Annotated in this window: 58 protein-coding genes (1 of these 58 only partly in view); 44 read left to right on the top strand and 14 right to left on the bottom strand. The window is 70.7% G+C overall.

Translation table 11 applies throughout. The features are described from left to right. The 5 genes from ACZ63D_RS06380 to ACZ63D_RS06360 all read right to left on the bottom strand — a co-directional run. A protein-coding gene (locus ACZ63D_RS06380) for an alpha/beta hydrolase (RefSeq protein ID WP_465353240.1) crosses the window boundary here: on the bottom strand, positions 1 to 1,246 show its 5' portion. The gene continues 257 nt to the left of window position 1, outside the view; 1,246 of the gene's 1,503 nt are visible here — the first part of the coding sequence; it begins with the start codon at positions 1,244 to 1,246; the stop codon falls past the left edge of the window. Beyond that, positions 1,243 to 2,058: a serine hydrolase domain-containing protein gene (locus ACZ63D_RS06375; protein WP_465353239.1), complete on the bottom strand. Its 816-nt coding sequence runs from the start codon at positions 2,056 to 2,058 to the stop codon at positions 1,243 to 1,245. The genes ACZ63D_RS06380 and ACZ63D_RS06375 overlap by 4 nt, the downstream gene beginning before the upstream one ends. Positions 2,059 to 2,182: 124 nt before the next feature. Then, entirely contained in the window at positions 2,183 to 2,452 is a 270-nt protein-coding gene (locus tag ACZ63D_RS06370) for an HPr family phosphocarrier protein (protein ID WP_033291653.1), read from the bottom strand. 28 nt (positions 2,453 to 2,480) lie between these two features. Further along, positions 2,481 to 3,719 (bottom strand): PTS transporter subunit EIIC, encoded by a 1,239-nt coding sequence (locus ACZ63D_RS06365; RefSeq protein WP_465353238.1) that lies wholly within the window; start codon positions 3,717 to 3,719, stop codon positions 2,481 to 2,483. After that, positions 3,716 to 4,513, bottom strand: a complete 798-nt coding sequence (locus ACZ63D_RS06360) for a GntR family transcriptional regulator (protein WP_465353237.1) — start codon at positions 4,511 to 4,513, stop codon at positions 3,716 to 3,718. Before ACZ63D_RS06360 ends, ACZ63D_RS06365 begins: the two co-directional genes overlap by 4 nt. 245 nt (positions 4,514 to 4,758) lie before the next feature. On the opposite strand from ACZ63D_RS06360, the gene ACZ63D_RS06355 reads away from it, so the two are divergent. Then, positions 4,759 to 4,995 carry a PTS sugar transporter subunit IIB gene (locus ACZ63D_RS06355; protein WP_101434597.1) on the top strand — a complete coding sequence of 79 codons (237 nt, stop codon included), beginning with the start codon at positions 4,759 to 4,761 and terminating at the stop codon, positions 4,993 to 4,995. After that, complete coding sequence (locus tag ACZ63D_RS06350; RefSeq protein WP_465353236.1) at positions 4,992 to 5,447, top strand: PTS sugar transporter subunit IIA; 456 nt, start codon at positions 4,992 to 4,994, stop codon at positions 5,445 to 5,447. The genes ACZ63D_RS06355 and ACZ63D_RS06350 overlap by 4 nt, the downstream gene beginning before the upstream one ends. Positions 5,448 to 5,492: 45 nt before the next feature. Here ACZ63D_RS06350 and ACZ63D_RS06345 read toward each other — a convergent pair whose 3' ends face one another. Continuing rightward, the gene (locus ACZ63D_RS06345) at positions 5,493 to 5,918 is read right to left on the bottom strand and encodes a Rieske (2Fe-2S) protein (protein ID WP_465353235.1); all 426 of its coding nucleotides are present in this window, start codon (positions 5,916 to 5,918) and stop codon (positions 5,493 to 5,495) included. Between the two features lie 100 nt (positions 5,919 to 6,018). Between ACZ63D_RS06345 and ACZ63D_RS06340 the strand changes: the two genes are divergently transcribed. After that, positions 6,019 to 6,402: a hypothetical protein gene (locus ACZ63D_RS06340; RefSeq protein WP_465353234.1), complete on the top strand. Its 384-nt coding sequence runs from the start codon at positions 6,019 to 6,021 to the stop codon at positions 6,400 to 6,402. On the opposite strand, the gene ACZ63D_RS06335 is transcribed toward ACZ63D_RS06340, so the two are convergent. Beyond that, positions 6,390 to 6,806 (bottom strand): pyridoxamine 5'-phosphate oxidase family protein, encoded by a 417-nt coding sequence (locus ACZ63D_RS06335; RefSeq protein WP_465353233.1) that lies wholly within the window; start codon positions 6,804 to 6,806, stop codon positions 6,390 to 6,392. The genes ACZ63D_RS06340 and ACZ63D_RS06335 overlap by 13 nt on opposite strands. Positions 6,807 to 6,888: 82 nt before the next feature. On the opposite strand from ACZ63D_RS06335, the gene ACZ63D_RS06330 reads away from it, so the two are divergent. The 7 genes from ACZ63D_RS06330 (at position 6,889) to ACZ63D_RS06300 (ending at position 14,432) form a co-directional block, all read left to right on the top strand. Continuing rightward, positions 6,889 to 7,839, top strand: a complete 951-nt coding sequence (locus ACZ63D_RS06330) for an AraC family transcriptional regulator (protein ID WP_465353232.1) — start codon at positions 6,889 to 6,891, stop codon at positions 7,837 to 7,839. A gap of 230 nt (positions 7,840 to 8,069) precedes the next feature. Further along, a complete protein-coding gene (locus tag ACZ63D_RS06325) occupies positions 8,070 to 9,137 on the top strand; it encodes a prepilin peptidase (RefSeq protein ID WP_465353231.1) in 1,068 nt (355 codons plus the stop codon). A 49-nt stretch (positions 9,138 to 9,186) separates the two neighbouring features. Then, on the top strand, positions 9,187 to 10,374 hold the full coding sequence (gene aroC / locus ACZ63D_RS06320; protein ID WP_465353230.1) for a chorismate synthase: 1,188 nt from the start codon (positions 9,187 to 9,189) through the stop codon (positions 10,372 to 10,374). Then, positions 10,371 to 10,895 (top strand): shikimate kinase, encoded by a 525-nt coding sequence (locus ACZ63D_RS06315; RefSeq protein WP_465353229.1) that lies wholly within the window; start codon positions 10,371 to 10,373, stop codon positions 10,893 to 10,895. The genes aroC and ACZ63D_RS06315 overlap by 4 nt, the downstream gene beginning before the upstream one ends. Positions 10,896 to 10,968: 73 nt before the next feature. Further along, on the top strand, positions 10,969 to 12,084 hold the full coding sequence (gene aroB, locus ACZ63D_RS06310) for a 3-dehydroquinate synthase (RefSeq protein WP_465353228.1): 1,116 nt from the start codon (positions 10,969 to 10,971) through the stop codon (positions 12,082 to 12,084). Continuing rightward, positions 12,081 to 12,512, top strand: a complete 432-nt coding sequence (aroQ, locus tag ACZ63D_RS06305) for a type II 3-dehydroquinate dehydratase (protein ID WP_465353227.1) — start codon at positions 12,081 to 12,083, stop codon at positions 12,510 to 12,512. The genes aroB and aroQ overlap by 4 nt, the downstream gene beginning before the upstream one ends. A gap of 429 nt (positions 12,513 to 12,941) precedes the next feature. Beyond that, positions 12,942 to 14,432, top strand: coding sequence for a glycoside hydrolase family protein (locus ACZ63D_RS06300; RefSeq protein WP_465353704.1), 1,491 nt, complete (start codon positions 12,942 to 12,944; stop codon positions 14,430 to 14,432). Here the strand turns inward: ACZ63D_RS06300 and ACZ63D_RS06295 are convergent. Then, positions 14,356 to 14,955 carry a B-4DMT family transporter gene (locus ACZ63D_RS06295; RefSeq protein WP_465353226.1) on the bottom strand — a complete coding sequence of 200 codons (600 nt, stop codon included), beginning with the start codon at positions 14,953 to 14,955 and terminating at the stop codon, positions 14,356 to 14,358. The two genes, ACZ63D_RS06300 and ACZ63D_RS06295, sit on opposite strands and share 77 nt — an antisense overlap. A gap of 94 nt (positions 14,956 to 15,049) precedes the next feature. Here ACZ63D_RS06295 and ACZ63D_RS06290 point away from each other — a divergent pair, with 94 nt between their 5' ends. Genes ACZ63D_RS06290 through nusB form a run of 3 tightly spaced genes read left to right on the top strand, consistent with a single transcriptional unit; the run spans position 15,050 to position 17,212 of the window. Further along, a complete protein-coding gene (locus tag ACZ63D_RS06290; protein WP_465353225.1) occupies positions 15,050 to 16,147 on the top strand; it encodes a M24 family metallopeptidase in 1,098 nt (365 codons plus the stop codon). Positions 16,148 to 16,190: 43 nt separating this feature from the next. Then, the gene (gene efp, locus ACZ63D_RS06285) at positions 16,191 to 16,754 is read left to right on the top strand and encodes an elongation factor P (RefSeq protein ID WP_009075786.1); all 564 of its coding nucleotides are present in this window, start codon (positions 16,191 to 16,193) and stop codon (positions 16,752 to 16,754) included. Beyond that, positions 16,754 to 17,212: a transcription antitermination factor NusB gene (gene nusB, locus ACZ63D_RS06280; protein WP_465353224.1), complete on the top strand. Its 459-nt coding sequence runs from the start codon at positions 16,754 to 16,756 to the stop codon at positions 17,210 to 17,212. Before efp ends, nusB begins: the two co-directional genes overlap by 1 nt. A 1,479-nt stretch (positions 17,213 to 18,691) precedes the next feature. On the opposite strand, the gene bldD is transcribed toward nusB, so the two are convergent. Further along, a complete protein-coding gene (bldD, locus tag ACZ63D_RS06275) occupies positions 18,692 to 19,180 on the bottom strand; it encodes a transcriptional regulator BldD (protein ID WP_003096372.1) in 489 nt (162 codons plus the stop codon). Positions 19,181 to 19,441: 261 nt separating this feature from the next. Between bldD and pyrR the strand changes: the two genes are divergently transcribed. The 14 genes from pyrR to ACZ63D_RS06205 all read left to right on the top strand — a co-directional run bounded on the left by pyrR (position 19,442) and on the right by ACZ63D_RS06205 (position 35,333). Further along, positions 19,442 to 20,038, top strand: a complete 597-nt coding sequence (gene pyrR, locus ACZ63D_RS06270) for a bifunctional pyr operon transcriptional regulator/uracil phosphoribosyltransferase PyrR (protein WP_406629558.1) — start codon at positions 19,442 to 19,444, stop codon at positions 20,036 to 20,038. Continuing rightward, complete coding sequence (locus ACZ63D_RS06265) at positions 20,035 to 20,967, top strand: aspartate carbamoyltransferase catalytic subunit (protein WP_465353223.1); 933 nt, start codon at positions 20,035 to 20,037, stop codon at positions 20,965 to 20,967. Before pyrR ends, ACZ63D_RS06265 begins: the two co-directional genes overlap by 4 nt. Continuing rightward, the gene (locus tag ACZ63D_RS06260; protein WP_465353222.1) at positions 20,964 to 22,250 is read left to right on the top strand and encodes a dihydroorotase; all 1,287 of its coding nucleotides are present in this window, start codon (positions 20,964 to 20,966) and stop codon (positions 22,248 to 22,250) included. The genes ACZ63D_RS06265 and ACZ63D_RS06260 overlap by 4 nt, the downstream gene beginning before the upstream one ends. Then, positions 22,250 to 22,753: a PH-like domain-containing protein gene (locus tag ACZ63D_RS06255; RefSeq protein WP_465353221.1), complete on the top strand. Its 504-nt coding sequence runs from the start codon at positions 22,250 to 22,252 to the stop codon at positions 22,751 to 22,753. Before ACZ63D_RS06260 ends, ACZ63D_RS06255 begins: the two co-directional genes overlap by 1 nt. After that, complete coding sequence (gene carA, locus ACZ63D_RS06250) at positions 22,705 to 23,877, top strand: glutamine-hydrolyzing carbamoyl-phosphate synthase small subunit (protein WP_465353220.1); 1,173 nt, start codon at positions 22,705 to 22,707, stop codon at positions 23,875 to 23,877. Before ACZ63D_RS06255 ends, carA begins: the two co-directional genes overlap by 49 nt. Beyond that, the gene (gene carB / locus ACZ63D_RS06245) at positions 23,877 to 27,194 is read left to right on the top strand and encodes a carbamoyl-phosphate synthase large subunit (RefSeq protein WP_465353219.1); all 3,318 of its coding nucleotides are present in this window, start codon (positions 23,877 to 23,879) and stop codon (positions 27,192 to 27,194) included. The genes carA and carB overlap by 1 nt, the downstream gene beginning before the upstream one ends. Next, on the top strand, positions 27,191 to 28,033 hold the full coding sequence (gene pyrF / locus ACZ63D_RS06240) for an orotidine-5'-phosphate decarboxylase (protein WP_465353218.1): 843 nt from the start codon (positions 27,191 to 27,193) through the stop codon (positions 28,031 to 28,033). Before carB ends, pyrF begins: the two co-directional genes overlap by 4 nt. 107 nt (positions 28,034 to 28,140) lie before the next feature. Next, positions 28,141 to 28,458 (top strand): integration host factor, actinobacterial type, encoded by a 318-nt coding sequence (gene mihF, locus ACZ63D_RS06235; protein ID WP_465353217.1) that lies wholly within the window; start codon positions 28,141 to 28,143, stop codon positions 28,456 to 28,458. Then, positions 28,455 to 29,126: a guanylate kinase gene (gene gmk, locus ACZ63D_RS06230; RefSeq protein WP_465353216.1), complete on the top strand. Its 672-nt coding sequence runs from the start codon at positions 28,455 to 28,457 to the stop codon at positions 29,124 to 29,126. The genes mihF and gmk overlap by 4 nt, the downstream gene beginning before the upstream one ends. Continuing rightward, positions 29,123 to 29,392, top strand: coding sequence for a DNA-directed RNA polymerase subunit omega (gene rpoZ / locus ACZ63D_RS06225; protein WP_101434577.1), 270 nt, complete (start codon positions 29,123 to 29,125; stop codon positions 29,390 to 29,392). The genes gmk and rpoZ overlap by 4 nt, the downstream gene beginning before the upstream one ends. Beyond that, positions 29,385 to 30,617, top strand: coding sequence for a bifunctional phosphopantothenoylcysteine decarboxylase/phosphopantothenate--cysteine ligase CoaBC (gene coaBC / locus ACZ63D_RS06220; RefSeq protein ID WP_465353215.1), 1,233 nt, complete (start codon positions 29,385 to 29,387; stop codon positions 30,615 to 30,617). The genes rpoZ and coaBC overlap by 8 nt, the downstream gene beginning before the upstream one ends. 89 nt (positions 30,618 to 30,706) lie before the next feature. Next, positions 30,707 to 31,909, top strand: coding sequence for a methionine adenosyltransferase (gene metK, locus ACZ63D_RS06215; protein ID WP_465353214.1), 1,203 nt, complete (start codon positions 30,707 to 30,709; stop codon positions 31,907 to 31,909). A 276-nt stretch (positions 31,910 to 32,185) separates the two neighbouring features. Next, positions 32,186 to 34,285 (top strand): primosomal protein N', encoded by a 2,100-nt coding sequence (locus ACZ63D_RS06210; RefSeq protein WP_465353213.1) that lies wholly within the window; start codon positions 32,186 to 32,188, stop codon positions 34,283 to 34,285. Positions 34,286 to 34,787: 502 nt separating this feature from the next. Then, positions 34,788 to 35,333, top strand: a complete 546-nt coding sequence (locus ACZ63D_RS06205) for a GNAT family N-acetyltransferase (protein ID WP_465353212.1) — start codon at positions 34,788 to 34,790, stop codon at positions 35,331 to 35,333. Between the two features lie 4 nt (positions 35,334 to 35,337). Here ACZ63D_RS06205 and ACZ63D_RS06200 read toward each other — a convergent pair whose 3' ends face one another. Together ACZ63D_RS06200 and ACZ63D_RS06195 are read right to left on the bottom strand one after the other, a co-directional pair. Then, positions 35,338 to 36,477: a hypothetical protein gene (locus ACZ63D_RS06200; protein WP_465353211.1), complete on the bottom strand. Its 1,140-nt coding sequence runs from the start codon at positions 36,475 to 36,477 to the stop codon at positions 35,338 to 35,340. Beyond that, positions 36,474 to 37,541 (bottom strand): helix-turn-helix domain-containing protein, encoded by a 1,068-nt coding sequence (locus ACZ63D_RS06195; protein ID WP_465353210.1) that lies wholly within the window; start codon positions 37,539 to 37,541, stop codon positions 36,474 to 36,476. The genes ACZ63D_RS06200 and ACZ63D_RS06195 overlap by 4 nt, the downstream gene beginning before the upstream one ends. 254 nt (positions 37,542 to 37,795) lie before the next feature. Here ACZ63D_RS06195 and ACZ63D_RS06190 point away from each other — a divergent pair, with 254 nt between their 5' ends. The 4 genes from ACZ63D_RS06190 (at position 37,796) to ACZ63D_RS06175 (ending at position 39,750) form a co-directional block, all read left to right on the top strand. Continuing rightward, positions 37,796 to 38,416 (top strand): hypothetical protein, encoded by a 621-nt coding sequence (locus ACZ63D_RS06190; protein ID WP_465353209.1) that lies wholly within the window; start codon positions 37,796 to 37,798, stop codon positions 38,414 to 38,416. A 34-nt stretch (positions 38,417 to 38,450) separates the two neighbouring features. Further along, complete coding sequence (locus ACZ63D_RS06185) at positions 38,451 to 39,113, top strand: Crp/Fnr family transcriptional regulator (protein ID WP_465353208.1); 663 nt, start codon at positions 38,451 to 38,453, stop codon at positions 39,111 to 39,113. A 71-nt stretch (positions 39,114 to 39,184) separates the two neighbouring features. Next, a complete protein-coding gene (locus ACZ63D_RS06180; protein WP_465353207.1) occupies positions 39,185 to 39,517 on the top strand; it encodes a hypothetical protein in 333 nt (110 codons plus the stop codon). Beyond that, positions 39,514 to 39,750, top strand: a complete 237-nt coding sequence (locus ACZ63D_RS06175) for a hypothetical protein (RefSeq protein WP_465353206.1) — start codon at positions 39,514 to 39,516, stop codon at positions 39,748 to 39,750. The genes ACZ63D_RS06180 and ACZ63D_RS06175 overlap by 4 nt, the downstream gene beginning before the upstream one ends. A gap of 514 nt (positions 39,751 to 40,264) precedes the next feature. On the opposite strand, the gene ACZ63D_RS06170 is transcribed toward ACZ63D_RS06175, so the two are convergent. Continuing rightward, a complete protein-coding gene (locus ACZ63D_RS06170) occupies positions 40,265 to 40,723 on the bottom strand; it encodes a GatB/YqeY domain-containing protein (RefSeq protein ID WP_465353205.1) in 459 nt (152 codons plus the stop codon). A 125-nt stretch (positions 40,724 to 40,848) separates the two neighbouring features. On the opposite strand from ACZ63D_RS06170, the gene fmt reads away from it, so the two are divergent. The 3 genes from fmt to ACZ63D_RS06155 are packed head-to-tail and all read left to right on the top strand — an operon-like array spanning position 40,849 to position 43,699. Beyond that, positions 40,849 to 41,775, top strand: a complete 927-nt coding sequence (gene fmt, locus ACZ63D_RS06165; RefSeq protein WP_465353204.1) for a methionyl-tRNA formyltransferase — start codon at positions 40,849 to 40,851, stop codon at positions 41,773 to 41,775. Further along, complete coding sequence (locus tag ACZ63D_RS06160; RefSeq protein ID WP_465353203.1) at positions 41,772 to 43,196, top strand: RsmB/NOP family class I SAM-dependent RNA methyltransferase; 1,425 nt, start codon at positions 41,772 to 41,774, stop codon at positions 43,194 to 43,196. The genes fmt and ACZ63D_RS06160 overlap by 4 nt, the downstream gene beginning before the upstream one ends. Continuing rightward, positions 43,193 to 43,699: a flavoprotein gene (locus tag ACZ63D_RS06155; protein ID WP_465353202.1), complete on the top strand. Its 507-nt coding sequence runs from the start codon at positions 43,193 to 43,195 to the stop codon at positions 43,697 to 43,699. Before ACZ63D_RS06160 ends, ACZ63D_RS06155 begins: the two co-directional genes overlap by 4 nt. Before the next feature lie 157 nt (positions 43,700 to 43,856). On the opposite strand, the gene phoA is transcribed toward ACZ63D_RS06155, so the two are convergent. Further along, positions 43,857 to 45,260, bottom strand: coding sequence for an alkaline phosphatase (phoA, locus tag ACZ63D_RS06150; RefSeq protein ID WP_465353201.1), 1,404 nt, complete (start codon positions 45,258 to 45,260; stop codon positions 43,857 to 43,859). A 169-nt stretch (positions 45,261 to 45,429) separates the two neighbouring features. Between phoA and rpe the strand changes: the two genes are divergently transcribed. From rpe to ACZ63D_RS06125, 5 genes are all read left to right on the top strand, one after another. Then, the gene (rpe, locus tag ACZ63D_RS06145) at positions 45,430 to 46,113 is read left to right on the top strand and encodes a ribulose-phosphate 3-epimerase (protein ID WP_465353200.1); all 684 of its coding nucleotides are present in this window, start codon (positions 45,430 to 45,432) and stop codon (positions 46,111 to 46,113) included. A gap of 84 nt (positions 46,114 to 46,197) precedes the next feature. Continuing rightward, the gene (locus ACZ63D_RS06140; RefSeq protein ID WP_452078524.1) at positions 46,198 to 46,803 is read left to right on the top strand and encodes a riboflavin synthase; all 606 of its coding nucleotides are present in this window, start codon (positions 46,198 to 46,200) and stop codon (positions 46,801 to 46,803) included. A gap of 33 nt (positions 46,804 to 46,836) precedes the next feature. Then, positions 46,837 to 48,168: a bifunctional 3,4-dihydroxy-2-butanone-4-phosphate synthase/GTP cyclohydrolase II gene (locus tag ACZ63D_RS06135; RefSeq protein ID WP_465353199.1), complete on the top strand. Its 1,332-nt coding sequence runs from the start codon at positions 46,837 to 46,839 to the stop codon at positions 48,166 to 48,168. Then, positions 48,165 to 48,671 carry a 6,7-dimethyl-8-ribityllumazine synthase gene (gene ribH / locus ACZ63D_RS06130; protein WP_465353198.1) on the top strand — a complete coding sequence of 169 codons (507 nt, stop codon included), beginning with the start codon at positions 48,165 to 48,167 and terminating at the stop codon, positions 48,669 to 48,671. Before ACZ63D_RS06135 ends, ribH begins: the two co-directional genes overlap by 4 nt. A gap of 5 nt (positions 48,672 to 48,676) precedes the next feature. After that, a complete protein-coding gene (locus ACZ63D_RS06125) occupies positions 48,677 to 49,123 on the top strand; it encodes a PH domain-containing protein (RefSeq protein WP_465353197.1) in 447 nt (148 codons plus the stop codon). Between the two features lie 4 nt (positions 49,124 to 49,127). Here the strand turns inward: ACZ63D_RS06125 and ACZ63D_RS06120 are convergent, their stop codons facing one another. Continuing rightward, the gene (locus ACZ63D_RS06120) at positions 49,128 to 49,913 is read right to left on the bottom strand and encodes an exodeoxyribonuclease III (protein ID WP_465353196.1); all 786 of its coding nucleotides are present in this window, start codon (positions 49,911 to 49,913) and stop codon (positions 49,128 to 49,130) included. Positions 49,914 to 49,994: 81 nt separating this feature from the next. On the opposite strand from ACZ63D_RS06120, the gene ACZ63D_RS06115 reads away from it, so the two are divergent. From ACZ63D_RS06115 to whiA, 5 genes are all read left to right on the top strand, one after another. Beyond that, positions 49,995 to 50,228 carry a DUF2283 domain-containing protein gene (locus ACZ63D_RS06115; protein WP_465353195.1) on the top strand — a complete coding sequence of 78 codons (234 nt, stop codon included), beginning with the start codon at positions 49,995 to 49,997 and terminating at the stop codon, positions 50,226 to 50,228. A gap of 81 nt (positions 50,229 to 50,309) precedes the next feature. After that, positions 50,310 to 52,337, top strand: coding sequence for an excinuclease ABC subunit UvrC (uvrC, locus tag ACZ63D_RS06110; protein WP_465353194.1), 2,028 nt, complete (start codon positions 50,310 to 50,312; stop codon positions 52,335 to 52,337). 50 nt (positions 52,338 to 52,387) lie between these two features. Further along, positions 52,388 to 53,245, top strand: coding sequence for an RNase adapter RapZ (gene rapZ / locus ACZ63D_RS06105; RefSeq protein ID WP_020658140.1), 858 nt, complete (start codon positions 52,388 to 52,390; stop codon positions 53,243 to 53,245). 1 nt (position 53,246) lies between these two features. Continuing rightward, complete coding sequence (locus tag ACZ63D_RS06100) at positions 53,247 to 54,209, top strand: gluconeogenesis factor YvcK family protein (RefSeq protein WP_465353703.1); 963 nt, start codon at positions 53,247 to 53,249, stop codon at positions 54,207 to 54,209. Between the two features lie 36 nt (positions 54,210 to 54,245). Then, positions 54,246 to 55,235 carry a DNA-binding protein WhiA gene (gene whiA / locus ACZ63D_RS06095; protein ID WP_093574335.1) on the top strand — a complete coding sequence of 330 codons (990 nt, stop codon included), beginning with the start codon at positions 54,246 to 54,248 and terminating at the stop codon, positions 55,233 to 55,235. Positions 55,236 to 55,561 lie beyond the last annotated feature (326 nt).

Below are 55,561 nucleotides of genomic sequence, written 5' to 3'. Positions count from 1 at the left end.
CGAGGTACCGGTCCTCGTCCCGGGCGGGCCAGCCGACGCATTGCGCCATCGAAAACACTGGCGCGACGCCGAAGTAGGGCTGTCGTTTCGCTTCTGTGGCAGCGAGTTCGGCGTACTTGGCGGGGTCCTGCGGGAGTTCGCTGTCCAGGCATTGCACCGCGAGAAAACTGGGTGAATGCGTGGGCACGCGCGGGTCGAGCACCGGCGCGGGGGATACCGGCGACGACGGCACGAGCCCGGCGAGCGTCTTCGCCAGCCGCGGCCACCGGGACGATTGATACAGCGCCCGGTCGATCGTTTCCAGCAACGAGGACACCGTCATGCCGCCGATCGGACCGTGCGTCAGGCGCGCGAAAACGGCGGCGAATTTCTGTTTCAGGTCACCACCGGCGAACGCGCATTTGCCCGGCCCGGCCGCGTCGCAGGCGGCGAAGAACGCTTCGAGTTCCTGTTGCTGCGCAGTCGCGACGTCGGCGCGCACGTCGACCGGTTTGTGCTGCTGACCCGGCTGTCCGGTGGCGTTCGCGACGAGGTCGAGCGTCCCGTCGAGGACCATCGCGCGCAGCTTGCCGGGAAACAGATTCGCGTAGGTGCCGCCGAGATACGTGCCGTAGGAATAGCCGTAGAAGTTCAACTGCTGCTCGCCGAGCGCCTGCCGCAGCAGATCCATATCCCGCGCGACATTCGCGGTGGACAAGTGCGACAGCTCGGCACCGGTACCAGCAGCGCACGACTTGCCGACGGCCGCACTCGCGGCCCAAAACGCCGCGCTGTCCCGCAACGGCGAACCGGCGGCGGGCGGCGTTCCCGGACATTGCACCGGGGCACTGCCGCCGATGCCACGTGGATCGAAACTCACCAGGTCGAACCTGGCCCGCAGTTCCTCGGGATACCGCTGGCCGAACCGCATCAGTTCGCCGACCCCGTCGGTGCCAGGTCCGCCGAAATTGATCACCAGCGACCCGACGCGGTGCGCGGGATCCGTGGCGGGCATGCGGATCACCGAGAGATTCAGCTTCGCCCCGCCGGGTTGGCGGTAGCTCAACGGAACCGGCGCGGTCGCGCACTGGAAACCGCCGTGGCACGGTGCCCATTCGAGTTTGGGCACCGCGGCCCCATTGGTGCCCAACGGAAGCGGAGCGTCCGGCGCGGGCAACGGTTGCGGCGCTTGGGTTTGCGCGGCCGGTGCGGAACAACTCGCGACGAGCAGCAGCGCCGCCGCGGCCAGAGCGGACCGGGCTCTCACGCGGAGAGTTCCGCCAGCACCGCGTCAGTGAACGGCGGCCATACTTCCGCGGCCCACGGACCGAACGACCGATCGGCGAGCCCGACGCAGGCGTGGCCCGCTTCCGGGTCCACCCACAGGAACGTGCCGGACTGCCCGAAGTGGCCGAACGTGCGCGGCGAGCTGTTCGCGCCCGTCCAATGCGGGCTCTTGTGATCGCGCAGTTCGAAGCCGAGCCCCCAGTCATTCGGCTTCTGGTGCCCGAAACCGGGCAGCACGCCATTCAGCCCGGGGAACGCGATTTCGGTGGCAGCGTTCAGGGTTTCCGGCGAGAGAAGCTTGGGGGCCTGCAGCTCCGCGGCGAAGCGGAGCAGGTCGTCCAATGTGGACACCGCACCGGCGGCGGGGGAGCCGTCCAGCCGGGTCGACGTCATGCCCAGCGGTTCGAAAAGCGCTTCCCGCTGGTACTCGGCGAACTCGATGCCGGAGTGCTCGGCCAGCGCGTCGGCGAGCTCCTCGAACCCGGCGTTGGAGTACAGCCGGCGCGTGCCGGGTTCGGCCATCGCCTTGTGCGCGTCGAAGGCGAGCCCGGAGGTGTGCGCGAGCAGATGCGCGACGGTGGAGCCCTCCGGCCCGGCAGGCGTGTCCAGTTCGACGACGCCCTCTTCGATCGCGATGTGCGCGGTATAGGCGGTGAGCAGCTTGGTGACCGACGCGAGCCGGAACGGGCGGGCCGGGTCGCCGTGGCGTCCGCGCACCTCGCCGGAGGCGGAGACCACCCCGGCCGCGGCGTTGTCCACTGGCCATTCGTCGATCAGGCGCAGACTCTCCATGCCCGCCAGCGTAATAGGGACCGTGCGCCGGCTGCTTCGCAGTGCCCTGACGCGACGAACCGTGCGGGGCTCCGGAAGTTCCGGAGCCCCGCACGGTTCGTGATTTCCCCGTGGAGCGGTATCGCTACTGAGCGTCGAGATCGGTGGCGACCAGCTCGGCGACGGCCTCGACCGCCGCCTCGGCACCGTCTCCTTCGGCGCTGATGACGACCTCGTCGCCGTACGCGGCGGCGAGAGTCATCAGGTTGAGGACGCTGCCGGCGGCCACCGGTTCGCCGCCGTCCTTGGCGATCTGCACCGCCACGGGCTGGGCCGCGGCCGCCTTGGCGACCAGGGCCGCCGGGCGGGCGTGCAACCCCACCTTGCTGGCCACGGTGACGCGTTTCTCCGGCATGGTGTACCTCTCTTGCTTTTCTCGGGTGTTACTTCGCGGCCGTGCGCTCGAGGTCGGCCTCGACCGAATCGTCCTCGCGGCCCGGCGTGCGCAGGTTGAACTTGGTGATCACGAAGCGGAACACCACGTAGTAGATCACGGCGAGGACGAGCCCGATCGGGATCAGCAGCCACGCCTTGTGCGCGGTGTCCAGCGACGAGTTCAGCGCGAAGTCGATCGCGCCGCCGGAGAACGAGAAGCCGAGCTTGATGCCCAGCGCGTTGCAGACCGCGAGCGAAACGCCGGTCATCACCGCGTGGAAGATGTACAGCGGCCACGCGACGAACATGAACGCGAACTCGATCGGCTCGGTGACGCCGGTGACGAAAGCGGTCAGCGCGGCCGAGATCATGATGCTGCCGACCAGCTTGCGCTGCGCGGGACGCGCGGTGTGCACGATCGCGAACGCCGCGGCCGGGAGGGCGAACATCATGATCGGGAAGAACCCGGTCATGAAGGAACCGGAGCCCTGCACGTGGTTGAAGAAGTTCGTCAGGTCGCCGCCGCCGAAGATGAACCACACCGGCACGTTCAGCAGCTGGTGCAGGCCGATCGGGATGAGCAGGCGGTTGAGCAGGCCGTAGATCCCGCCGCCGAGGACCGGCGAGCCGACGACCGCCTTGCCCGCCGAGGTGATCGCCTCGTCGACGTACTTGAAGACCAGGCCGAACACGACGCCGAGCACGATCATCGCCAGCGCGGTGATGATCGGCACGAACCGGCGGCCGCCGAAGAAGGCCAGCCAGGACGGCAGCTTGATCCGGTGGTAGCGCTGCCACAGCAGGGCCGCCACGATGCCGGACACGATGCCGGTCAGCACGCTGTAGGGCCAGTGGATCGGCGCGAGGTCCCAGCCGGGCTTGTAGCCCTGCTGGCTCTTGATCGGCGCGATCGCCTGGATCACCTTGTTGAACACGACCCAGCCGATGACGGCCGCGACGGCGGTCGAGCCGTCGCCCTTGCGGGCGAAGCCGACCGCGATGCCGATCGCGAAGATCAGCGGCAGCCAGTCGAAGATGCCACCGCCCGCCGCGCCGATCACGTCGGCGGCTTTGCCCCAGTTCAGCCCGTCCTTGCCGAGGACGTCGTCCTGGCCGAGCCGGTTCAGCAGGCCGGCCGCGGGCAGCGTGGCGATCGGCAGCATGAGGCTGCGGCCGAAGCGCTGCAGCCCGGCGAGGCCGCCGCCCTTCTTCTTCCCGCTGGCCCCAGCCGCGGTGGTGGCGCTCATCGGATACCTCCATTGTGGGGTTGGTCGCCGGAACTCGGGGAATTCCGGTCCAGCTGCATGGTCACCTGGTAGTGGTCGCCCCGGTACCAGGACGTCATGTCCTCCACCGGTTCGCCGCCGGAGCTGGAAACCCGGCGGAACACCAGGAGCGGACTGCCGGTGCGCATGCCGAGCAAGCGCGCCGTTTCGCGGTCCGCGGATTCGGCCCACACCGTCTGGTACGCGTGGTCCGGCCGGCGCGAGAACGCGTCGGCCAGCTGGGCGTACAGCGAACGGGTCAGGTCGAGGTCGAGCAGGCCGGGGGTCCGGCCCGCGTGGTACCAGCCGCGCTCCACGGCCAGCGGGACGCCGTCGGCGCGCCGCAGCCGCACGAGCCGGTGCGCGGGCACGCCCTCGGCGAGGCCGAGCGCGTGCGCCGAAGTCACCGGCGGGACTTCGGTCGAGGTCGAAATCACTTCGGTGGTCGGGGTGAGCCCGCGCCGGCGCATGTCGTCGGTGAACGACATCAGGTACACCTGCAGTTCCATCCGCCGGGCGGCGGTGAAGGTGCCCTTGCCCCGGACGCGGGCCAGCAGTCCTTCCTCGACGAGCTTCCCGATCGCCGAGCGGACGGTGAGCCTCGAAACGCCGTAGTGCTGGGCGAGCTCGCGCTCGGACGGGATCGGCGAGCCCGGCGGGAGCTCGCGCTCCACCAGGCGGCGCAGGATCTCCCGCAGCTGGGCGTGCTTCGGGGTCGGCCCGTTGACCACGCGGTCGGCGGGGTCGGACGGCGGAACGTGCGCGGCCGCACTCATCTCGGTGTCGCCCTCCCTCGCCTCTCGCGCACCGGGGCCGGTGCTCGCGTCCGCGCCGGAAGATTGGTACGTTCCGGTCTAGACCAATGATCTGATGGGGCAGGATGCTCCGCAGCGAGAGCGGGTGTCAACCACCGTTATCCGTTCGTGGCCGGGCTCGCTCGGCAAGGCGGCAAACGGCGTAGTAATGGTGGCGGAGCGCACCTGTTCCGAGTGGAAAACCAACGGGATACGAGGAGGCCGCGATGGCGGATGACAGGCCGGAAAAGATTCTCGCGGCGCTCGGCGGCGCGGACAACGTGATCGAGATCGAGGGCTGCATCACGCGGCTGCGGTGCGAGATCGAGGACATGTCCGCCGTGGACGAAGCGGCGCTCAAGGCCGCCGGCGCGATGGGCGTCGTGAAGATGGGTTCCGCGGTCCAGGTCATCGTCGGCCCGGAGGCGGACACCATCGCCAGCGACATCGAGGACTTGATGTGAGCCTGCCGATCCTGAGCCCGGTCGCGGGCGAGGTCGTCGCGATCACCGAGGTGCCCGACCCGGTGTTCGCCGAGGCGATGGTGGGCCCGGGCATCGCGGTCAAGCCCTCCGGCGGCCGCGCCGACGCGGTCGCGCCGGTCGACGGGACCGTGGTGACCCTGCACCCGCACGCGTACGTCGTGGCCACCGAGGACGGCCGCGCGGTGCTCGTGCACCTCGGCATCGACACGGTCAAGGAAAAGGGCGAGGGGTTCACCCTGCACGTCGTCAAGGGCGAGAAGGTGCGGGCCGGCCAGCCGATCGTGGGCTGGGACCCGGAGGCGGTCGCCGCCAAGGGCTACTCGCCGATCGTCCCGGTCGTCGGGCTCGACGCGTCCGCCGACGTGCTCGCCGGCCTCGACGCCGGGCGCACGGTCGCGGCCGGCGACCAGCTGTTCGCCTGGAACGATTGAGCCGAACGCCCTTTGTGGACAGTGGTCCGCAAAGGGCGCTTCCGGTCATGCCGTGACGACTTCGCCGTTCTCGATCTTCACGGCCACTTTGGACAGCGGCTGGTTCGCCGGTCCCTGCTTCACCTCGCCGGTGAGGGCGTCGAACACCGAACCGTGACACGGGCAGCTCGCCCGGCCGTTCTGCGGCGGATTCACCGTGCAGCCCTGGTGTGTGCAGACAGCGCTGAAACAGGCGACCGTCCCCGCGGACGGCTGTGCCACGAGCACTTCTTGCCCGTCCGGCGTTTTCGCGGATTTCGCTTGTCCCACCGGCACTTCCGCCAGCGCGATCACCTTTCCGCCCGGTTTCGGCGCGGCCTGTCCGGCCCCGCTGTCGCCGCTCCCGCAGGCGGTGAGAGCGACGGCGGCGGTCCCTGCGACAGCCGCTCCGGAGACGAGAACGGAACGGCGGGAGTGAAGTTCGGCAGTCATGCCCAGTGCAACGAATCCAGGCGGTCCAGGTTTCCGGTGAACCGCCTCGGTCGCCCGTGCGTGTAGTCCTTATCCGGCTTTCCGGACGGAGGGAGACGTCATGCTGACGACCTGGATGCGAGCGCTGGGCGCGGCGGGCCTGGCCGGCTCGGCCGCGATCCACTTCTACCTGTACTGGGGCAGCGGTTACGCGGACATCCCGGTGGTCGGACCGCTCTTTCTGGTGAACGGCATCGCCGGAGTGGTGATCGCGATCGCGTTGCTCGTCTGGCGGCACTGGCTTCCGGCGTTCTTCACGCTGGGCTTCGGCGGCGTGACGCTGCTGGCCTACCTGTTGTCAGTGACGGTGGGCTTTTACGGCGTGCACGACCAGTTCAACAGCCAGTACGAATACTGGGGCGTCGTGACCGAAGCGGTCTGCGTGCTCTGCGGTCTGGTGCTGCTCGTGCAGGCGATCCGCGCGCGAACGGCTCAGAACGCGTAGCGCTGCACCTTTTCCGGGTGGATGACGACCCGGAAAAGGTCGAGTTCCTGCAGCACTTTCAGCCCGGCTTCGCCTTCCGGAGTGCTGAGGTCCCAATAGCGGGCGGCGAGCCTGCCCGCGAGTTCGCGTCCGCCGTCGGTCTCGATCGTGACACGCCCGGCGACCGACACCCAGCGCTCCGGCTCCCCCACCGGCGCCGCGACGACGATCGACGCGCGCGGGTCCTCGCGCAGCTGCCGGACCTTCGCCGAATCCGCGGCGGTGAACAGCTGGACCGTGCGCTCGTCGGTGGCCTCGAACCACACCGGCCGGGGCTGCGGCGGACGCGGTCCGGCGGCGACGGTCAGGAAGCCGTGCAGGGGGCGGCGGAGAAAGTCGAGATCGTGGTCGGTGAGGGTGTTCATGGCTGCGATTCAACCGGGTTTTCCCGGACGATCCCATAGGCGATCCGCCGGATTGCCTGTCCATTCGTCTAATGTCGGGGGAGTGGACGCGTTCAGCGATGTGATCCGCGGGGTCCGGGCGCACGGGTCCCTGTTCGGCTGCACGGCACTGTCCGCGCCGTGGTCGTTGCGCTTTGTGGACGGTTCCCCGCTGACCCTGTGCACGCTGCTGAGCGGCGAGGGCTGGGTCGTGCCGGAAGACCATCCGCCCGAGTTGCTGCGCGCCCGCGAGACCATCCTCGTCCGCGGTCCGTTCTCCTTCGTGGACCGCCTGGACACCCCCGCGCCCCCGGTCGAATGCGGCGAGTTCTGCGCCACTCCCGACCAGGGCGGCACCCGGCACCGCCTGGGCTGGAACGACTCGTTTCGCGGGGAAACCACCCTGATCGTCGGGGCGTACCCGGGGCACAGCCGCAGCCGGATGGCCGCGCTGCTGGACGCGCTGCCGGTCGTCGTCCGGCCGCCTTCCCCGGACGCGGAAGACCCGGTGCTGGACCACCTGGCCGCCGAACTTGCCGTCGACGCGCCGGGCCAGCAAGTCGTCCTGGACCGCCTGCTCGACTGGATGCTGGTCTGCCTCCTGCGCGACTGGTTCGACCGTCCCGGGGGCACCCCGCCGCCGTGGTGGGCGGCCCAGCGGGACCCGGTGGTGGGCGCGGCTCTCCGGTCGCTGCACGAAGATCCGGCGGCCCCGTGGACGGTCGGCACGCTCGCCGCCCGGACCGGGGTTTCGCGGTCCACCCTGGCCAAGCGCTTCGCGGACCTGATGGGCGAGCCGCCGATGACGTACCTGACCCGATGGCGGATGACGCTCGCCGCGGACCTTCTGGCGGAGCAGCCGTCGATGCCGATCGCGGAGGTGGCGCGCACGGTGGGGTATTCGGACGCGTTCGGGTTCAGTTCGGCGTTCAAGCGGTTGCGAGGCGTCAGTCCGACTGGGTACCGGAGGGCTTTTCTGGCCGGGGACGGGGTTTTGGCTTCTGCTGGCGGTTGAGGGAGTTTTTGGCGGCCGTAGTGGGCGGGAGCGCTGACTGGGCCGTGACCGGTCGGCTTTCTGCTCCCCTCGGCCAACTGTTCCCGTCGCCCAGGAAGCCCGGTCGGCACCGCTGCCGAGCATCCCGATGTGCCTCCGTCGGGTGAACCTTCCGGCGTGTCGCGCACGAGGGGTCCCCTCGCACCCTGATTCGTTTGCGCTGGTCCAGGCTTCGTCGACAGGCTGGTTCCATGGTCCTGACAGCAGTCCTCGCAGCCGGGGTGGTGGTGCCCGTGCTGCTGGTGATGACGAAGAAAGCCGGTGCGCCGGTCTCCACCGTGCTCGGCCTGACCACCGCCGTCGCGGCCGTCGCGGTGGCCGCGTCCCGTGCCGACGCGGGTGCCTTCCCGGCGTGGTGGCTACCGGTGGCGTGGCTGGTCTCGGTGCTAGGCGTACCCCTCGCTCTGGCCGACGCCCGGCACCACCGCCTCCCGGATGTCCTGACTCTGCCCGCTTACCCGGTCGTCGCCCTGACGATCACCCTCGCTTCCCTCAGCGGCGGAGGATGGCGACTGGCCGCCGGTGCCGCCCTGGGATGCCTGCTGTTCGGCGGAACGCATCTGATCGTCCACCGGCTGTCGGCGGGCGGTCTCGGCCCGGGAGACGTCAAACTGGCCGGATCCTTCGGCGCCGTCCTGGGTGCTGTCGGCGGGCTGGCTCCCGCAGTGGCGGCAGTCCTGGCGGCGACGGTGAGCCTGGCGGCCGTGGTGCCGATGTGGCTTGCGCGCCGGATTCGCCTAGCGCGCGAGCTTCGGGCTTCCGCTCAACTCGCTCCCGCCTGCGCCGCCGTGCCCCGGTCCGGCGCGGACGCGACCGTCGCGCCATCGCCGCGCTCCGAAACCGAAGGAGAACTCCACGAGCCCACGTCGAGCCAACTCGACTCCATGCCCTCGGCGGGGAATCCCGCCCTGCCGTCCACGCCGACCGACCTAGCTCGCACACCGTCGCCGACCGAACTCGCCTGCGGATCCGGGCAGCCCGCTGCGCCCACGGTCTCCGGATCGTCACCGACCGATGCTGCCTCCGCTCCGTCCGATCCCGCTGCCGCTCCGGCTGCCCCCGCTCCCGCTGCAACCGGCCCCGCTGTCACGTCGACCGGCCTCGCGCCCACACCGGCTGGCCCCGCCTCCACACCGCCACGCGACCCCGCCCGCTCCCGGATCCGCGCCGGTCCCCTCCGCGTCCCCTACGGTCCCGGCCTGGTTCTGGCCACCTGGGCGTGCGCGGTCTTCCCAGCCGCTGGAACGGGCATCGGCTGAGGCCAGGGGCTCTGCCAGCGCCTCGGACCGGCCGTGACAGGATTGTCCGGTGCTGCGCTGGATCACCGCTGGAGAATCGCACGGACCCGCCCTCGCCGCTGTGCTCGAGGGGCTGCCTGCCGGGGTGGAGGTGACGACCTCGGACCTCTCCGCGCAGCTCGCGCGGCGGCGGCTCGGGTTCGGCCGCAGCCCGCGGATGGGCTTCGAGACCGACCAGGTCCAGTTCCTCGGCGGGGTCCGGCACGGGGTCACCCAGGGCGGCCCGATCGCCGTCCAGATCGAGAACGCCGAGTGGCCCAAGTGGGAGAAGGTCATGGCGGCCGATCCGGTCGACGAGGCCGAGCTCGCCGGGCTCGCCCGCAACGAGCCGCTGACCCGGCCCCGTCCGGGGCACGCCGACCTGCCCGGCATGCAGAAGTACGGCTTCGACGAGGCCCGTCCCGTCCTGGAGCGCGCCAGCGCTCGCGAGACGGCGTCGCGGACCGCGCTCGGCACGGTCGCCCGGAACTTCCTGCGGCAGCTGCTCGGGGCCGAGGTGCTGAGCCACGTCGTCTCGATCGGCGGTGCGGACGCGCCCGACGGCCCGCTCCCGCAGCCGAGCGACCTCGCGGCGATCGACGAGAGCCCGGTGCGCGCGTTCTCGGCCGAGGGGACCGAGGCGATGGTCGCCGAGGTCGACGCGGTGCGGAAGGCCGGCGACACCGTCGGCGGCGTGATCGAGGTGATCGTCTACGGGCTGCCGCCGGGCCTCGGCTCGCACGTGCATTGGGACCGGCGCCTCGACGCGCGGCTCGCCGGCGCGCTCATGGGCGTGCAGGCGATGAAGGGCGTCGAGGTCGGCGACGGCTTCACCACCGCCCGCCGCTGGGGCAGTCAGGCGCACGACGAGATCGACCGCGGCACCGGGCCGGTGGGCGTCACGCGCCGGTCGAACCGCGCGGGCGGGCTCGAAGGCGGGATCACCAACGGCGAACCGCTGCGGGTGCGCGTCGCGATGAAGCCGATTTCGACCGTGCCCAAGGCACTGTCCACAGTGGACGTCCGGACTGGCGAGCCCGCGGTGGCGATCCACCAGCGTTCCGACGTGTGCGCGGTGCCGCGCGCGGGCGTGGTGCTGGAGTCGGTCGTGGCGCTGGTCGTCGCGGACGCGGCGCTGGAGAAGTTCGGCGGCGACTCGCTGGCCGAGACCCGGCGCAACGCGCAGGCGTACTTGAAGGCGCTCGAGGAGCGCTGGTGAGCCCGCGCGCGGTCGTCATCGGGCCGCCGGGCTCCGGAAAGAGCACGGTCGGCCCGCTGCTGGCCGCGGCGCTCGGCGTGTCCTTCCGCGACACCGACGACGACATCGTCGCCCGCGCCGGACGCGCCATCTCGGACATCTTCGCCGACGACGGCGAACCGGCGTTCCGCGCGCTCGAAGAGGAAGCGGTCGCCACCGCTCTCGCCGAACACGACGGTGTCCTTTCCCTCGGCGGTGGCGCTCCGCTCACCCCCGGCACCCGCGCCCGGCTCCAAGACCACACGGTGGTTTTCCTGAACGTCGGGCTCGCCGCCGGCGTGCAGCGCACCGGAATGTCCAGCGCCCGCCCCCTGCTCGCCGGCCTCAACCCCCGCGCCACCTTCAAAGCCCTGCTCGACCAGCGGCTGCCGGTGTACCGCGAGGTGGCGACCGTCGAGATCGAAACCGACAAGCGAACGCCCGAAGAGGTCGTCGCGGCCGCCGTCGCGGCCCTCGAACCCGATCGAGTTCCCGAACAGTGACCCGCGACCAGCCGATGCCGCTGAGTCACAACCCCGCCCAGGACCGCCGGGTCCGGGAGCAGTGAGGAGAACCGTGTCCGCCACCCCGCCCGTCCGGATCCGGGTCGCTACCGCGCAGCCGTACGACGTGCTCGTGGGGCGCGGCCTGCTCGGCGAACTCACCGAGCAGCTCGCCGACGCGTCGAAGGTCGCGCTGATCCATCCGCCGACGCTCACCGCCACCGCCGAAGCCGTGCGCGACGAGCTGGCCGCGGCCGGGCTGGACGCGCATCGCGTCGAGATTCCCGACGCGGAGGACGGCAAGGCCTTCTCGGTCGCCAGCTTCTGCTGGGAAGTCCTCGGCCGGATCGGGCTGGACCGGCGCGGCGTGGTCGTCGCGCTCGGCGGCGGGGCGGTCACCGACCTCGCCGGGTTCGTCGCGGGCACCTGGATGCGCGGCGTCCGGCTGGTGAACGTGCCGACGACGCTGCTCGGCATGGTCGACGCGGCGGTCGGCGGGAAGACCGGGATCAACACCGAGGCGGGCAAGAACCTCGTCGGCGTCTTCCACGAGCCCTCCGCCGTCCTCGTCGACCTCGCGACGCTGGAATCCTTGCCGCGCAACGAACTCGTCGCCGGGATGGCCGAGATCGTCAAGACCGGGTTCATCGCCGACCCGCGAATCCTCGAGCTGATCGAGGCCGACCCGGAGCAGGCGCTCGACCCGGCGGGCGACGTGCTGGCCGAACTCGTCCGCCGCTCGATCCAGGTGAAGGCCGACGTCGTCGCGGCCGACCTGCGCGAATCCGACCTGCGCGAAATCCTCAACTACGGCCATACCCTCGGCCACGCCATCGAACGCCGCGAGCGCTACCGGTGGCGCCACGGCGCCGCGGTCAGCGTCGGCCTGGTGTTCGCGGCGGAGCTGGCCCGGCTGGCCGGACGTCTCGACGACGCCACCGCCGACCGGCACGCCGCCGTGCTCAAACTGATCGGCCTGCCCACCACCTACGACCCGGACGCGCTGGGCCAGCTGCTGGAAACCATGAAGGGCGACAAGAAAACCCGCTCCGGCGTACTGCGGTTCGTCGTCCTCGACGGGCTCGGCAAACCGGGCCGCCTGGAAGGCCCCGACCCGTCGCTGCTCGCCGCCGCGTACTCGGCCATCGCCGCTGAGCCCAAGGAAAACGGCGGGAGCGTGCTGCTGTGAAGGCGTTCGTGTTCAACGGCCCCAACCTCGGCAGGCTGGGCAAGCGCGAGCCGGACGTCTACGGCTCCACCACGCACGACGACCTCGCCCGGCTGTGCGTCGAGACCGGACAGGAGCTGGGCCTCGACGTCGAGGTGCGGCAGACCGACCACGAAGGCGAACTGGTCGGCTGGCTGCACGAGGCGGCCGACGCGGGCGCACCGGTCGTGCTGAACGCCGGAGCCTGGACGCACTACTCGATCGCCGTTCGCGACGCCGCCGCCCAGCTCACCGCGCCGCTGATCGAACTGCACATCAGCAACGTGCACAAGCGCGAAGAATTTCGGCACCACAGCGTGCTTTCCGACATCGCCACCGGGGTGATCGCCGGTCTCGGCGTGGATGGTTACGGGCTGGCGTTGCGCTGGATTGCGGCGCATTCGTCCTGAGCAGGCGGCTGGGAACCGGTGTGGTTCCGGGCAGCACCGCGCGCTTTCCGGTGTCGCTACCAGGGTGGTCGCTGGTCTCGGCGTGGATGGTTACGGGCTGGCGCTGCGCTGGATCGCGCACACTCGTCCTGACCTCGCGTTAGACGCTGCTGCCGGGCGGTTCCGGTGCCGCGGCGGGCTTTCCGGCATCACGACCAGGGTGCGGCCGCTGGGGGTGGAGGCGAGGGCCGTAACCCCGGGGTCGTGAACGTTCGTGCCGGTTAGAACCGGCATTGCCGCTCACGAGACCGGTGCCGAAAAGCAACCCCTTGGCAAACCCGCCGCCTGACCGGCGGATGCGCGACGTGGTTCACCCATCCGGTGCCGCTGTCGCTACACTCGGCGATCATGCACCCGTTTCGTCGTGGGGGTCGGCGACCCGTGCGTCAGCTGCTCTCGCTGCTGATCGCCGGTTCTCTTGTTTCCGGGTGCAGCCAGACGATGGCCCAGCCGCAGGCCGAGGGCAACGGTCACGGCGGCATCGCGGGCGGGGCGCCTCAGCCCTCGCAGGATCCGCCGAGGGCGGCGGACGTCGCGCTCGCCACGGGAGCCAGCCGGCAGAGCGGCGGCGTGGTGGCTGCCGGGGCCGTGGACGCGGTCTACAACTACGGGCCGACCGTGATGGTCGAGAACGGCCGCACCCGGATCTGGTGGTGCAGCCAGTACAGCAGCGCCCCGCCGCCGGGCGACGACATCCTCTACGCCGAAGGTCCCTCGGCCGACGGGCCGTTCACTGGACCGGGTGGCGGCGCTCCCGCGGCGGTGCTGTCCGGCGCGCCCGGCAATTTCGACGGCATGCACACCTGCGATCCGTCCGTTCTCCGCGTCGGCGGCACGTACTTCCTGTACTACACCGGCGCGGCGGGCGATCACGCGCTCGGCAACGCGATCGGCATGGCCACCAGCCCGGACGGCATCCACTGGACCCGTTCGAACGGCGGCAAACCGATCCTCGGCGCGTCGCACGACGTCCACCGCGACAACGTCTACGGCGCGGGCCAGCCCTCGGTGGTCTTCCTCGACGGCTGGTACTACCTGATGTTCACCGACACCACCGGCCGCGCGGCGGGCTGGAACGGGGCGGGCCAGTTCGTCGTCCGGGCGCACGATCCGGCGTTCCGCGAGGGCGTGGAAGCGTTGGGGGAGAAGGGTTTCGAGCCCACCGCGTCGACCGCCGCGCCGCGGACCCGGTCGGTGGTCGACGCGTTCAGCGTGGACCTGGAGTGGGTCGGCGCGCTCGACGCTTTCGCCATCGCGCACGAAACCGCGGACGGCACCACGATCACGTTCTGGGACCGCGATTTCACGATGCAGCCGTACAAACCCGTCGTGATCCCCGGCGCGTGGAAGGAAGGCCCCGGCCTCGTCCGCCGTCCCGACGGGCACGCGCCGACCTCGGTCAGCGATCCGTGCGACCTGGTCTCGCTGGACGTCGTGCGCGCCACCGAAATCGGACCGGCGGGCGCGCCGACCGGGCTCAAACACTTCGGGCTCGACGTGAAAGGCGCGGGCGGCTGCTCGACCCCGTCGCGCACCACGGCGACTTTCGACGGCGTGGCGATGCCTTCCCCGGACCGCATGATCGACCTCTACCGGCGCGGCGAACGCATCCGGATCGACCGGCGTTCAGTCGCCGCGGTGCTCGCCGGGGAACTGGTGAACCGGCCGCTGCCGCAGGTGCCGGAAGTCCCGGTGAAAACGCGCCTGCGGTCGGGCGCGACCGTCGTGCACGCGTACGGCCGCGGCTACGGCATGGTGCTCGACGGGCTGCTTTACGGCTTGCCGGACACGGCGATCGTGTCGCTCAACGGTTCCGGGGTGCAGGAGATCGACCCGCAACAGTGGGACGCCGCCGCGCGCGGTTTGCCGCTGGGCGGCTGACCGGCGACGGCTTCGGGGCGGTTCGCGGGGTCGGGCTCGGCGGGAGTTCGAGTTCGCCGGAACGGCTGCCGGTGCCGTCTTCGTCCTCGTCGTCCGGCTCCGGTCCAGGCTCGGGATCGTCTTCCTCCGCCGGCCGCCGCATCCGGCCGCCGACGAACAGCCCCAGCCCGGCGGGCACCAGCACGAGCAGCGCGGAGAACGCCGCCCCGCCGGTGAGCGCGGCTCCTAGTTCGGAAACCCCGGTCTGATCGACGAAAACCGCCCGCCCGATCACGTAGAGAACGCCCGAGCACACGCCCGCGACCAGGGAGGCGATGAACCACGCGCGCCCTCTGTCGCGCAGGCCGCGCCAGCCGTCGATCGCGCTCCACAGCGCCGCGAGGCCGACCAGCACGGCGATGGTGAGCGACGTGAACAGCGTCTGGCCGGTCGGGTGGAACACGGACCACTTGGCGAGCAGCGTCATCGCGGCGGCGTGCACGACCGCCATGACCAGCCCGCGCGTCAACCAGGCACCCAGCATGGACGGAGTGTAGGCGCGCCGAAGTTAACCGCCAGTAGGCCGTCCTTCCGCCGTGCCGGAACCGGGTCCGGAACGCGCTCGTTAAGCTGGCCGGGTGCCGGAAATCCACGCTCATCGCCGTGCCGCGCTCGCCGCCCTGCTCCACGAGAACGGGGTCGACGCGCTGCTGGTCACCGACCTGCTCAACATCCGCTACCTGACCGGGTTCACCGGGTCGAACGCCGCGCTGCTGCTGCACGCGGGCGGCGACGCGAAGACCCTGTTCTGCACCGACGGGCGCTACACGACCCAGTCGGAATCCGAGGTGCCCGACCTGGAACGCGTCCTCGACCGCGCCAGCGCCCGCGCGCTCGCGGCACGCGCGGCGGACCAGCTCGCGGACTACGGCCGCACCGGGTTCGAGAGCCAGCACGTGAGCGTCGAGGAGCACGAGCACCTCAAGGTGCGTTTCGACCGCGTCGAACTGGTCCGTACGCCGGGCCTGATCGAGCAGTTGCGGGTGGTCAAGGACGAGGTCGAGATCGCCGCCCTGCGCGCCGCGTGCGCCGCCGCCGACCGCGCACTGGCCGACCTGATCGAGGCCGGGGGAGTGCGGCCGGGCCGGACCGAGCTGGAAGTGGCCCGCGACCTGGAGAACCGGATGCTGGAGCACGGTTCGTCCGGGATCTCCTTCGAATCCATCGTCGCCGCCGGGCCGAACTCGGCGATCCCGCACCACCGCCCGACCGGGGCCGAACTGCGCCGCGGCGACTTCGTGAAGTTCGACTTCGGCGCCACGGTCGACGGCTACCACTCGGACATGACCCGCATGGTCGTCATCGGCGAGCCCGCGGACTGGCAGCGCGAGATCTACGACCTCGTGCACCGCGCGCAGGCAGCGGGCACCGAGGCGGTCCGTCCCGGCGCTGTGGTGTCCGAAGTGGACGCCGCGGCGCGCTCGGTGATCGCCGACGCCGGGTACGGAGAGCAGTTCGCGCACGGTCTCGGCCACGGCGTCGGGCTGGAGGTGCATGAGGCACCGAGTCTCGCCGCGACGGGCGTCGGTACACTGTCCGCCGGTATGGCGGTCACCGTCGAACCCGGCGTGTACCTCGCGGGGCGCGGTGGCGTGCGCATCGAGGACACGCTCGTCGTGCGGGACTCCGGACCCGAACTCCTCACCCTGAGCACCAAGGACCTCGTGGCCGTCTGACGGCCGCGGCCGAAGAGATCGAACACAGGAGACCTGAAGACTCGTGGCCACCACCAACGACCTGAAGAACGGACTCGTCCTCAACCTGGACGGCCAGCTGTGGAGCGTCACCGCGTTCCAGCACGTCAAGCCGGGCAAGGGCGGCGCCTTCGTGCGCACCACGCTCAAGCACGTGCTGACCGGGAAGGTCGTCGACAAGACCTTCAACGCGGGCACGAAGGTCGAGACCGCCACGGTGGACCGCCGGAACATGACGTACCTGTACAAGGACGGCGCGGACTTCGTCTTCATGGACGGCGACACCTACGACCAGATCACCGTGCCCGCCGAGACCGTCGGCGACAACGCGAACTACATGCTCGAGAACACCGAGGTCCAGGTCGCGGTGCACGAGAACGAGCCGCTGTACGTCGAGCTGCCGACCTCGGTCGAGCTGGTCATCCAGCACACCGACCCGGGCCTGCAGGGCGACCGCTCCACCGGCGGCACCAAGCCGGCGACGCTCGAGACCGGCGCGGAGATCCAGGTCCCGCTGTTCCTCTCGACCGGCGAGAAGATCAAGGTCGACACCCGCGACGGCCGGTACCTCGGCCGCGTCTCCAGCTGATGGCGGACAAGCTCCCCCCGCACCCGAACCGCGGCGGCGCGATCAGCAGGCGCCAGGCGCGCCGGCGCGCGGTCGAGATGCTGTACGAGGCCGCTCAGCGGTCCGCCGACCCGGTCACGCTGCTGGCCGACCGGGTCGGCGCGGTCGAGGTCGACCCGATCGCGGACTACACGATCGCCGTCGTGGAAGGCGTCACGACCCACCGCGGGCGGATCGACGAACTCCTCGCGGAACACTCGCAGGGCTGGACTCTCGAGCGGATGCCACCGGTCGACCTGGCGGTGCTGCGCGTCGGCGTCTACGAGATGCTGTGGTCGGCGGACGTCCCCGACGCGGTCGCGATCGACGAAGCGGTCGGCCTCGCGAAGGAACTTTCGACGGACGACTCGCCCCGGTTCATCAACGGCGTCCTCGGCCGCATCGGCACGATCGCCGACCGGCTGCGCGCGGTTCTGTAACCCCAGGGTTCGGTAGCCGGGGGTAACCCGGCTGGGGGAAAGCGGCACCTGAATGGCCGCTCCCTGATCGAGTTACGGCCGGACCGCGGCGGCCGATGCGAGGGGCGGTCCGGGAGAAAATTGATCACCGAGCGGAATCAGAACCGGTCGGCGGGTGTCTTTCGCGGCCGGTGTCGCGGCGTTTCGGCGGGTGTTGGGGAGCGGTCGTCCGGGACTCGCTGCGGTGAGTGAGCAGTCTGCCGGAACGTTCCCGGTGTTGTGGCAGAACCGCGTGCCTGGTTGGGGAATCCGGTGCGGTGCGGTGGGAATCGCTACGGAAATCCGTGGAAACTTTGAGGCGCCAGCGCTTTCGGCGATGCGCGAGAAAGCGGTTGCCGGGAGCGGACATCGCTCGACGCCGGGATTGCTAGCTACGTCAGGAGAATCCGCCCGGAACTCCGGAATCCGGAGCTGAGGAGTGGCCGGATGACGAAACGGGTTCGGCGGCGCGGCCTAGGGTGAGGAATTGGCTGCGGCGGCGAGGAGCGGACCTGGCGGCGAGCCTGGAGCGCGGGAGCGGCTGGGCAGCGAAAACAGGCTCGCGGGAGCGGCTGGGCAGCGGAAACGGGCTCGGCGGTGCGGCTGGGGTGGGGAATCAGCCGGGGCGGGGATAAACAGACCTGGCAGTGGGCTTGGAGCGGGGGAGCTGCTGGGCGGCGAAAGCAGGCTCAGCGGCTGGGGTGAGGAAAGTCGGCTCGGCGATGCAGTCCAGACCGGGGAGCAGCAGGGGCGGGGAAACAGTGCCCTGTGAAGCGGCCCGGAGCGCGGCATTGGCCGGAGCGGTGAAAAAGACCTGGTGGCGGGCCGAAACGGCGAGCGGCCGGGGCGAGAAAAATCCCGCTCGGCGATGCAGTCCAGGTCAGGAGCAGCAGGGGCGAGGAAACAGTGCCCTGCGAAGCGGTCCGGAGCGCGGCATTGGCCGGGGTGGTGAAAAAGGCCTGGTGGCGGGGCCTGAAATGGTGAGCGGCCGGGGCGAGGAAACCCCGCTCGGCGATGCAGGCCAGAGCAGGAAGCAGCCAGGGCGGGGAAACAGTCCCCAGCGAAGCGGCCCGGAGCGCGGAATCGGCCGGGCCGGGAAAGACCTGGTGGCGGGGCTCAAAACGACGAGCGGCCGAGGCGGAGAAACAAGTCCGGCGGCGCGGCCCAGAGCGGGAATCGGCCGGAGCGAAGAAATAGTCCCCGGCGGCACGGCCCGGAGCGGGAAATGCGGCGAACCCCGGATCCATCCCATTCCCGGCAGAACCGGGCGCGGGGAATTCCGGCGGTTCCCCAGGCCAGAACAACACAGGTCAGCGGCAACCGGCATCGACCGAGGTCAGCCAGGGTGGAAACGGCTGAGTTCCGGCGGACGGAGCGTCACCCGAAGCGCGGCGGGCGTTCCCGGTTCCCCGGGTGCGGGAAGCCCGCCGCGTCGTGCACGGCCGTTGCCGCCATCAGTGCTCAGTCCTCTTTGGACGGGCGGGCTTCCGGCGGGAGGACGCCCCAGTCGATGAGCTGCTCGGTCAGCTCTCCGGGGGTCATGTCGTAGATGATGGCGAGCGAGCGCAGGTCCTCGGTGCGGATGGAGAGCACCTTGCCGTTGTAGTCGCCGCGCTGGCTCTGGATCGTGGCCGCGTAGCGGGCGAGCGGGCCGACCTTCTCCGCGGGCAGCTGCTGGAGCCGCTCCAGGTTGATCACGATCTTCGTGGCGGGCTCGGCTCCCGAGGGCACCCGGCCCTCCGGCAGCAGTTCGACCACCGGCACGCCGTAGAAGTCCGCCAGCTCGGCCAGCTTCTGGACGGTGACCGCCCGGTCGCCGCGCTCGTACGAGCCGACCACGACGGCCTTCCAGCGTCCGCCGGACTTCTGCTCGACCCCGTGCAGGGACAGGCCTTGCTGCTGGCGGATCCCGCGGAGCTTGGCCCCGAGCGCCTTGGCGTAATCGCCCATCTGGTGGTTCTCCGTTTCATCGCCCCTGCCCGGCCGGGAGGACCGGAGCCGGGGACTCCTCGAGTCGAATACTCAGAGTAATGGTTACGCATAGTTGTCACCAGGTCAAGCAGAAGGTCGGTCCGCGCAGGTGGCGGCCGTGCGCGTACCACCCGGAAGACTGATTGACCGCTCCTGCTACTGTCGGTGCGGTTTCCGGCAGCTGCCGGTTGCCGACGTCCTTTAAGGACCCGTCCAGAGAGGCGGGGAAGGAGGTCCGCCTTGTCGTCACGTCCGCGTGGCGCGGCGGAGCCGGCGGGAGAGCGCGAGCTGCTTTCTGCCGGTGATGTCGCGCGCACGATCGCGAGGATGGCCCACCAGGTCATCGAGAAGACCGCTCTCGGAGCCGGTCCGCCGGAGCAGTACCCGGTGCTGCTCGGCATCCCCACCCGCGGCACTCCGCTGGCCGCGCGCCTCGCCGGGAAGATCGGCGAATTCGCCGGGGCCGAGCCGCCGCACGGCGCCCTCGACGTCACCCTTTACCGCGACGATCTCCGCCGCCGCCCGCCGCGCGCGCTCGAACAGACGCAGCTGCCGCCGGACGGGATCGACAACCGGGTCGTCATCCTCGTCGACGACGTCCTGTTCTCCGGCCGCACCATCCGCGCCGCTCTCGACGCCCTGCGCGACCACGGCCGCCCGCGTGCCGTCCAGCTCGCCGTGCTCGTCGACCGCGGGCACCGCGAGCTGCCGATCCGCGCCGACTACGTCGGCAAGAACGTGCCCACCGCGCGCGCCGAAGGCGTCTCCGTGCTGCTGTCCGAAACCGACGGCCGGGACGCGGTGCTGCTGCGCGCGCCGGAAGGAGAAACCCGGTGAAGCACCTGCTCGCCACCGACGGGCTCGACGCGGACACCGCGACCGCCGTGCTCGACACCGCCGACGAGCTCAAGCACACGCTGCTCGGCCGCGAGGTCAAGAAGCTGCCGACGCTGCGCGGCCGCACCGTGATCACGCTGTTCTACGAAAACTCCACGCGCACCCGGGTGTCGTTCGAGATCGCCGGGAAGTGGATGAGCGCGGACGTGATCAACGTCTCGGCGTCCAGTTCCTCGGTGAACAAGGGCGAATCCCTGCGGGACACCGCGCTCACGCTGGCCGCCGCGGGCGCCGACTGCGTGATCATCCGGCACCCCGCCTCGGGAGCCGCGCACCGGCTGTCCGGCTGGCTCGCTGGGCCGGGCACCGCGGTGGTCAACGCGGGCGACGGAATGCACGAGCACCCCACGCAGGCGCTGCTGGACGCGGCGACGCTGCGCGAACGCCTCGGGTCGCTGAAAGACCGGCGGATCGCGATCGTCGGCGACGTCCTGCACAGCCGAGTCGCCCGCTCGAACATCCACCTGCTCAGCACCCTCGGCGCGGAGGTGGTGCTCGTGGCACCGCCGACGCTGCTGCCGGTCGGCGTGGAGAAGCTGCCGGTCACGGTCTCGCACGACCTCGACGCCGAGCTTCCCGCGGTCGACGCGGTGATGATGCTGCGCGTCCAGGCCGAGCGCATGCACGGGGGCTTTTTCCCCTCCGCGCGCGAGTATTCGATCTCCTACGGCCTGAACGCGCGTCGCCAGGCGCTGCTGCCGGACCACGCCGTCGTGCTGCACCCCGGCCCGATGCTGCGCGGCATGGAGATCTCCTCCGCGGTCGCGGATTCCCCCTCCTCAGCCATTACCGAACAGGTCCGCAACGGCGTGCACGTGCGCATGGCGGTCCTCTACCACCTCCTGGCCAGTGAAGGAGCTGCCGCGTGAGCATCGTGATCAAGGGTGCCCGCCCGTACGGCGAGGGCGAGCCGGTGGACGTCCTGATCGAAGACGGCGTGATCGCCGCGATCGGCAAGGTGAGCGTTCCCGAGGGCGCCGAGGTGCTCGACGCCAAGGGCCAGGTCCTCCTGCCCGGGTTTGTCGACCTGCACACGCACTTGCGCGAGCCGGGCCGCGAAGACACCGAGACGATCGACACCGGTTCCGCCGCGGCCGCGCTGGGCGGTTACACCGCCGTGTTCGCCATGGCCAACACCGATCCGGTCGCCGACAACGCGCTTGTCACCGACCACGTGTGGCGGCGCGGGCAGGAGGTCGGCCTGGTCGACGTCCACCCGGTCGGCGCGGTCACAGTCGGGCTCAAGGGCGAGAAGCTCGCCGAACTGGGCACAATGGCCAAGGGCTCCGCGGCGGTGCGCGTCTTCTCTGACGACGGCGTGTGCGTGGCGGACCCGCTGCTGATGCGCCGCGCGCTGGAGTACTCGACCGCGCTCGACGCGGTGATCGCCCAGCACGCCGAGGAACCGCGGCTCACCGTCGGCGCGCAGGCGCACGAAGGCGAGCAGGCGTCGCGGCTGGGCTACGCGGGCTGGCCGGCGGCGGCGGAAGAGTCGATCGTCGCGCGCGACTGCCTGCTGGCGCTGCACGCGAACGCGCGGCTGCACGTCTGCCACGTCTCCACCGCGGGCACGGTCGACGTCCTGCGCTGGGCGAAGGAACGCGGCACGAAGGTCTCGGCCGAGGTCACGCCGCACCACCTGCTGCTGACCGACGACCGGCTGGAGACCTACGACCCGGTCAACAAGGTCAACCCGCCGCTGCGCACCGGCGGCGACGCGGAGAAGCTGCGCGCCGCGCTGGCCGAGGGCGTCGTGGACTGCGTCGCCACCGACCACGCGCCGCACGCCCCGCAGGACAAGGACACCGAATGGGCCGCGGCCCGGCCCGGCATGCTCGGCCTGCAGACCGCGCTCTCGGTGGTCGTCGAGACGATGGTAAAGACCGGCCTGCTCGACTGGCGCGGCGTCGCGCGCGTGATGAGCGAACGGCCCGCGGAGGTCGGGAACCTGGCCGGGCACGGCCGTCCGATCGAGGCGGGCGAACCGGCGAACCTGACGCTGGTCGACCCGGACGCCGAATGGACCGTGCGCGGGGCCGAACTGGCCAGCATCGCGGCCAACACCCCGTACGAGGGAATGCGGTTGCCCGGCGTGGTGACGGCGACCCTGCTGCGCGGGCGGATCACCGCGCGCGAGGGGAAGATCTGCTGATGGAGCGGTTGCTGCTGACGCTGGGCATCGTCGCCTTCTTCCTGCTGTGCCTGTGGGGCATGTGGGTGGGCTGGCGGCGCAAGGCGCGTTCCCAGAGCGCGCGGATCGCGCCGTTCCCGGAGATCCCCGCCGACGCCGGCGAGTTCCAGCTGGAATCGACCGGCGTGTACGTGGGCACCACGACCGCGGGCAACTGGCAGGACCGCGTCGTCACGCGAGGCGCGGGCCCGCGGTCCGGCGCGGTCTGGCGGCTGCACCCGGACGGGGTGGCCGTGGAACGCGGCGGGCTGCCGGACTTCTGGATCCCGCGCGCCTCGATCACCGGGATCCGCCGCGATTCCCGGCTCGCCGGGAAAGTCACCGGCACCGACGTGCTGCTGGTCGTCACCTGGCAGCTCGGCGACGTCGCGCTGGACACCGGATTCCGCGGCGACGACTTGGCCGACTATCCACAATGGATCGAAGAGCTTTCCGATCACGACATCAAGGGAGGTGCCCAGTGAGCACCGGCACTCGCGGCCCCGCCGCCCTGGTTCTCGAAGACGGCCGGGTGTTCCGCGGCGCGGCGTACGGCGCGCGCGGGCGGACCCTCGGCGAGGCGGTGTTCTGCACCGGCATGACGGGGTACCAGGAAACGCTGACGGATCCGTCGTACCACCGGCAGATCGTGGTGCAGACCGCACCGCAGATCGGCAACACCGGCTGGAACGACGAGGATGACGAATCGTCCCGGATCTGGGTTTCCGGTTACGTGGTGCGGGATCCCGCGCGCACGCCGTCGAGCTGGCGGGCCAAGCGCACGCTGGACGACGAACTGGTGCGCCAGGGCGTGGTCGGGATTTCCGAAGTGGACACCCGGACGCTGACGCGGCACCTGCGCGAGCAGGGCGCGATGCGCGCGGGCGTGTTCTCGGGCGACGCTTTGGGCAGCGACGAGCAGATGGTCGCGGAGGTCCTGGCGAGCCCGCAGATGAAGGGCGCGGACCTCGCGGGCGAGGTGTCCACCGAGCGGCCGTATGTCGTTGCGGCGCAAGGGGAAAAGCGATTCCGGGTCGCGGCGCTGGACTTGGGGATCAAGTCGAACACGCCGCGGCTGATGACGCAGCGGGGCATCGAGGTGCACGTGCTGCCGTCGAGCACGAGCGCGGAGGATCTGCTGGCGCTGGAGCCGGACGGGGTGTTCCTGTCCAACGGACCCGGTGACCCGGCGACGACCGAGCACGCGACTGCGTTGACGAAAACCGTTCTGGAGCAGCGGATTCCGTTGTTCGGCATCTGCTTCGGCAACCAGATCCTCGGCCGCGCCTTGGGTTTGGGGACGTACAAGATGCGCTACGGGCACCGGGGCATCAACATCCCGGTGATCGACGTGGCGACCGGGCGGGTCGCGATCACCGCGCAGAACCACGGTTTCGCTCTCGAGGGCGAGCCGGGCCAGCGGTTCGATTCCCCTTACGGGGCCGCGCAAATCAGCCACTACTGCCCGAACGACGACACGGTCGAGGGCGTGCGCGCCTTCGACGTCCCGGCGTTTTCCGTGCAGTACCACCCCGAAGCGGCGGCGGGTCCGCACGACGCCGCGCCGCTGTTCGACGAGTTCGTTGAGTTGATGGAGAAGAAGGCCTGATGCCGAAGAGGACGGACATCCAGCACGTGCTGGTGATCGGCTCCGGGCCGATCGTGATCGGGCAGGCGGCCGAGTTCGACTACTCGGGCACGCAGGCCTGCCGGGTGCTGCGGGCCGAGGGCCTGCGCGTGAGCCTGGTGAACTCGAATCCGGCGACGATCATGACGGACCCGGAGTTCGCGGACGCGACCTACATCGAGCCGGTGACGCCGGACTTCGTGGAGAAGGTCATCGCGGCGGAGCGGCCGGACGCGCTGCTGGCCACGCTGGGCGGGCAGACCGCGCTGAACTGCGCGGTGGCGCTGCACGAGCGCGGCGTGCTGGAGAAGTACGGCGTCGAGCTGATCGGCGCGGACATCGACGCGATCCAGCGCGGCGAGGACCGGCAGAAGTTCAAGGACATCGTGCGCACGGTCGGCGCGGACGTCCCGCGGTCGCGGGTGTGCCACGACATGGACGAGGTCCGCGCGACGGTCGCGGAACTGGGCCTGCCGGTGGTGATCCGGCCGTCGTTCACCATGGGCGGCCTGGGCTCGGGCATGGCGCACACCCCGGAGGACCTGGAGCGGCTGGCCTCGACCGGGCTGGCGGAGTCCCCGGTGACCGAGGTGCTGATCGAGGAGAGCGTGCTCGGCTGGAAGGAGTACGAGCTCGAGCTGATGCGCGACAAGCACGACAACGTGGTGGTCGTGTGCTCGATCGAGAACGTGGACGCGATGGGCGTGCACACCGGCGACTCGGTCACCGTCGCGCCGACGATGACGCTGACCGACCGCGAGTACCAGGTGATGCGCGACGTCGGCATCGCGGTGCTGCGCGAGGTCGGAGTGGACACCGGCGGCTGCAACATCCAGTTCGCGTTCAATCCCGAGGACGGCCGGATGGTCGTGATCGAGATGAACCCGCGCGTGTCCCGTTCGTCCGCGCTGGCGTCGAAGGCGACCGGTTTCCCGATCGCGAAGATCGCGGCGAAGCTGGCGATCGGCTACACCCTCGACGAGATCCGCAACGACATCACCGGCGAGACCCCGGCCTCGTTCGAGCCCGCGCTCGACTATGTCGTGGTGAAGGTGCCGCGGTTCGCGTTCGAGAAATTCCCCGGCGCGGACCCGACGCTGACCACGACGATGAAGTCGGTCGGCGAGGCGATGTCGTTCGGCCGCAGCTTCCCCGAAGCGCTCGGGAAGGCGATGCGGTCGATCGAGACCAAGGCGACCGGGTTCTGGACGCTGCCCGACCCCGAGGGCGTCACGCTGGAGTCCACTTTGGACTCGCTGCGCACGCCGCACGAGGGACGGCTCTACGAGGTCGAGCGCGCGCTGCGGCTGGGCGCGACCGTGCAGCAGGTGCACGAGGCGAGCGGCATCGACCCGTGGTTCATCGACCAGATCGCGCTGATCGGCGAGGTCGGCGCGGAGGTCCGCGACGCACCGGTGCTGGACGGGGACCTGCTGCGGCGGGCGAAGCGCACCGGTCTGTCAGACCGGCAGATCGCCGCGCTGCGCCCGGAACTCGCGGGCGAGGACGGCGTGCGCGCGCTGCGCCACCGGCTGGGCGTGCGGCCGGTGTTCAAGACGGTCGACACCTGCGCGGCGGAGTTCGCGGCGAAGACGCCGTACCACTACTCGGCCTACGAGACCGACCCCGCCGCGACGTCGGAGGTCGCGGTCCAGAGCGACAAGCCGAAGGTGCTGATCCTCGGGTCGGGGCCGAACCGGATCGGGCAGGGCATCGAGTTCGACTACTCCTGCGTGCACGCGGCGATCGCGTTGCGCGAGGCCGGGTTCGAGGCCGTGATGGTCAACTGCAACCCGGAAACCGTCTCGACCGACTACGACACGAGCGACCGGCTGTACTTCGAGCCGCTGTCGTTCGAGGACGTGCTGGAGGTCGTGCACGCCGAGCAGCAGTCCGGCACGGTGGCCGGCGTGATCGTGCAGCTGGGCGGGCAGACCCCGCTCGGGCTCGCGCAGCGGCTGGCCGACGCCGGGGTGCCGGTGGTCGGGACGCCGCCGGAGGCGATCGACCTGGCCGAGGACCGCGGCGCGTTCGGCGAGGTGCTGGCCGAGGCCGGGCTCCCCGCGCCGAAGTACGGCACGGCGACCTCGTTCGAGGGCGCGAAGCGGATCGCCGACGAGATCGGCTACCCGGTCCTGGTCCGCCCGTCCTACGTGCTGGGCGGGCGCGGCATGGAGATCGTCTACGACGAGGAGTCCCTGGCCGGCTACATCCGCCGCGCCACCGAGGTCACGCCCGAGCACCCGGTGCTGGTGGACCGGTTCCTCGACGACGCGATCGAGATCGACGTGGACGCCCTGTTCGACGGCGAGGACCTCTACCTCGGCGGCGTCATGGAGCACATCGAGGAAGCCGGCATCCACTCCGGCGACTCCTCCTGCGCCCTGCCGCCGATCACGCTCGGCGCGCAGGATCTCGAGGCGGTTCGCCGCTCCACCGAGGCCATCGCCCGCGGCGTCGGCGTCCGCGGCCTGCTGAACGTGCAGTACGCGCTCAAGGACGACGTCCTCTACGTCCTGGAAGCCAACCCGCGCGCCTCGCGGACGGTCCCGTTTGTCTCCAAGGCCACCGCGGTCCCGCTCGCGAAGGCCGCGGCGCTGGTGATGACCGGCTCCACGATCAAGGATCTGCGCGCTTCCGGCGTGCTGCCCGCCGAGGGCGACGGCGGCCGGATGCCCGCCGATTCCCCGGTCGCGGTCAAGGAAGCCGTGCTGCCGTTCCACCGGTTCCGCACCCCCGAGGGACACGGCGTCGACTCCCTGCTCGGCCCGGAAATGAAATCGACCGGCGAGGTCATGGGCGTCGACACCTCGTTCGGGAAAGCATTCGCGAAATCGCAGAGCGGGGCCTACGGATCCCTTCCCACCTCGGGCCGGGTTTTCGTCTCCGTCGCCAACCGCGACAAGCGCTCGCTGGTCTTCCCGGTCAAGCGGCTGGCCGATCTCGGCTTCGAGATCCTGGCCACCACCGGCACCGCGGAAGTGTTGCGGCGCAACGGAGTCGCGTGTTCGGTGGTGCGCAAGCACTCCGAGCCGGACCCGGGCACCGGCGAGCCGAACATCGTCGACGTGATCCTCGCCGGCGACGTCGACATGGTCATCAACACGCCGTACGGAAACAGCGGGCCGCGCGTGGACGGTTACGAAATCCGTACTGCCGCGGTCTCGCGCGACATTCCGTGCATCACCACGGTGCAGGGCGCCGCGGCGGCCGTGCACGGCATCGAAGCGCTTATCCGCGGCGACATCGGCGTGCGCAGCCTGCAGGACCTCCAGGCGGCGCTCAAGGCGAAGTCGTGACCGCGCGGTTCGGGGCCCGGCTTGCCGAAGCGGTGGCCGCGCGCGGGCCGCTGTGCGCTGGGATCGACCCGCATCCGGGCCTGATCGAGGCGTGGGGCCTGCCGCTCGACGCGAGCGGGCTCGAACGTTTCGCGCTCAGCGCCGCGGAAGCGCTGGGCGAGGTGGCGGCGATCGTGAAGCCGCAGTCGGCGTTCTTCGAAGCGTTCGGGTCCGCCGGGGTGGCGGTGCTCGAACGCGTCGTAGACGTCGCTCACGACGCCGGAGCGCTCGTCCTGCTGGACGTGAAGCGCGGCGACATCGGTTCCACCATGGCGGCCTATACGGCGGCGTACGTAGCCGAGAAGGCGGCTTTGACCGCCGACGCGGCCACGGTGTCGCCGTACCTCGGCTTCGGTGCGCTCGACGCGGCTGTCGCGGCGGCGCGCGAAGCGGGCAACGGGCTCTTCGTGCTCGCGCGCACGTCGAATCCGGAAGCGAACGCGTTGCAGAGCGCGCGGCTCGAAGACGGCCGTACGGTCGCTCAGAGCGTCGTAGACGCTGCTGCGGACCACAACGCAGGTGCTGAGCCCTACGGCGACGTCGGCGTGGTCGTAGGGGCCACTGTGGCTCCTGGGGAAGTCGATCTGAGCCGGCTCAACGGACCGGTGCTCGCGCCCGGTTTCGGGGCGCAGGGGGCGACTGAGGCGGATTTGCGGGCAGTTTTCGGGGACGGGCTCCCCGGCCTGCTCCCGGCGTCCTCCCGCGACCTGCTGCGGCACGGCCCGGACACCGCCGCGTTACGCCGTGCGGCCCAAGAGGTGAACGGCCGGTTGGACCGGTCGCGCGGAAAAGGCCAATAGCAGGCCCCGGAATCGCGCTCCACCAGCCACCCCCGCATTGTGGCCCCTGCTCAGGGGTGGGTACCGTCGCGTCACCCACCCAGATGTGAGAACTACCGGAGGAAAACGTGGCACTTCCCCAGCTGACAGAGGAACAGCGTGCTGCGGCGCTGGAGAAGGCCGCCGCCGCCCGCCGCATCCGTGCTGAGCTGAAGGAGCGGCTGAAGCGGGGCGGTACCACTCTGGTCGACGTGCTGAAGCAGGCCGAGGAGAACGAAATCCTCGGCAAGATGAAGGTTTCGGCCTTGCTCGAGGCGCTCCCCGGCGTCGGCAAGGTCCGTGCCCAGCAGACGATGGAACGACTGGAGATCGCCCCCAGCCGCAGGCTCCGCGGGCTCGGCGACCGGCAGCGCAAGGCGCTGCTGGCCGAGTTCAGCGGCGAGTGAGCGGCGTCGGTCAGGACTACCCGGTGACCCGGGGCGCCGACCGCGGCAGTGAGCCGGTGGCGGGGGACATCTCCCGCCCCCGGCTCACGGTCGTCTCCGGCCCTTCCGGCGTCGGGAAGTCGAGTGTGGTGGGACAGCTGCGCCGGCTCGAGCCGAACCTGTACTTCAGCGTTTCGGTGACGACGCGGGCGCCGCGGCCGGGCGAGGTCGACGGAAACCATTACCACTTCGTGGATTCCGCCGAATTCGACCGGATGGTGGCCGGGAACCGGCTGCTGGAATGGGCCGAGTTCGCGGGCAACCGGTACGGGACGCCGCGCGAGCCGGTGGAGAAGGCGCTCGCGCAGGGCCGTCCGGCGGTGCTGGAGATCGAGCTGCAGGGCGCCCGCCAGGTCCGGGCCGCGATGCCGGAAGCCCGGCTGGTCATGCTGATGCCGCCGTCGTGGGAGGAACTGGTCGGCAGGCTCACCGGCCGGGGCACCGAGACCGAGGCCGCGGTGGCCGCCCGGCTGGCCGAGGCGGAACGCGAACTGGCCGCGGCCGGGGAGTTCGACGAACGGGTCGTGAACGCCGACGTCGAGGTCGCCGCGCGGCGGTTGCTAGACTTGATTACCGGCGGTGGCGATTCTGCCGCCGATCGATGTGACGATACGGAGCAGCACGAGTGACTGTGCAACAGGCGACGCTGGAAGAGCTCGAAGGCATCACCAACCCGCCTATCGACGACCTGCTCGACAAGGTGTCCTCGAAGTACGCGCTGGTGATCTACTCGGCCAAGCGGGCCCGGCAGATCAACGACTACTACGCGCAGCTGGGCGAGGGCCTGCTGGAGTACGTGGGACCGCTGGTCGAGCCCGGCCCCCGCGAGAAGCCGCTGTCGATCGCGCTGCGCGAGATCCACGGCGGGCTGCTCGAGCACACCGAGGGTGAATGACGCCAGGCCCAGGGTCGTCCTGGGCGTGGGCGGCGGCATCGCCGCCTACAAGGCGTGCGAGGTCCTGCGGGGCCTCACCGAATCCGGGCACGACGTCCGCGTCGTGCCCACCGAGGCCGCGCTGAACTTCGTCGGCGCGGCGACCTTCGAGGCACTGTCCGGCAACCCGGTGCACACCGGGGTCTTCACCGAGGTGCCCGAGGTGCAGCACGTGCGGGTCGGCAAAGAGGCCGACCTCGTGCTGGTCGTCCCGGCGACCGCGAACCTGCTGGCCAAGGCCGCGCACGGGCTCGCCGACGACCTCCTGACGAACACCCTGCTCACCGCCCGGTGCCCGGTCGCCTTCTTCCCGGCGATGCACACCGAGATGTGGGAGCACCCGGCCACCCGCGACAACGTGGCGCTGCTGCGCTCGCGCGGCCTGGTCGTCACAGAACCCGCGGCGGGCAGGCTGACCGGCGTCGACACCGGCAAGGGACGGCTCGCCGACCCGGCTGAGATCGTCGACCTGGCCCGGCTGCTGCTCGCCGAACCGCGCGCGCTGCCGCGAGACCTCGAAGGCCTGCGCGTGGTGATCTCCGCGGGCGGCACCCGCGAACCGCTCGACCCGGTCCGCTATCTGGGCAACCGCTCGTCCGGCAAACAAGGTTTCGCGCTCGCCCGGGTCGCCGCGCAGCGCGGGGCCGAGGTGACGCTGGTCGCCGGGCACACCGATGAACTGCCGTCCCCGGCGGGCGCGACGCTGCACCGCGTCTCCACCGCGGAGGAAATGCGCAAAGCGGTGCACGCCGCCGCGGCGGACGCGGATGTCGTCGTGATGGCCGCCGCGGTCGCGGATTTCCGCCCCGCGACGCTCGCCGACCACAAGATCAAGAAGTCCGACGACAGTCCGGACCCGGTGATCACGCTCGACCGCAACGCCGACATCCTCGCCGAAGTGGTCCAGACCCGGCGGTCCGGGCAGATCGTCGTGGGTTTCGCCGCGGAAACCGGAGACGAGAACGGCAGCGTGCTCGACCACGCCCGCGCGAAGCTCCGCCGCAAGGGTGCGGATCTGCTCGTGGTCAACGCGGTCGGCGACGGCAAGGCTTTCGGCACCGAGGACAATTCGGGCTGGCTGCTCGCCGCGGACGGCACTGAGCAGGTCATTTCGCCGGGAGCGAAAGCCCGCCTGGCGGCCACATTGTGGGATGCCGTAACAGCGTTGCTCGAACGTCGACTCTAGCTACAGGCCCGCTGGGTAGGGTGGGCTGTGCCAGGAGCGCCTGAAATCCGGTGGGGCGCCGAAGCGAGACCGAGGGAAGTGACGAGGTCGTGTCTGCGTCCACGAAAAGGCTGTTCACGTCGGAATCCGTGACCGAGGGCCATCCCGACAAGATCTGTGACGCCATCAGCGACTCGATCCTGGACGGCCTGCTGACCAAGGACCCGCGCAGCCGGGTCGCCGTCGAGACCCTGATCACGACGGGCCAGGTGCACGTCGCGGGAGAGGTGACGACCGAGGCGTACGCGGACATCCCCACCATCGTGCGGGACGTCATCCTGCGCATCGGCTACGACTCGTCGGCCAAGGGCTTCGACGGCAACTCCTGCGGCGTGAACGTCGCGATCGGGTCGCAGTCCCCGGACATCGCCCAGGGCGTCGACACGGCGTACGAGTCGCGGGTGGAATCGGACGAGGACGAGATCAACCGCCAGGGCGCGGGGGATCAGGGCCTGATGTTCGGCTACGCCTGCTCGGACACGCCCGAGCTGATGCCGCTGCCGATCGCGCTCGCGCACCGCCTGTCCCGGCGGCTGACCGCGGTCCGCAAGGACGGCGTGCTGCCGTACCTGCGTCCCGACGGCAAGACCCAGGTCACCATCGAGTACGCGGGCGAACAGCCGGTGCGGCTCGACACCGTTGTCGTGTCCACCCAGCACGCGGACGGGATCGACCTGGAGCAGATGCTCGGCGTCGACGTCCGCAAGCACGTCGTGGAGCCGGAACTGGCCGAGCTGAGCCTGGACACCGACAGCACCCGCCTGCTGGTGAACCCCACCGGCCGCTTCGTGATCGGCGGCCCGATGGGCGACGCCGGGCTCACCGGCCGCAAGATCATCGTCGACACCTACGGCGGCATGGCCCGCCACGGCGGCGGCGCGTTCTCCGGCAAGGACCCGTCCAAGGTGGACCGCTCGGCCGCGTACGCGATGCGCTGGGTGGCCAAGAACGTCGTCGCCGCTGGCTTGGCCGGACGCGTCGAGGTGCAGGTGGCGTACGCGATCGGCAAGGCCGCCCCGGTGGGCCTGTTCGTCGAGACCTTCGGCACCGAGACCGTCGACCCGAGCAAGATCCAGTCGGCCATCAGCGAGGTCTTCGACCTGCGTCCCGCCGCGATCATCCGCGACCTGGACCTGCTGCGCCCGATCTACGCCCCGACCGCCGCGTACGGCCACTTCGGCCGCCCCGACCTGAACCTCCCGTGGGAAAGCACCGCCCGCGCCGACGCACTCCGCTCACTGGCCGGCGCCTGATCTCCACCACAGCAGAAGGGCTCTGTTGCGGGATTTTTCCCGCAACAGAGCCCTTCTCACGTCCGCCGCACCATCCCACCCACCGATCGGTGCACCCAGCCCTGGCCCTGCACCCCGATACGAAGCCTTCTCTGCGGTTCTGGGGTGGTTGTCAAGGCACGCTTTCCCGCCTTGACAACCACCCCAGAACCGTCAGCACACTCAGGCTTCGGGGTGCCCCACCGCACCCTTCCCTCGATACCGGAACCGTCGGACCCATCTGGTAGAGATCTTCTGGTGACCAGCTCCGAACCCGCCCCCCTATGGGACCTCCCGGAGCCTTCCCGCTCCGCCCCGGAGCCGAAGGCCACCCCGGCGAAGAAGCCCGCGCCCAAAACCCGCTCCCGCAAAGGCGCGCAAACCCCCGCCCCCGAACACCCCGTCGCGAAGATCGCCGTCGACATCCCCCTCGCCCACCTCGACCGCACCTTCGACTACCAAGTCCCGGAAAAACTCCACGAATCCGCCGTCCCCGGCTGCCGGGTCCGGGTCCGCTTCGCCGGGCAACTCGTCGACGGCTACCTCATCGAACGCACCGACACGACGGAATACGAACGCAAACTTGCCTACCTGGAACGCGTCACCTCCAGCGAACCAGTTCTGCCCCCTTCGCTGCACGCCGTCTGCCGCTCAGTAGCCGACCGCTACGCCGGAACCCTCTCCGACGTCCTGCGCCTGGCCATCCCGCCCCGGCACGCGAAAGCCGAAGCCGAACCCCCCGCCGAACCGGCCCCCGCCCCAGCCGCTCCAGACGTCTCCGCCTGGTCGCGTTACCCACGCGGCGAAGCCTTCCTGGAAGCGATCGCCGAATCCCGGCAAGCGAACGCGGTCTGGCAAGCCCTCCCCGGCGAAGACTGGCCCCGCCGCCTGGCCGAAGCCGCCGCCACCGCCGCGGCCCAAGGCCGGGGCGCGGTCCTGGTGGTGCCGGACCATCGCGACCTCGCCCGGGTGCACGACGCCTGCGTCGAACTGGTGGGGGAGAACGGCGTCGCCGCGCTGATCGCCGGGCTGGGGCCGGCCGAACGGTACCGGCGCTGGCTTTCCGTGCTGCGCGGCGCGGTTCGCGTCGTCGTCGGCACTCGCGCGGCGATGTTCGCGCCGGTCGCCGATCCGGGCCTGTTCGTCGTGTGGGACGACGGCGACGATCTGCACCTGGATCCGCATGCGCCGTACCCACACGTGCGGGATGTGCTGATGGATCGGGCCCACGCCACGAAATCGGCATTCCTGGTCGGCGGATTCGCCCGGACCGCCGAGGCTCAGCTGCTGGTGGAATCCGGCTGGGCGCAACAGATCCAGGCCGATCGCGCCGAACTCCGGGCCGCGGCCCCGCGCGTGACCCCGGTCGGCGAAGACTTCGACGTGGCGCGCGACGAAGCAGCCCGCGTCGCCCGCTTGCCCGCGGTCGCTTTCGAAGCAGCCCGCCAAGCTTTCGCCGCCGGGCTGCCGGCGTTGGTCCAAGTCCCGCGCCGCGGCTACGTCCCCGGATTGTCCTGCGGCCAATGCCGCACGCCCGCCCACTGCCGCCGCTGCGCCGGTCCGCTCGCGTTGCCCGGCGGTTCGGCCGACGGCGCCCCGCGCCCGCCCGCCTGCCGGTGGTGCGGTGTCCCGGAGACCGGTTTCCGGTGTCCTTCTTGCGGTTCCGTCCGGTTGCGGGCCGTGGTGGTCGGCGCGAAACGCACTGCCGAAGAACTGGGCCGGGCCTTCCCCGGGGTTCCGGTCCGGACCTCCGGCGCCGCCGAAGTCCTCGCGACCGTCCCTGGCCGCCCGGCGCTGGTGGTCTGCACGCCGGGCGCGGAACCGGTCGCCGAAGGCGGGTACGGCGCGGCGCTGCTGCTGGACGGCTGGGCGTTGCTCGGCCGTCAGGATCTGCGCGCGGCGGAAGAAACGCTCCGCCGGTGGATGGCCGCCGGTGCGCTGGTCCGCCCGGCGTCGAGCGGGGGCCGGGTGATCGTCGGCGCGGAATCCGGGCTGGCGGTGGTGCAGGCATTGGTGCGCTGGGACCCGGCCTGGCACGCGAGCCAGGAATTGGAGCAACGCCGGGAACTGGGTTTCCCGCCCGCGACGCGGATGGCGAGCGTCGAGGGAAGCCCGGCCGCGGTGGCGAGCGTGCTGGACGACCTCCCGCTGCCGGACAGCGGCGAGGTGCTCGGCCCGGTCCCGCTGGGCGATTACGACGACGAGGGCAACGCGGAACGAGAGCGAGCGCTGGTGCGCGTAGCCCGCCCGGACGGCCGCGCCCTGGCGACAGTGGTGCGGGACGCGGTGGCCCGCCGCGACGCCCGGAAGGCGGTCGAGCCGGTTCGGGTGCAACTGGATCCGCTGGACCTGATCTAGCCGGTGGTTCGGTGCGGGCCTGGCTGGCGGACTGGGCTTGCTCCAGTCGCGGGTCCAATCCCGATGGCCGAACCGATGTCACACCACCCGGACTAGCCCATCCAGGCAGTCATTCGAAGCTGCGCACAGAAGTGGGCAGCCCGGATCAGCCGCGCCCCGCAAACCGCCCAAACCACCACGACCGCAACGGGATCCACCGAACAAAACCAAACCCGCCCCGCATTCCAGCATGCACCTCGCGACCGAAACAGTTTTCCGCACTCCTGCACGGTTTCCGTTTGAACCGGTTCGTCCTGGGGTGTATTGGGGACGTGAAAACCGGGGGAGGGCGGCGGTCGCGCAGGGTGGCTGGTTGCTCCGTTCGCCGGATCGGGCTGCGGCATTCGCCGTCTTCGCGCCTCTGCGGCGCGCACTTACCCTTGAGGCCCAGCGGCCAAGATCAGGACCGCGGCCCGGGCCTCCCGCTCGCGTGCCCCGGTCCTGCGGACAGGAGCAGGCGTTGATGGGCGGCGTCTCGATCCGGCCGGCTGAGCAGGCGGACCTCGCGTCGCTGGCCGGGATCCTCGGCGACCACGGGTTTTTCGAGGACCGGTTCACCCGGCAGCTGAAAGGGCTCGGCGTCCTGTTCACCGCGTGGTGCACCGCGCGGCCGGTCGGCGCGGTGTACCTGTGGCTCGAAGACGCCGAGGAACCGCCGATCCGCGGCCATCTCCCGGGCGTTCCGCTGCTCAACCACCTGGAAGTCGCCCCGGACGCCCGCAACCGCGGCATCGGTGCGGCTCTCGTGCACGCGGCCGAGGACTATCTGGTCGGCCACGGGCACGCACTCGGCGCGCTCGCGGTCCGCACCGACAACATTCGCGCGGCGCGGCTGTACCGCCGCCTCGGGTACCGCGACTGGGGCCACGGCACGGTCGTTTGCTACGCCGAGCGCGTTTCGCCGGACGGACGCACAGTGACCGAAGCCGAGCGATGCCACGTCCTGGTGAAGAGACTGCCGGACGACCAGCCCGCGCCGGTCGCCAGTCGCACTTGCGGCGAACGCTGACTTTTCAGGACTTGTGCACGATTTCTGAGATTCCCAGCGTGTCGAACGCGGCGTCCGGGTCGCTCGGCGAACCGTGCCGCGCGCGCAGCGACAGCAGATGCGTTTCCCAGGTTTCCCGGTCCCGCTGCCAAGCGTGCAGGTAATCGACGCACAGGTCCGCCTCGATCAGGAGGCTGCGGCCGAGGGCGGCCTTCAACGCCGCGATCATCCGTTCCTCGTATGCACCGGTCAGGTAGGGCGCGTTCTCCACCTGCCGCAGCGTGGTGCGGATGAACGCCCGGCGGCTTTTCAGGAAATCGGCCCAGTACGCTCCGGTCGCGTCGGCGATGCTCATGCCGTTGTCCAGCAGGCAGTAGATGCCCTCGGCGAGCGTGTCGCCCAGTTCCTCCGACCGGGCGCGCATCGTGTCGCGATAGGGGTCGTAGTCGCCCTGGTAGGCGGTGCCGGTGACCGCGGTGGCGCGCAGGCCGGTGCCGCTGAGCAGGAAAAACCAGTCCTCGTTGTAGATGTCCGGGAAAAACGAGGAAAACGCTTCGCGCCCGACCGCCAGCGCGCCGCCGCCGACGAAGGTGTCCTGCCGCCCGCCGGACTCGCGGTAGGCGTGGCACACCACGGAGTTGTCCGGCATGCCGGTGTTGGCGAGGCCGACCGCCGCGTATTCGTCGAGCAGGCCCGCCGCCGCGAAGAGGTCGCGGGGCCGCGAAAGATGGATGTCGTCGTCGAGGAAAAGGATCCGCCGCCAGCCCGCGAGGTCGGCGACGAGCACGCCGAGGTTGCGCTTGAAACTCGTGTCGGCCCGGCGCAGCATGCGCTTCGCCCGCAGCTGCAGCAGCTTGCTCGTTTCGAACGGCGGGACGGCGCCCAGCCCGGCGGCCTCGTCGGTGTCGATCGCGCGGGCGCGCACCCCGGCGCGCTTCGCGGCGAGCACCGCGTCAGTCGCGCGTGCGCTTTTGCTGCACAGCAGCAGAAGCGTGGCGTCGACTTCGCGAGCCGCGCGGAAGGCGTCCTTGAGGTAGGCGGCGGGGCGGCCGTTGGGCACGACGATCGCGTCCAGCCGGGCCTGCGGCGCGTCTTCGGCGGCGACGTGATGCAGCAGCCGCTGATGCGTCGTGTGCTGCGCCGGCGCTGCGACAGTCGCGGTCATGTGAGGCTCGATTCTGGCCACTCGTGCAGCCGGTTTTCGGGCAGGGTCCAGTCAGGGGTGAGCCCTTGGTTGTCGAAGACCGGGACCCGGCTGATGATGCTGAAAGAATCCGCGCCCGCGAAGCGCTGGTCGAGGTAGGCCTGGTTGCGGTCGCGGAAGCGGCGGTCGGTCAGCGCTCGTACGGCCCCGAGGGTGCCGCGGCCGTACATTCCGTTGCACACGGTCACGGTGCGCTTGCGGTTGAGCGGGCTGACGCCGTGGTAGAAGTGCGCCACGTCTTCGATCAGGGTGCCATCTCGCAGTTTGGCGCTGAACCTCCGGGTCGTGCCGTCCGGGCAGGTCACCTCGAACCCGCTGTCCAGCTCGTCCTCGTCGCCCTTGCGGCTGATCTGGCGGACCGGCACGTCGACCCGGTCGAGCAGCGCGCGGGTCTGCGGGTTCCAGTCGACGCCGCCGAGCAGCACCAGGTGCGCGGTGTACTCGTCCGCCGACAGCGTCGTGTTCTGGTCGGTGGTGCGGAAGGTGACGTCGCTCGCCGGGTTGCACGCGCGGATGTGGCCGTAGAGCTCGATCAGCGCGTCCGGGTCGGCGTAGGTGTAGAGATTCACGTAGTCCGGGCTGGACGGGTCGGTGTAGGCGATGCGGTACTTCTCCGGCAGCTGCGCGCAGACGATCACGATGTCCTGGTTCGGCGGGAAGTGCCACAGGCTCGAGGGGGCGAAGACCGGCTGGGCGGGCGGGTCGTCGAGGTCGCCGCGCAGCGCCTGCAGCTCCGCGAGCAGCTCCTTGCGAACGGTGTGCTCGTCGTCGGTCAGGTCGTCGAGATCGAGGAGGTGAAGCTTAGGGCCCTGCACTGAACGGCGGGTGGCGAAGAAGGTCGCGTACGCCTCGAGCCGCGGCGGCGGGGGCGTCACCGGCTTCGCCACGTTCTCCCACGACGACAGCAGGCCGGTGCTGACCCCGAAGGCCTCGGCGAGCTGCTTCTGCGTGAGCACCACGTCGGACCAGCTCTCCTTGCGCAGGGTACGCAGGCGAGCGGCGAGCGCGGGGTTGGGCTGAGACACGACTTCAGACCCTTCAGTGAAGTTCAGTCAGGCGTGAATGGCGGGATTCTACACCCGGGACGCCGGGGTGGCCGGACGGGCCGGGGTGGAGGGTCGGCGGACAGTGAGGGGTTGCGAAATCTCGAACTGGACCCATGGCTGAACCGAAGATGACGTGTGCGCGACACCATTGTTTCAGCCGAGGCCCACCCTTATAGTAGCTGCTGTGAAAGTCTACTAGATTTCAGTAGCTTCCTGAAATAGGGGGGGCGGTCATGGACACCTCAGCAGTACAGGCACCAGTACACCGAGCCATCGTGGTGGTCGACATCGAAGGGTCGACCACGCGTACGAACCCGGCTCGGGCCGGGCTTCGTTCGGTCCTGTTCGCCCTGCTCGACGAGGCGTTCCGGGCCGGCGGCATCACCGAGCAGTTCCGGGACCCGTTCGTGGACCGGGGAGACGGCGCGCTGTGCCTGATCCGCCCCGTCGACGAGGTGCCGAAGACGGTGCTGCTCGCCAGCGTCGTGCCCGCCCTGACCGAACTGCTCGCCCGGCACGGCGACCAGGACCCCGAACTGGCCTTCCGGCTGCGCGTCTCGGTGCACGCCGGGGAGGTGCACTACGACGCGCACGGCCCCTACGGCGAGGACATCGACATCGCCTGCCGCCTTCTCGACGCTCCGGATCTGAGACGCAGGCTGCGCGGCTCGTCCGGCCCGCTCGCGCTCGTCGTCTCGAACGCCATCCATCGCTCGGTCGTCCGGCACGGCTACGCCGGGATCGATCGCAGCTCCTTCGCCCACGCCTTCCACGTGCGCGTCGGCGGGCAGCGGACCCGCGGCTGGGTCCGCACCACCGACGCCGTCCAGCCGGGAGCCGGACTGATCGCCTGAACTGTCCGGACGGCGACGAGGAGGGGGGACCGCCGTGGAGTCGACCGGGTTCTGGCCGGCGCTGGGCGCGGCGGACCGCGCGAAGCTCGAAGAGCTGTCCGTGCGCAAGGCCTATCGGCGCGGGGACGTCCTCTGCCGCGAAGGGGACCGGGCCTCGGTGGTGCTTCTCCTGCTGGCCGGACACGTCCGGATCACCAACGCGACGCCCGACGGGCGCGAGGTCGTGATCGGCGTCCGCGGCGCGGGCGACGTGATCGGCGAACTGGCCGTGATCGACGGCGGACGGAGGTCGGCGACCGTGCAAGCGCTCGACGAACTGGACGTCCTGGTCGTGCCCGCCGCGCGATTCGTCGCGCTGTGCCGGCACGAGGCCACGATTTCCTGGGCGCTGCTGCAGGTTCTCGCCGACCGGATGCGCGACGTCGGACGGCAGTGGCTCGACCTCGGCGGCGGGACGAGCGCCCGCCGCGTGGCCGCGCAGCTGATGCAGCTGGCGGTGCAGCACGGCGTGCGGCGCGGCACGGACATCGAAGTCGCGGTGCCCGGCACGCAAGCGGAACTCGCGATGACCGCGGCGATTTCGCGCGAATCGTGGGCAAGGGTCACGCGGGAACTCCGCCGCCAGGGGGTGATCAGCACCGCGCGCGGCCGGGTGACCATCCACCGGCTCGCGGAATTGCGGCGGCTCGCCCGCTGAACGTGTCAGCTGACACAGACTTCCCGGCGCCGCCGGGGTTTTCTGGGAACACACCACCGAGGGAGGCAGTCATGGAACCGTTTCTTCCCGCTCCTCAGCCGGTTCGCTGGCGTCGGGGGGTGTACGCGGCAGCTCTGGTCGTCCCGTTCACCGTCGCTCAGGTGTGGGCGCTGCTGGTGTTGCTGAGCTTCGAATCGCTTCACGGTCTTGTCGGGCAGGCGTTCCTGGTGACCCTCGCCGGTTCCGTCGTCGCGACGGTTGTCGGCTGGCGCTGGGTGTGGCAGCTGGGTTCGGAACGCCGGCGGGTGCGGATGCGTGAGGAAATGCGTAGGCGGGCGTATGAGAATATGCGTGAATTCGGGCGTGAGGATATGCGCGAATCGCGGGTGCGGGTGGGGTTGTGAGTACCGTGCTGGCCCTGGCCGGGGCGCAGGACGGCGGGCAGGGGGTGCCAGCCGGGGTGCTGGTGCTCGCGCTGGTGGTTCTGGTCGCGGTGATTCGGGTGTTGCGGTGGATCGCTGGGCTGGCGGTGCGGTTGGCTGCTTCGGTGGCGGCGGTTTCCGGGTTGGTCGTTGCGGTGTTTGGGGTGGGGGGTCTGGCGACTTTGACTGCGGTGGCGATGGCGGCTTCGAAATGAGGGTGGGGGGCGGGTTCGCGGTGGGGCGGGGGTGGTTGCGGGATCGGGATTTGGAAGTTCGTTTCGGCTCGTCGCCTGGAGGCGACATTGCTGTGGGGGTGGTGGGGGCACCCCGAAGTTCATTGTGATGACGGACAGCGGGTGCTTGTCAAGGCGGGAAAGATGCCTTGACAAGCACCCGCTGTCCGCATTTTTGGCTTCGTATCGGGGTGCGGGGGAGTGTGGGTGCGCTGGTGGGGTGGGTGCGCTGGCTGCGGTTGGGTGGTGGGGCTAGCGCTCTAATGCCGGTCTCCGGAGGTTCACGACGCGAACGTCCGCACGATCTATCCGCCGCGCCAGCCGTTGTAAGCGATGCTCTTCGCTCTGCGGCGGAGTTACGCGCGACGGCCGCTAAGAAAACCTCATGGGGGCCGGAAGGAGTCCGCGCGGAACTGCCGGGGGCGTGAGGGGAACCCTGCGGGAATCAGGGGGTGTGGGGGTGGCCCTCACGGACCTCGGCGGGTGGGGAGTGGGGTCAGCTGGCCGAGAGTTGGCGTTTCACTTCGGCGGCGACGCGGGAGCCTTCGGCGCGGCCGGCGATCTTCGGCGTTACTGCCTTCATCACCGCGCCCATTCCGGCCATTCCGGAGGCACCGGTTTCGGTTACTGCTTCGGTGACCAGGGTGCGCAGCTCGTCGTCCGACAGTTGGGCGGGCAGGTAGGCGGTGAGGACCTCTGCCTCGGCGCGTTCGCGGTCTGCCGAATCGGCGCGGCCTGCCTTGTCGAAGGCTTCGGCGGCGTCGCGGCGTTTCTTCACCTCTCGGGTGATGATTTTCAGGACTTCGTCGTCGGAGAGTTCGCGGGCGGTGTCGCCGGCGGTCTCTTCGTAGCCGATCGCCGAGAGGGTCAGCCGCAGGGTTGCCGAGCGCAGTTGGTCTCGGGCTTTGATCGCGGTCGTCAGGTCGTCGTGCAGGGTCGCCTTCAGCGTGCTCATGCACCCGATCCTGGCGCCCGGCGCGGCTGGCTGCCCGCGCCGCGCCGTCGGGGAGGGGGTCTTCTAGACTTCCTTCTGATGTCCGACCAGCCTGAAATTCCCTTTTCCCTCTCGGAGGTGCGGTGATGCGTCTCGTTTTCGCCGGCACTCCGGAGCCTGCCGTGCCTTCGTTGCGCGCGCTGATCGAGTCCGAGCGGCATGAGGTCGTCGCCGTTGTCACGCGGCCGGACGCCCAGGCCGGGCGCGGGCGCAAGGTGCTGCGGTCCCCGGTGGGCACGCTCGCCGACGAGCACGGCATCGAGGTGCTGACGCCCGCGCGTGCCGGTGACCCCGCGTTTCTCGCTCGCCTGCGCGAGCTGGCGCCGGACGTCTGCCCGGTCGTCGCGTATGGGGCGCTGCTGCCGCAGTCCGCGCTCGACATCCCCAAGCACGGCTGGGTGAACCTGCACTTCTCGCTGCTGCCCGCGTGGCGCGGCGCGGCCCCGGTCCAGGCGGCGATCCGGGCCGGGGACGAGATCACCGGCGCGTCCACCTTCCGGATCGTGAAGGAGCTCGACGCCGGGCCGGTGTTCGGCGTGGTGACCGAGACGATCGGTCCGGACGACACCTCGGGGGCGCTGCTCGGCAGGCTCGCCGAGTCCGGGGCGCATCTGCTGGTGTCCACCGTGGACGGTATCGAGGACGGCACGCTGCGCGCGGTCGAGCAGCCGGGCGAGGGCATGAGCTACGCGCCGAAGGTGACGGTCGAGGACGCGCGCGTGTCGTTCGCCGACCCGGCGTCCGCGGTCGACCGGCACATCCGGTCGGTGACGCCGGATCCCGGCGCGTGGGCGGAGTTCCGCGGCGAGCGGTTCAAGCTGGGGCCGGTCACCGTGCTCGACGAACCCGGTCCGCGGCCGGGCGAGCTGGTGGTCGAGCGCAAGCGCGTGCTCGTGGGCACGGCGACGAAACCGGTGCGGCTGGGCGAGGTCCAGGCGGCCGGGAAGAAACGGATGGCGGCCACCGACTGGGCGCGCGGTACGAGGATCGACGAAGGAGAGCGCCTCCAGTGAACGAGCGTGGAGAACGACGGCCGTCACGGCCGCAGCGGGGCCGTCCGGCTCCGCGCAAGCAGGGGCCGCGGCGTCCGCCGGAGATCGACCCGGCCCGTCAGGTCGCGTTCGACGTGCTGCGCGCCGTCCGGGAAAAGGACGCGTACGCCAACCTCGTCCTCCCGCAACTGCTGCGCGAACGCCGCGTGAGCGGCCGCGACGCCGCGCTGGCCACCGAACTGACCTACGGCACCGCTCGCGCCCAAGGCATGCTGGACGCGGTGATCGCCGCGTGCGCCGACCGGCCGATCGAGAAAACCGACCCGGTAGTGCTCGACGCGCTGCGGCTCGGCGCCTACCAGCTGTTGCGCACCCGGATTCCGGAGCACGCTTCGGTAGGGTCCACTGTGGACCTCGTGCGTGCTGAAGCCGGTTCGTGGGCCACGGGTTTCGCGAACGCCATCCTGCGTGCGGTGTCCACAAAGGACGAGGCGCAATGGCTGGACGAACTGGCTCCGGACGAGGAGTCCGACCCCATCGGCGCGTACGCGCTCCGCACCGCGCACCCGCGCTGGGTGGCCCGGTCGTTCGCGGAAGCGTTGGGGGACAAGGGCGCTGAGCTGAAAGCCGCTCTCGAAGCGGACGACGCCCGCCCCGAAGTGCACTTGGTCGCCCGCCCCGGCGAGATCAGCGCCGACGAACTGGCCGCCATCACCGGCGGCGACCCCGCGCCGTACTCGCCCTACGGCGTGCACTTGCCCGCCGGAGCAGGCGACCCGGCCGACGTGGAGCCAGTGCGCGAACGCCTGGCCGCGGTGCAGGACGAAGGCAGCCAGCTGTGCGCCATCGCCGTCACCAAGGCCCCGCTGGAGGGCTCCGACGAGCGCTGGCTGGACCTCTGCGCGGGCCCCGGCGGCAAAGCGGCGCTGCTCGGCGCACTGGCCAAGATCAGCGGCGCGCACGTGGACGCCGTCGAGAAGGCCCCGCACCGAGCCCGGCTGATCGAGAACGCCACCGAGGGTCTCCCGGTGACCGTGCACGTCGCCGACGGCCGCGAATCCGGTCTCGAACCGGGCTACGACCGGATCCTGGTCGACGCGCCGTGCAGCGGTCTCGGCGCACTGCGCCGACGCCCCGAGGCACGGTGGCGACGCAAGCCGTCGGACGTCGCGGACCTCACCAAGCTGCAAGGCGAACTGCTGATGGCGGCGCTGGACCTGGTGCGCCCGGGCGGCATCGTCACGTACGTCGTGTGCTCGCCGCACCTGGCCGAAACCGAAGGCGTGGTAGGCGAAACCGCCCGCCGCACCAAGTCCGAGGTCGTGGACGCCCGCGAGTTCTTCCCCGACGTCCCGCAACTCGGCGACGGACCGTACGTCCAGCTGTGGCCCCACCGACACGGCACCGACGCGATGTTCTGCGCGGTGCTGCGCAAACCGTGACAGATCTAGGTTTGGTAGCCAGCTCGTGCGGCGGACTGGACACCCGGTTCACCGACGAGCTGGCGAAACCAGCAGTAGCCCGAGGCTGGCGGCTGGCGATCACCCTCACCCCGACCGCCTGGGGCTGGCTGAAAGCGACCGGCGGCCTCGGCGAACTCGAAGCCACCACGGACCTTCCGGTGCGCAGCGCGTCCCGGCTGCCCGGCGAACCCCGCCCGCATCCGGACCCGAAGGTGTTCCTCTTCGCGCCCGCGTCGGCGAATTCGGTGGCGAAGCTGGCGCTCGGCATCGCGGACAACCAGGCCCTCACCTTGCTCGGCGATGTCCTTGGCACACCGGGGATCACGATCGTCGTGGCGTACCAGATCCAGCCCACGCGCGAACACCACCCGGCCTGGCAACGCCACCTGGACACCCTGGCCGAAGCAGGCGTCCGCCTGCACCGCCTAGACCCAAGACGCCCGTGGTCAGAACCCCTGGACCTGCTGCCCTCGCCCACCTGACATCGAGGCACCCAGCCCTGGCCCTGCACCCCGATACGAAGCCTTCTCTGCGGTTCGGGGGTGGTTGTCAAGGCACGCTTTCCCGCCTTGACAACCACCCCAGAACCGTCAGCACACTCGGGCTTCGGGGTGCCCCCGGCACCTCACTCGCCAAGCGTCAGCGCAGGCGAAGCGCCCGCTTCACCGTGCCGAACAGGTCGGTCTGATTCGTCAGCCCCACCACATTCGCCGCCTGCGGCCCATAAGCCGCGATCCGGACCTGCGTCCCGGTGTGCTCCATCGAAGAGCCGGGCAGCGCGGTGCCGTAGTTGAGGGTCATATTCGCCCCCTCGTTGGTCACCAAAGTCGCAGTCTGGCCCGGCGTCTTGACGTCATTGGGCACGATCTGACTCGTGTGCCCGTGATCCGCGGTCACCACCACCAGCGTGTCAGTGTGGCTGCGCGCATAAGCCAGCCCAGCCGCCACCGCGGCATCGAAGTCGATCGTCTCGCCGATCTGCCCGCACGGGTCAGCCGCGTGGTCCTGCTTGTCGATCGACGCACCCTCTACCTGGAGGAAGAATCCCTTGTTGCTGCGCCGGTCCTCCAGCAGCTGCAACGCTTTCTGCGTCTGCGCGACGAGCTTCGGCTGCGTCTTCGGCAGCGCCGGGTTCGGCGTGCAGCGGGACGGCGCGGTGCCGCCCTGCACGGCCTTCGGCCCGGTCCAGTTCACCGGCATGTTGCCCGGCGCGAACAGGCCGAGCACTGGCTTGCCGGGACGGGCCTTGGCCAGGTCGTCCGCGGTGTTCACGACGGTGTACCCGGCAGCCTTGGCCTGCTCCAGAACCGGCTTGTCCTTGAACTGCCCGGCGGTCGCCTTCTGGTCGAAGTACTTCGCGCCGCCGCCCAGCAGGACGTCCGGGCGGGTCTGCACGAGCTGCTCGGAGATCGAGCCCGCGCCGCCGTTCTCCTTGGCGTTCTGCGCGCACTTCTTCGAGGTCTCCTGCGGACCCTTGCAGTCGCGGTCGACGACGTGCGCGCCGAGCACGGCCGGGGTCGCGTCCTGGACCTCGGCGGTGGTCACGTCGCCGGTGCGCAGGCCGCTGCGCTTGGCGAGTTCGAGCAGCGTCGGGACCGGGTTGCCGTAGGCGTCCACGGAAATCGCACCGTTGTAGGTCTTCGTGCCGGTCGCCCATCCGGTGCCGGACGCGGCGGAGTCGGTGACGTAGTCGGGCTTCGCCGGGTTGCCCTTCTCGACCGAGTACGTGGTGTAGTCGCCGGTCAGCGGGAACTCGTCCATCGCGAGCCGCCCGGCCGCGCCGCGCTCGTAGTTGCGCGCCGAGGTGATCTCGGACTGGCCCATGCCGTCGCCGATGAACAGGATGACGTTGCGCGCGTGCCCGCCCTGGATCGCCTGGCGGACTTCCTGCGTGCGGTCGCCCGAACCGGCCGAAGCGGCGCGCGCGGCCTGGTCGTCCTGGTTGCCCTGCGCGGCGATCGCGACCGGGGCGGCGGCGACCATCGCGACGCCGAGCGCGCCCGCGGCCAGCCACTTGCGGCGGCCTGCCAAGACCGTTCTCATGGTTCTCCTCGAAGTGCCTCTCGTCCGGAACCTCCGGACGTGGCCCATTAGTGCTCGACGATGTGTTCGACGCGGAGAATCCGGATGAGCGCGGGATGTCCGTAAAGCGAACTCCAGGCCGGTCACGGCCGGTGAACGGGCGGGAACCCGGTCCTCTTACACTCGGGTCGTGGCTTCACCTCTCATCGCACCCAGCATCCTGTCCGCCGACTTCGCCAGGCTCGGCGAGGAGATCGCGGCCGTCGCACATCCCGGCGACACCCGGGCCGACTGGGTGCACGTGGACGTCATGGACGCGCACTTCGTGCCCAACCTGACCCTCGGCCTCCCGGTGGTCCAGTCGCTGCTCAAGTCGACCGACCTGCCGCTCGACTGCCATCTGATGATCGAGGACCCGGACCGCTGGGCGATCGGCTACGCCGAGGCCGGCGCGTACAACGTCACGGTGCACGTGGAAGCCGCCGCGGACCCGGTCAAGCTGGCGAAGAACCTGCGCGCCGCGGGCGCGAAGGCGGGGCTGTCGATCAAGCCGGGCACGCCGCTCGAACCGCACCTCGAAACGCTCAAGCACTACGACACGCTGCTCGTCATGTCGGTGGAGCCGGGCTTCGGCGGGCAGTCGTTCATCGCCGACGTGCTGGAAAAGGTGCGCACCGCGCGCCGGCTGGTCGACACCGGGCACCTCAAGCTGGTCGTCGAGATCGACGGCGGGATCAACTCCGACACCATCGAACAGGCCGCCGAAGCGGGCGTCGACTGCTTCGTCGCGGGTTCGGCCGTCTACGGGGCCGAGGACCCGGGCCGGGCCGTCGCCGCGCTGCGCGAGCAGGCCGCCCGCCTTCGCGTCAGCTGACCTTCCGGCCCGGGGACCTCCCGGGGCCGGACGGGTGTTGGATGGAGGGGCCACCGAGGACGGTGGCCGGGCGAGGAGGCAGCAGTGTTCACGGGAATTGTCGAAGAGGTCGGCGAGGTCACCGCGGTCGAGCAGCTCACCGACGCGGCTCGGCTCACCGTGCGCGGCCCGCTGGTCACCTCGGACGCGGGCCACGGCGATTCGATCGCGGTCAGCGGCGTCTGCCTGACCGTGGTCACGGTCTCCGGCGGCGAGTTCACCGTCGATGTGGTGAACGAGACACTCCAGCGTTCGAGCCTCGCGAAGGTGGCCGTCGGCGACGCGGTGAACCTCGAGCGCGCGACGCCCGCGGGCGGGCGGCTCGGCGGGCACATCATGCAGGGCCACGTGGACGGCACCGGCGTCTTCATCTCCCGCGACGAGCGCGGCGTGACGACGTTCTCGCTGCCCCCGGCCTTGTCGCGGTACGTCGTGGAGAAGGGCTCGATCGCCGTGGACGGCGTCTCGCTCACCGTCGCGAGCATCTCCGAGGACCGGTTTTCGGTCGCGCTGATTCCCACCACGCTCGAGGTGACGACCCTCGGCAGGCGGGAAGAAGGCGACCTCGTGAACCTCGAAGTGGACGTCGTAGCGAAGTACGTGGAGAAGCTCACTGCGCCACACGTGGCGGCGAACGCGCACAATGTGTGACATCCACCCGGCGGCGGCAGCGAAGGAGCACCCGTGAGCGAGACGAAGGCGGCCGAGCCGCAGACCGGATGGACCCCGTGCGGAGCAGGCGCGGCGGTCGACGTGGACGCCATCGAGGCCGCGATCGCGGACATCGCCGCCGGGCGCGCGGTGGTCGTCGTGGACGACGAGGACCGCGAGAACGAGGGCGACCTCATCTTCGCCGCCGAGAAGGCGACGCCGGAGCTGCTCGCGTTCATGGTGCGCTACACCTCGGGCTACGTGTGCGTCGCGCTGACCGAATCCGAGGCGGACCGGCTCGACCTGCCGCCGATGTACCACACGAACCAGGACCAGCGCGGCACCGCCTACAGCGTCACGGTCGACGCGGCCGAGGGCATCACCACCGGCATTTCCGCCGCCGACCGCGCGCACACCACCCGGCTGCTGGCCGACCCCGAAGCCACCGCGAAGGACTTCCGCCGCCCCGGCCACGTGGTGCCGTTGCGCGCCAAGGAGGGCGGCGTGCTGCGCCGTCCCGGGCACACCGAGGCGGCCGTGGACCTGGCCCGGCTGGCCGGTCTGCACCCGGCCGGCGTGCTCTGCGAGATCGTGTCGCAGAAGGACGAGGGCGACATGGCCCGGCGCGACGAGCTGGAAGTGTTCGCCGCCGACCACGACTTGAAGATCATCTCGATCGCGGACCTGATCGCCTACCGCCGGCGCACCGAGAAGCAGGTCGAGCGCGTCGCCGAGGCGCGGATCCCGCTGGCCGCGGGCACGTTCCGGGCAGTCGGGTACGACAGCCTGCTCGACGGGATCGAGCACGTCGCCTTCGTCTACGGCGAGATCGGCGACGGCGAGGACATCCTGGTCCGGGTGCACTCCGAATGCCTCACCGGCGACGTTTTCGGCTCGCTGCGCTGCGACTGCGGCCCGCAGCTGGACGCCGCGCTGCAGCGAGTGGCCGACGAGGGCCGCGGAGTCGTGCTCTACATCCGCGGGCACGAGGGCCGCGGCATCGGCCTGCTGCACAAGCTCCAGGCGTATCAGCTGCAGGACGCGGGCGCGGACACCGTCGACGCGAACCTGGCGCTGGGCGTGCCCGCGGACGCGCGCGACTACGGCACCGGCGCGCAGATCCTGTGCGACCTCGGCGTCCGGTCGATGCGGCTGCTCACGAACAACCCGGCGAAGCGGGTCGGGCTCGAGGGCTACGGCCTGCGCGTCACCGGCCGCGAGGCGCTGCCGATCTCGCCGAACCCGGAGAACCTGCGGTACCTGCGCACGAAGCGCGACCGGATGGGGCACGACCTCAGCCAGCTCGAGCACTACGACCAGGTCGGGGCGGCCGACCAGGGCACCGAGGAGGACACCACGCGATGAGCGGCGAGGGGCGGCCGGACGCCGCGCTCGACCTGCGCGACTGCAAGTCCCTGCGGCTGGCGGTCGTCGCGACGCGATGGAACGCGAAGATCACCGACGTGCTGCTGGAGCGCGCGCTCGCCGCGGCTAAGGACGCCGAGCTAGAGGAAGAGCCCACGGTCATCCGGGTGGCGGGCGCGGTCGAGCTTCCGGTCGCGGCGCAGGCGCTCGCGCGCAACCATGACGCGGTCGTCGCGCTGGGCGTCGTGATCCGCGGCGGAACCCCGCACTTCGAGTACGTGTGCGACGCGGTCACCGCCGGTCTCACGCGGGTCGCGCTCGACGAAAGCACCCCGGTCGGCAACGGCGTCCTGACCTGCGACACCGAGCAGCAGGCGCTGGACCGCTCCGGCGGGCCCGGCTCCGTGGAGGACAAAGGCTACGAAGCGGCCGTGGCGGCGCTCGACACCGCGCACGTGCTGCGCAGTCTCGGCAAGCCGTGGACCGAGCGGGGATTCGTGTGAGCGTGATGACCGAGCAGCAGGCGACCCTCGTGATCCGGCCGCGCCGGGCGCTGATCATGTGCAGCGTGCTGGCGGTGGCGCTGCTCGCGGTGTTCGTGGTGGTGGCGGTCCTGCTGCGCAGTTCGCGGACCGGCGTCGTGTTCGAGGCGTCGGACCAGATCGCGATGATCGGCATCGGCGTCGCGCTGGCGGCGGGAACGATGCTGTTCGGCAACGCCCGCGTCCGCGCGGACGCCACCGGCATCGAGGTCAGGAACGTGCTGGCGCGACGGGTGTTCACCTGGGACCAGGTGCTGTCGATCAGCTTCCCGGACGGGGCTTCGTGGGCCCGGCTCGAATTGCCGGACGACGAGTACTTCTCGGTGATGGCCGTGCAGGCGGTGGACCGGGAACGAGCGGTGACGGCAGTGCGCGCGCTGCGAAAGCTGCACCGGGCCGCCACCGAGGCCTGAATTCTTACAGCTCCAGATCCACGACGATCGGCGCGTGGTCGGACGGGCCCTTGCCCTTGCGGGCTTCGCGGTCCACGTAGGAATCCGTGACCGCCTTCGCGAAAACCTCGTTCCCGTAGACGAGATCGATGCGCATTCCCTTGTTGTTGGGGAAATTCCCGGCGCGGTAGTCCCAGTACGTGAACGGGTGGTCGTACTTGAGCGGGCGCGGGAAAACGTCGGACAGCCCGGCGTCGCGAAGCTTCTTCAACGCGGCCCGTTCGGGCTCGGTGACGTGCGTGGACTCGGCGAACACCGCGATGTCCCAGACGTCCTCGTCGGTGGGCGCGACGTTGAAATCGCCGAGCACCGCGAACGGGCGCGCGTGCCGGAGTTCTTCGCCGACCAGGTCGCTGAGCTTCTCGAACCACTCGAGTTTGTAGGCGTAGTGCGGGTTTTGCGGCTCGCGCCCGTTCGGCACGTACACCGACCAGAGGCGGATCCCGCCGCACGTCGCGCCGATCGCGCGCGCCTCGGCCTGCCCGTCGAAGCCCGGTTCGCCCGGAAGACCGCGCACCACGTCGTCGAGCCCGATCTTGGAGAGGATCGCGACGCCGTTCCACCGTCCGAGGCCGTACGCGGCGACCTCGTACCCGCGCGCGGTGATCTCGTCGGCGGGGAAAGCCTCGGTGGTGTTCTTGAGTTCCTGCAGGCACAGGACGTCCGGAGCGGTGGTGTCCAGCCAGTCGAGCACGCGGGGCAGCCGGGGAACGATGGAGTTCACGTTCCAGGTGGCGACGCGGACGGTCATGGCTGCTCCCTGATCGCTCGGCGGGTCGGCGAGGCCCTACGCTACGGCAGGCTCGTTGCCCCCGGGAAAGAGGGAGAAGCCGTGGCGGAACTCAGAGTCACCTACGACCGGACGGTCGACGCGGCCTACATCTATTTCGTGGCCCCGGGCGATTCCGCGAAGTCGGCGTACATGTACGCCTGCGACGAGGACGCCGTCGACGGAATGATTAATCTCGACTTCGGCGAGAGCGGGCAACTGGTGGGCGTCGAAGTCCTGGTCGCGAGCACCAAGCTGCCCCGGTATCTGCTGGACTCGGCGGAACAGCTCAGCTGAGAGCCCGAAGCATTCGCCTTCTCGTGCCCCGCACCCGGGGTCTCACGGAAACTGTCGGACCCTCGCCATACAGTGGGGCACGTGGCTGATCCGACCACCTACCGACCTCAGCCGGGGAGCATCCCGGACTCGCCTGGCGTGTACAAGTTCCGCGACGACGCCAAGCGGGTCATCTACGTCGGCAAAGCGAAGAGCCTGCGCAGCAGGCTCAACTCGTACTTCGCCGACCTGTCCGGCCTTCATCCGCGCACGCGGCAGATGGTCACCACCGCGGCGAGCGTCGAATGGACCGTCGTCGGCACCGAGGTCGAGGCGCTCCAGCTGGAGTACAACTGGATCAAGGAGTTCGACCCCCGATTCAACGTCCGCTACCGCGACGACAAGAGCTACCCGGTCCTCGCGGTCACGCTGAACGAGGAATTTCCCCGGCTGCACGTCTACCGCGGCGCGCGCAAGAAGGGCGTCCGCTACTTCGGGCCGTACTCGCACGCGTGGGCGATCCGCGAGACACTCGACCTTCTCCTGCGCGTTTTCCCCGCCCGCACCTGTTCCGCGGGCGTCTTCCGGCGGCACGGGCAGATCGGGCGGCCGTGCCTGCTCGGCTACATCGACAAGTGCTCGGCCCCGTGCGTGGGCCGGGTGTCCGCCGACGAACACCGGGCGATCGTCGAGGACTTCTGCGACTTCCTCGCCGGGCGCACGGACGCGATGGTGAAGCGCCTCGAACGCGAGATGGCGCAGGCGTCCGAAGAGCTGGAGTTCGAGCGTGCCGCGCGGCTGCGCGACGACCTGGGCGCGTTGCGGCGCGCGATGGAAAAACAAGCAGTGGTGTTCGGCGACGGCACGGACGCCGATGTCGTCGCCTTCGCGCACGACGAGCTCGAGGCCGCCGTCCAGGTGTTCCACGTGCGCGGCGGGCGCGTGCGCGGGCAGCGCGGCTGGGTGATCGACAAGGCCGAGGAAATGGACGTCCAGGCGCTGGTCGACCACTTCCTCACCCAGTTCTACGGCGAGGAATCCGACCGCGCGGGCCGCGACGACGTGGAGACCGGCCCGGTCGTCCCGCGCGAGGTGCTGGTGCCGGAGCTGCCCGCGGACGCCGACGCGGTCGCCGAGTGGCTGTCCGGCCTGCGCGGGTCGCGGGTGCGGCTGCGGGTCGCGCAGCGCGGAGACAAGAAGGCGCTCGCGGAAACGGTGGAGCGCAACGCCAAGGAGGCGTTCACCCAGCACAAGCTGCGCCGCGCGGGCGATCTCACCGCGCGGTCCGCGGCGCTGCAGGAACTCCAGGACTACCTGGGGCTCGACAGCGCGCCGCTGCGGATCGAATGCGTCGACATCAGCCACATCCAGGGCAGCGACGTCGTGGCGTCGCTGGTGGTGTTCGAGGACGGGCTGCCGCGCAAGTCCGAGTACCGCAAGTTCGCGCTGCGAGAGGCGGCGACCGAGGGCGACGTCGCGTCCATCGCCGAGGTCGTGCGGCGGCGGTTCTACCGGTATCTCAAGGAAACGGCCGAAAACGCCGCGGAGACAACGGAAACCGCCTCGGAAGACACTGAGGCGGGCGACGAGGCGGTGCAGCCGGTGCGCGCCGGGATCGACCCGGAGACCGGCCGTCCGCGCAAGTTCGCCTATCCGCCGAACCTGCTGGTCGTCGACGGCGCGGGCCCGCAGGCCACCGCGGCCGCGGACGTGCTCGCCGAAATGGGCATCACCGACATCGCCGTCGTCGGGCTCGCGAAGCGGCTCGAAGAGGTGTGGCTGCCCGGCGAACCGGATCCGATGATCCTGCCGCGCACGTCCGACGCGCTGTATCTGCTGCAGCGGCTGCGCGACGAGGCGCACCGGTTCGCCATTCGCTACCACCGCGAAAAGCGCGCCAAACGCATGCAGGCGTCCGAATTGGACAGTGTGCCCGGACTCGGGCAGGCTCGGCGCACCGCGCTGATCAAGCACTTCGGCTCGGTGAAGAAGCTCAAGCAGGCCCGGGTCGAGGAAATCGAAGCGGTGCCCGGTTTCGGCAGGCGCACTGCCGAGGCCGTGGTGGCGGCGCTGGCCGGGGAGACCGGAGCCGCACCGCACGCAGTGCCGGGAGGGGACCAGGGGTCGTGATCGGGAAGGAAGCACACGTGAGTGCGGAAGAGGAAAAACGGGGCAGCGGGATGGAGGTCGCGGTCGTGTCCGGCCTGTCCGGCGCGGGCCGCTCCACGGCGGCGAAATGCCTGGAGGACCTCGGCTGGTTCGTGGTCGACAACCTGCCGCCGGAGCTGATCGCCACGATGGTCGAGCTCGGCGCGCAGGCGCGGGGGGCGATCACGAAGGTGGCGGTGGTGATGGACGTGCGCTCGCGCGCCTTCACCGACGACCTGGCCTCGGTGATCAAGGACCTGGACGCGCGCGGGTACAAGCCGCGCGTGCTGTTCCTGGAGGCCACCGACGCGGTGCTGGTGCGCCGCTTCGAATCGGTCCGCCGCGGCCACCCGATGCAGGGCGACGGCAGGCTCGCCGACGGCATCACCGCCGAGCGGAAGCTGCTTTCGCCGCTGCGCGAGGAAGCCGACCTGGTGCTCGACACGTCCGCGCTGTCGGTGCACGACCTGCGCGCGAAAATCGAGGACGCGTTCGGCTCCGAGGCCAGCACGCAGACCCGCGTCACCGTGCTGTCCTTCGGCTACAAGTACGGTTTGCCGATGGACGCCGACCTGGTGATGGACGTGCGGTTCCTGCCCAACCCGTTCTGGATCCCGGAGCTGCGCGAGCACACCGGCCTCGACGGCGAGGTGCGCAATTACGTGCTGTCGCAGGAAGGCGCCGAGGAATTCCTCGACCGCTACCACCAGCTGCTGCGCCTCATCGGCGCCGGCTACAAGCGCGAGGGCAAGCGGTACCTGACGCTCGCGGTCGGCTGCACCGGCGGCAAGCACCGCAGCGTCGCGATCTCCGAAGAGCTCGCCCAGCGACTGTCCAATGAGGACGGCATGGCAGTAAAGGTGGTGCACCGGGATCTTGGCCGGGAGTGACGTGCGCGCGGTGGCGCTGGGCGGGGGACACGGGCTGCACGCGACGCTGACCGCGCTCCGGCGGATCACCCGCGCCGTCACGGCGGTGGTCACGGTGGCCGACGACGGCGGGTCGTCCGGCAGGCTGCGCCGCGAACTGGGGCTGCTGCCGCCGGGCGACCTGCGCCAGGCGTTCGCCGCCTTCGCCGCGGAGGACGGCGGGCAGTTGTGGGCGGAGGTGTTCCAGCACCGCTTCGGCGGCGACGGCGCGCTCGCCGGGCACGCCGTCGGCAACCTGCTGCTCGCCGGGCTGTTCGAGGTGCTCGGCGACCCGGTGGCCGCGCTCGACGAGGCGAGCAGGCTGATGGGCATCGCCGGCCGGGTGCTGCCGATGTCGCCGGAGCCGCTGGAGATCGAGGGCGAGGTCAGCGGCCTGGACAGCGAGGACCCGGACGCGATCCGGCGCATCCGCGGCCAGGTCGCGGTCGCCAGCACGCCCGGCCAGGTGCATCGCATCACGCTGCACCCGGCCGGCCGCCAGGAACGCCCGCCGCGCGGCTGCGCGGAGGCGATCGAGGCGGTGCTGGAGGCGGACGTCGTGTTCCTCGGCCCCGGCTCGTGGTTCACCAGCGTGCTGCCGCATCTGCTCGTCCCGGATCTGCACGACGCGCTCGTGCGCACGACGGCGACGAAGGTCGTTGTGCTGAATTTGGTCCCCCAACCGGGGGAAACCGGCGGATTCTCCCCGGAGCGCCATCTGGACGTACTCTTCGAGCACGCGCCCGCGCTGCGGGTCGACGCCGTCGTCGCGGACCGTGATTCCGTCCCTGACCCGGCAAGCCTGCGCCGGGCGGCCGAACGCCTCGGAGCGAGGGCCTGCCTGGGGGCGGTGGCCGACCCGGTCGTGGTGGGACGGCATGATCCTGGTGCGCTCGCCCAGTGCATGCGAGAGGCACTCGGCCTCGGCGGGGAACACTGTGGGTGACGGCGGGCGCGCAGCGAAAGGCAGGAGGGGCAGTACATGGCGATGACCGCCGCGGTGAAAGACGAACTGAGCCGGCTCGAGATCACGAAGATCGGGCCGCGCCGGGCGGAGGTCGCGTCGCTGCTTCGCTTCGCGGGCGGGCTGCACATCGTGGCCGGCCGGGTGGTGGTCGAGGCGGAGCTGGACACGGGTTCGGTCGCGCGGCGGCTGCGCAAGGAGATCCACGAGCTGTACGGACACCATTCGGACGTGCACGTGATCACCGCGAGCGGCGGCCTGCGCAAAGGCACGCGGTACGTCGTGCGCGTAGTGAAGGACGGCGAGGGCCTGGCACGCCAGACCGGCCTGATTGACCAGCGCGGCCGTCCCGTGCGAGGCCTGCCCGCCGCCGTGGTGTCCGGCGGGGTGGCCGACGCCGAAGCGGCCTGGCGCGGCGCCTTCCTGGCCCACGGCTCGCTGACCGAACCAGGCCGCTCGTCGTCCCTGGAAGTCACCTGCCCCGGCCCCGAGGCGGCCCTTGCCCTGGTCGGCGCTGCTCGGCGAATGGGCATCCAGGCGAAATCCCGGGAGGTCCGGGGAGCCGACCGGGTCGTGGTCCGCGACGGCGACGCCATCGGCGCCCTGCTGACCCGCCTGGGCGCGCACACGAGCGTGCTGCAGTGGGAAGAACGCCGGATGCGCCGGGAAGTGCGGGCGACCGCCAACCGCCTCGCGAACTTCGACGACGCGAACCTGCGCCGCTCGGCCCGCGCGGCCGTCGCGGCGGCCGCCCGGGTGGAGCGAGCCCTGGAGATCCTGGGCGACACCGCCCCGGATCACCTGCTCGCCGCCGGCCGGTTGAGGCTGTCGAACCGCCAGGCGTCGCTCGAGGAACTGGGCCAGCTGTCCGACCCGCAGATGACGAAAGACGCGGTGGCCGGCCGGATCCGGCGGCTGCTGGCGATGGCGGACAAGCGGGCGAAGGAGCTGAGCATCCCGGACACCGAATCGGCGGTGACCCCGGAAATGCTGGAGGAAGAAGCCTGACGCGGTTGGTTGGCGGGGCTTGGGGGACTGGCTAGCCCTGCTGTGGTGGCGTGGGCAGGGGAGATGGTGCTGGCCGGGCCCGGTTGCTGTGGCGTGCGCGGGCGGGGTGGCTCGCCCAGTCCGGGTGTGGCGGTGCGAGCAGGGTGAGAGCTGCAGGCGCGGCGGCTTGTGCGGAACGGACGCGGCCTGGCCAAGACCTGCGGCGGGTTCGCGTGAGTGAGTGCTGACGGCGGTGGGGGGGGGGGGGGGGGGGGGGGGGGGGGGGGGGGGGGGGGGGGAGGGAACTATGGGCGTGGGGGGGGGGAGGGGGGGTATTGGGGCGGGTG

It is taken from the genome of Amycolatopsis sp. NPDC104775, from assembly GCF_055583325.1.
Note: the sequence above shows the minus strand (reverse complement) of the source record. Positions and strands in the feature narration are given on the sequence as shown.

Excerpts from the sequence above, each read along its gene's own strand:
- ACZ63D_RS06295 (WP_465353226.1), bottom strand. The coding sequence starts at position 14,955 with ATGCTGGGTGCCTGGTTGACGCGCGGGCTGGTCATGGCGGTCGTGCAC.
- fmt (WP_465353204.1), top strand. The coding sequence starts at position 40,849 with ATGCGTCTCGTTTTCGCCGGCACTCCGGAGCCTGCCGTGCCTTCGTTG.
- phoA (WP_465353201.1), bottom strand. The coding sequence starts at position 45,260 with ATGAGAACGGTCTTGGCAGGCCGCCGCAAGTGGCTGGCCGCGGGCGCG.
- ACZ63D_RS06335 (WP_465353233.1), bottom strand. The coding sequence starts at position 6,806 with ATGAACACCCTCACCGACCACGATCTCGACTTTCTCCGCCGCCCCCTG.
- ACZ63D_RS06170 (WP_465353205.1), bottom strand. The coding sequence starts at position 40,723 with ATGAGCACGCTGAAGGCGACCCTGCACGACGACCTGACGACCGCGATC.
- ACZ63D_RS06125 (WP_465353197.1), top strand. The coding sequence starts at position 48,677 with ATGACCGAGCAGCAGGCGACCCTCGTGATCCGGCCGCGCCGGGCGCTG.
- ACZ63D_RS06375 (WP_465353239.1), bottom strand. The coding sequence starts at position 2,058 with ATGGAGAGTCTGCGCCTGATCGACGAATGGCCAGTGGACAACGCCGCG.
- ACZ63D_RS06360 (WP_465353237.1), bottom strand. The coding sequence starts at position 4,513 with ATGAGTGCGGCCGCGCACGTTCCGCCGTCCGACCCCGCCGACCGCGTG.
- ribH (WP_465353198.1), top strand. The coding sequence starts at position 48,165 with ATGAGCGGCGAGGGGCGGCCGGACGCCGCGCTCGACCTGCGCGACTGC.
- carB (WP_465353219.1), top strand. The coding sequence starts at position 23,877 with ATGCCGAAGAGGACGGACATCCAGCACGTGCTGGTGATCGGCTCCGGG.
- ACZ63D_RS06180 (WP_465353207.1), top strand. The coding sequence starts at position 39,185 with ATGGAACCGTTTCTTCCCGCTCCTCAGCCGGTTCGCTGGCGTCGGGGG.
- ACZ63D_RS06345 (WP_465353235.1), bottom strand. The coding sequence starts at position 5,918 with ATGACTGCCGAACTTCACTCCCGCCGTTCCGTTCTCGTCTCCGGAGCG.
- ACZ63D_RS06200 (WP_465353211.1), bottom strand. The coding sequence starts at position 36,477 with ATGACCGCGACTGTCGCAGCGCCGGCGCAGCACACGACGCATCAGCGG.
- whiA (WP_093574335.1), top strand. The coding sequence starts at position 54,246 with ATGGCGATGACCGCCGCGGTGAAAGACGAACTGAGCCGGCTCGAGATC.
- bldD (WP_003096372.1), bottom strand. The coding sequence starts at position 19,180 with ATGGGCGATTACGCCAAGGCGCTCGGGGCCAAGCTCCGCGGGATCCGC.
- ACZ63D_RS06340 (WP_465353234.1), top strand. The coding sequence starts at position 6,019 with ATGCTGACGACCTGGATGCGAGCGCTGGGCGCGGCGGGCCTGGCCGGC.
- ACZ63D_RS06255 (WP_465353221.1), top strand. The coding sequence starts at position 22,250 with ATGGAGCGGTTGCTGCTGACGCTGGGCATCGTCGCCTTCTTCCTGCTG.
- ACZ63D_RS06120 (WP_465353196.1), bottom strand. The coding sequence starts at position 49,913 with ATGACCGTCCGCGTCGCCACCTGGAACGTGAACTCCATCGTTCCCCGG.
- ACZ63D_RS06190 (WP_465353209.1), top strand. The coding sequence starts at position 37,796 with ATGGACACCTCAGCAGTACAGGCACCAGTACACCGAGCCATCGTGGTG.
- ACZ63D_RS06370 (WP_033291653.1), bottom strand. The coding sequence starts at position 2,452 with ATGCCGGAGAAACGCGTCACCGTGGCCAGCAAGGTGGGGTTGCACGCC.
- ACZ63D_RS06365 (WP_465353238.1), bottom strand. The coding sequence starts at position 3,719 with ATGAGCGCCACCACCGCGGCTGGGGCCAGCGGGAAGAAGAAGGGCGGC.
- rapZ (WP_020658140.1), top strand. The coding sequence starts at position 52,388 with ATGGAGGTCGCGGTCGTGTCCGGCCTGTCCGGCGCGGGCCGCTCCACG.
- ACZ63D_RS06205 (WP_465353212.1), top strand. The coding sequence starts at position 34,788 with ATGGGCGGCGTCTCGATCCGGCCGGCTGAGCAGGCGGACCTCGCGTCG.
- nusB (WP_465353224.1), top strand. The coding sequence starts at position 16,754 with ATGGCGGACAAGCTCCCCCCGCACCCGAACCGCGGCGGCGCGATCAGC.
- ACZ63D_RS06325 (WP_465353231.1), top strand. The coding sequence starts at position 8,070 with ATGGTCCTGACAGCAGTCCTCGCAGCCGGGGTGGTGGTGCCCGTGCTG.
- carA (WP_465353220.1), top strand. The coding sequence starts at position 22,705 with ATGGATCGAAGAGCTTTCCGATCACGACATCAAGGGAGGTGCCCAGTG.
- ACZ63D_RS06355 (WP_101434597.1), top strand. The coding sequence starts at position 4,759 with ATGGCGGATGACAGGCCGGAAAAGATTCTCGCGGCGCTCGGCGGCGCG.